Source organism: Candidatus Paceibacterota bacterium (assembly GCA_035652395.1).
In the GTDB taxonomy this organism is placed as follows: domain Bacteria; phylum Patescibacteriota; class Minisyncoccia; order Phycocordibacterales; family CAJBRS01; genus JADGRH01.
The window spans coordinates 394,137-451,807 of record DASRDX010000009.1 but is presented as its reverse complement, the minus strand read 5'-3'; the positions used below and the strand labels follow the sequence as shown (position 1 = coordinate 451,807).

General features: G+C 42.9%; 57 protein-coding genes and 1 tRNA gene (2 of these 58 cut by a window edge). 40 read left to right on the top strand and 18 right to left on the bottom strand.

The genetic code is table 11. The features are described from left to right. The 6 genes in view from VFA52_02645 to VFA52_02620 are tightly spaced (at most 58 nt apart) and all read left to right on the top strand, a layout consistent with a single transcriptional unit that may run on beyond the window. On the top strand, window positions 1–175 hold the 3' portion of the coding sequence (locus VFA52_02645; GenBank protein ID HZS43097.1) for a hypothetical protein. It extends 95 nt beyond the left edge of the window; the window shows 175 of its 270 coding nt (coding positions 96–270); the start codon falls outside the window, past its left edge; it ends in the stop codon at window positions 173–175. 14 nt (window positions 176–189) lie between these two features. Then, window positions 190–1,737 (top strand): Mur ligase family protein, encoded by a 1,548-nt coding sequence (locus VFA52_02640; GenBank protein ID HZS43096.1) that lies wholly within the window; start codon window positions 190–192, stop codon window positions 1,735–1,737. Window positions 1,738–1,756: 19 nt separating this feature from the next. Beyond that, the gene (locus VFA52_02635) at window positions 1,757–2,305 is read left to right on the top strand and encodes a hypothetical protein (protein ID HZS43095.1); all 549 of its coding nucleotides are present in this window, start codon (window positions 1,757–1,759) and stop codon (window positions 2,303–2,305) included. A gap of 4 nt (window positions 2,306–2,309) precedes the next feature. After that, on the top strand, window positions 2,310–2,990 hold the full coding sequence (gene rsmI / locus VFA52_02630) for a 16S rRNA (cytidine(1402)-2'-O)-methyltransferase (GenBank protein HZS43094.1): 681 nt from the start codon (window positions 2,310–2,312) through the stop codon (window positions 2,988–2,990). Between the two features lie 12 nt (window positions 2,991–3,002). Then, the gene (locus VFA52_02625; protein ID HZS43093.1) at window positions 3,003–3,227 is read left to right on the top strand and encodes a hypothetical protein; all 225 of its coding nucleotides are present in this window, start codon (window positions 3,003–3,005) and stop codon (window positions 3,225–3,227) included. A 58-nt stretch (window positions 3,228–3,285) separates the two neighbouring features. Then, window positions 3,286–5,202 (top strand): type IV secretory system conjugative DNA transfer family protein, encoded by a 1,917-nt coding sequence (locus tag VFA52_02620; GenBank protein ID HZS43092.1) that lies wholly within the window; start codon window positions 3,286–3,288, stop codon window positions 5,200–5,202. A gap of 28 nt (window positions 5,203–5,230) precedes the next feature. Here the strand turns inward: VFA52_02620 and VFA52_02615 are convergent, their stop codons facing one another. The 12 genes from VFA52_02615 to VFA52_02560 are packed head-to-tail and all read right to left on the bottom strand — an operon-like array spanning window position 5,231 to window position 15,779. Next, on the bottom strand, window positions 5,231–6,205 hold the full coding sequence (locus VFA52_02615) for a laccase domain-containing protein (protein ID HZS43091.1): 975 nt from the start codon (window positions 6,203–6,205) through the stop codon (window positions 5,231–5,233). Window positions 6,206–6,243: 38 nt separating this feature from the next. Beyond that, window positions 6,244–7,053 carry a glycosyltransferase family 2 protein gene (locus VFA52_02610; protein ID HZS43090.1) on the bottom strand — a complete coding sequence of 270 codons (810 nt, stop codon included), beginning with the start codon at window positions 7,051–7,053 and terminating at the stop codon, window positions 6,244–6,246. A gap of 2 nt (window positions 7,054–7,055) precedes the next feature. Then, window positions 7,056–7,931, bottom strand: coding sequence for an alpha-1,2-fucosyltransferase (locus tag VFA52_02605; protein HZS43089.1), 876 nt, complete (start codon window positions 7,929–7,931; stop codon window positions 7,056–7,058). Between the two features lie 4 nt (window positions 7,932–7,935). Beyond that, a complete protein-coding gene (locus VFA52_02600) occupies window positions 7,936–8,640 on the bottom strand; it encodes a hypothetical protein (protein ID HZS43088.1) in 705 nt (234 codons plus the stop codon). Continuing rightward, window positions 8,633–8,773, bottom strand: coding sequence for a hypothetical protein (locus tag VFA52_02595; protein HZS43087.1), 141 nt, complete (start codon window positions 8,771–8,773; stop codon window positions 8,633–8,635). Before VFA52_02595 ends, VFA52_02600 begins: the two co-directional genes overlap by 8 nt. A gap of 4 nt (window positions 8,774–8,777) precedes the next feature. Next, window positions 8,778–9,731: a hypothetical protein gene (locus VFA52_02590; GenBank protein HZS43086.1), complete on the bottom strand. Its 954-nt coding sequence runs from the start codon at window positions 9,729–9,731 to the stop codon at window positions 8,778–8,780. Further along, the gene (locus VFA52_02585; GenBank protein HZS43085.1) at window positions 9,728–10,987 is read right to left on the bottom strand and encodes a flippase; all 1,260 of its coding nucleotides are present in this window, start codon (window positions 10,985–10,987) and stop codon (window positions 9,728–9,730) included. The genes VFA52_02590 and VFA52_02585 overlap by 4 nt, the downstream gene beginning before the upstream one ends. A 4-nt stretch (window positions 10,988–10,991) precedes the next feature. Next, window positions 10,992–12,224, bottom strand: coding sequence for a glycosyltransferase family 4 protein (locus VFA52_02580; GenBank protein HZS43084.1), 1,233 nt, complete (start codon window positions 12,222–12,224; stop codon window positions 10,992–10,994). 2 nt (window positions 12,225–12,226) lie between these two features. After that, on the bottom strand, window positions 12,227–13,336 hold the full coding sequence (locus VFA52_02575; protein HZS43083.1) for an NAD-dependent epimerase/dehydratase family protein: 1,110 nt from the start codon (window positions 13,334–13,336) through the stop codon (window positions 12,227–12,229). 15 nt (window positions 13,337–13,351) lie between these two features. Further along, window positions 13,352–14,086, bottom strand: a complete 735-nt coding sequence (locus tag VFA52_02570; protein HZS43082.1) for a class I SAM-dependent methyltransferase — start codon at window positions 14,084–14,086, stop codon at window positions 13,352–13,354. Continuing rightward, entirely contained in the window at window positions 14,079–14,837 is a 759-nt protein-coding gene (locus VFA52_02565) for a hypothetical protein (GenBank protein ID HZS43081.1), read from the bottom strand. The genes VFA52_02570 and VFA52_02565 overlap by 8 nt, the downstream gene beginning before the upstream one ends. A gap of 3 nt (window positions 14,838–14,840) precedes the next feature. Continuing rightward, the gene (locus VFA52_02560; GenBank protein HZS43080.1) at window positions 14,841–15,779 is read right to left on the bottom strand and encodes a glycosyltransferase; all 939 of its coding nucleotides are present in this window, start codon (window positions 15,777–15,779) and stop codon (window positions 14,841–14,843) included. Window positions 15,780–15,814: 35 nt separating this feature from the next. On the opposite strand from VFA52_02560, the gene VFA52_02555 reads away from it, so the two are divergent. Continuing rightward, complete coding sequence (locus VFA52_02555; GenBank protein HZS43079.1) at window positions 15,815–16,738, top strand: glycosyltransferase; 924 nt, start codon at window positions 15,815–15,817, stop codon at window positions 16,736–16,738. Here VFA52_02555 and VFA52_02550 read toward each other — a convergent pair. After that, entirely contained in the window at window positions 16,735–17,577 is an 843-nt protein-coding gene (locus VFA52_02550) for an FkbM family methyltransferase (GenBank protein HZS43078.1), read from the bottom strand. The genes VFA52_02555 and VFA52_02550 overlap by 4 nt on opposite strands. Window positions 17,578–17,580: 3 nt before the next feature. Next, window positions 17,581–18,660 carry an NAD-dependent epimerase/dehydratase family protein gene (locus VFA52_02545; GenBank protein HZS43077.1) on the bottom strand — a complete coding sequence of 360 codons (1,080 nt, stop codon included), beginning with the start codon at window positions 18,658–18,660 and terminating at the stop codon, window positions 17,581–17,583. Window positions 18,661–18,680: 20 nt separating this feature from the next. On the opposite strand from VFA52_02545, the gene VFA52_02540 reads away from it, so the two are divergent. From VFA52_02540 to VFA52_02520, 5 genes are all read left to right on the top strand, one after another. After that, on the top strand, window positions 18,681–20,924 hold the full coding sequence (locus tag VFA52_02540; GenBank protein HZS43076.1) for an O-antigen ligase family protein: 2,244 nt from the start codon (window positions 18,681–18,683) through the stop codon (window positions 20,922–20,924). 733 nt (window positions 20,925–21,657) lie between these two features. Continuing rightward, window positions 21,658–23,295, top strand: coding sequence for a CTP synthase (locus VFA52_02535; GenBank protein HZS43075.1), 1,638 nt, complete (start codon window positions 21,658–21,660; stop codon window positions 23,293–23,295). Between the two features lie 180 nt (window positions 23,296–23,475). Beyond that, the gene (locus VFA52_02530) at window positions 23,476–23,673 is read left to right on the top strand and encodes a cold shock domain-containing protein (GenBank protein HZS43074.1); all 198 of its coding nucleotides are present in this window, start codon (window positions 23,476–23,478) and stop codon (window positions 23,671–23,673) included. A gap of 65 nt (window positions 23,674–23,738) precedes the next feature. After that, window positions 23,739–23,864, top strand: a complete 126-nt coding sequence (locus VFA52_02525) for a hypothetical protein (protein HZS43073.1) — start codon at window positions 23,739–23,741, stop codon at window positions 23,862–23,864. 258 nt (window positions 23,865–24,122) lie between these two features. Further along, a tRNA-Gln gene (locus tag VFA52_02520) sits at window positions 24,123–24,193 on the top strand. Window positions 24,194–24,368: 175 nt separating this feature from the next. On the opposite strand, the gene VFA52_02515 is transcribed toward VFA52_02520, so the two are convergent. Further along, a complete protein-coding gene (locus tag VFA52_02515) occupies window positions 24,369–24,929 on the bottom strand; it encodes a hypothetical protein (GenBank protein ID HZS43072.1) in 561 nt (186 codons plus the stop codon). 85 nt (window positions 24,930–25,014) lie between these two features. On the opposite strand from VFA52_02515, the gene VFA52_02510 reads away from it, so the two are divergent. Further along, window positions 25,015–25,635 (top strand): class I SAM-dependent methyltransferase, encoded by a 621-nt coding sequence (locus tag VFA52_02510; GenBank protein ID HZS43071.1) that lies wholly within the window; start codon window positions 25,015–25,017, stop codon window positions 25,633–25,635. 659 nt (window positions 25,636–26,294) lie between these two features. Here VFA52_02510 and VFA52_02505 read toward each other — a convergent pair. Further along, entirely contained in the window at window positions 26,295–27,104 is an 810-nt protein-coding gene (locus VFA52_02505; protein HZS43070.1) for a phosphoglycerate mutase family protein, read from the bottom strand. 163 nt (window positions 27,105–27,267) lie between these two features. Here VFA52_02505 and VFA52_02500 point away from each other — a divergent pair, with 163 nt between their 5' ends. The 9 genes from VFA52_02500 (at window position 27,268) to VFA52_02460 (ending at window position 34,736) form a co-directional block, all read left to right on the top strand. After that, a complete protein-coding gene (locus VFA52_02500) occupies window positions 27,268–27,984 on the top strand; it encodes a histidine phosphatase family protein (protein ID HZS43069.1) in 717 nt (238 codons plus the stop codon). Between the two features lie 102 nt (window positions 27,985–28,086). Further along, window positions 28,087–28,638, top strand: coding sequence for a DUF1697 domain-containing protein (locus VFA52_02495; GenBank protein ID HZS43068.1), 552 nt, complete (start codon window positions 28,087–28,089; stop codon window positions 28,636–28,638). A 30-nt stretch (window positions 28,639–28,668) separates the two neighbouring features. Further along, on the top strand, window positions 28,669–29,181 hold the full coding sequence (locus VFA52_02490; protein HZS43067.1) for a hypothetical protein: 513 nt from the start codon (window positions 28,669–28,671) through the stop codon (window positions 29,179–29,181). A 54-nt stretch (window positions 29,182–29,235) separates the two neighbouring features. Continuing rightward, window positions 29,236–29,469, top strand: a complete 234-nt coding sequence (locus VFA52_02485; protein ID HZS43066.1) for a DUF4342 domain-containing protein — start codon at window positions 29,236–29,238, stop codon at window positions 29,467–29,469. A 21-nt stretch (window positions 29,470–29,490) separates the two neighbouring features. After that, window positions 29,491–29,970: a hypothetical protein gene (locus VFA52_02480; GenBank protein HZS43065.1), complete on the top strand. Its 480-nt coding sequence runs from the start codon at window positions 29,491–29,493 to the stop codon at window positions 29,968–29,970. Continuing rightward, window positions 29,970–30,281, top strand: coding sequence for an MGMT family protein (locus tag VFA52_02475; GenBank protein ID HZS43064.1), 312 nt, complete (start codon window positions 29,970–29,972; stop codon window positions 30,279–30,281). Before VFA52_02480 ends, VFA52_02475 begins: the two co-directional genes overlap by 1 nt. Before the next feature lie 583 nt (window positions 30,282–30,864). Beyond that, window positions 30,865–31,551, top strand: a complete 687-nt coding sequence (locus VFA52_02470) for a hypothetical protein (protein HZS43063.1) — start codon at window positions 30,865–30,867, stop codon at window positions 31,549–31,551. Window positions 31,552–31,645: 94 nt separating this feature from the next. Next, on the top strand, window positions 31,646–34,174 hold the full coding sequence (gene secA / locus VFA52_02465; GenBank protein HZS43062.1) for a preprotein translocase subunit SecA: 2,529 nt from the start codon (window positions 31,646–31,648) through the stop codon (window positions 34,172–34,174). Continuing rightward, entirely contained in the window at window positions 34,161–34,736 is a 576-nt protein-coding gene (locus VFA52_02460) for an AAA family ATPase (GenBank protein ID HZS43061.1), read from the top strand. The genes secA and VFA52_02460 overlap by 14 nt, the downstream gene beginning before the upstream one ends. Before the next feature lie 16 nt (window positions 34,737–34,752). Here VFA52_02460 and VFA52_02455 read toward each other — a convergent pair whose 3' ends face one another. Beyond that, window positions 34,753–35,481, bottom strand: coding sequence for a ZIP family metal transporter (locus VFA52_02455; protein ID HZS43060.1), 729 nt, complete (start codon window positions 35,479–35,481; stop codon window positions 34,753–34,755). A gap of 81 nt (window positions 35,482–35,562) precedes the next feature. On the opposite strand from VFA52_02455, the gene VFA52_02450 reads away from it, so the two are divergent. The 3 genes from VFA52_02450 to VFA52_02440 all read left to right on the top strand — a co-directional run bounded on the left by VFA52_02450 (window position 35,563) and on the right by VFA52_02440 (window position 37,366). Then, entirely contained in the window at window positions 35,563–36,315 is a 753-nt protein-coding gene (locus tag VFA52_02450; GenBank protein HZS43059.1) for an ABC transporter ATP-binding protein, read from the top strand. Between the two features lie 26 nt (window positions 36,316–36,341). After that, window positions 36,342–37,133: an ABC transporter permease gene (locus tag VFA52_02445; GenBank protein ID HZS43058.1), complete on the top strand. Its 792-nt coding sequence runs from the start codon at window positions 36,342–36,344 to the stop codon at window positions 37,131–37,133. 80 nt (window positions 37,134–37,213) lie between these two features. Beyond that, the gene (locus VFA52_02440; protein HZS43057.1) at window positions 37,214–37,366 is read left to right on the top strand and encodes a lmo0937 family membrane protein; all 153 of its coding nucleotides are present in this window, start codon (window positions 37,214–37,216) and stop codon (window positions 37,364–37,366) included. 92 nt (window positions 37,367–37,458) lie between these two features. Here the strand turns inward: VFA52_02440 and VFA52_02435 are convergent, their stop codons facing one another. Further along, the gene (locus tag VFA52_02435) at window positions 37,459–37,785 is read right to left on the bottom strand and encodes a hypothetical protein (protein HZS43056.1); all 327 of its coding nucleotides are present in this window, start codon (window positions 37,783–37,785) and stop codon (window positions 37,459–37,461) included. A 65-nt stretch (window positions 37,786–37,850) separates the two neighbouring features. On the opposite strand from VFA52_02435, the gene VFA52_02430 reads away from it, so the two are divergent. From VFA52_02430 to VFA52_02360, 15 genes are all read left to right on the top strand, one after another. Then, window positions 37,851–38,693 carry an ABC transporter permease subunit gene (locus VFA52_02430; GenBank protein HZS43055.1) on the top strand — a complete coding sequence of 281 codons (843 nt, stop codon included), beginning with the start codon at window positions 37,851–37,853 and terminating at the stop codon, window positions 38,691–38,693. A gap of 5 nt (window positions 38,694–38,698) precedes the next feature. Then, the gene (locus VFA52_02425; GenBank protein ID HZS43054.1) at window positions 38,699–39,412 is read left to right on the top strand and encodes an ABC transporter ATP-binding protein; all 714 of its coding nucleotides are present in this window, start codon (window positions 38,699–38,701) and stop codon (window positions 39,410–39,412) included. Window positions 39,413–39,424: 12 nt separating this feature from the next. Then, window positions 39,425–39,643, top strand: a complete 219-nt coding sequence (locus VFA52_02420) for a hypothetical protein (GenBank protein ID HZS43053.1) — start codon at window positions 39,425–39,427, stop codon at window positions 39,641–39,643. Further along, a complete protein-coding gene (locus tag VFA52_02415; protein ID HZS43052.1) occupies window positions 39,644–40,066 on the top strand; it encodes a hypothetical protein in 423 nt (140 codons plus the stop codon). Next, on the top strand, window positions 40,063–41,343 hold the full coding sequence (locus VFA52_02410; protein HZS43051.1) for an FAD-binding oxidoreductase: 1,281 nt from the start codon (window positions 40,063–40,065) through the stop codon (window positions 41,341–41,343). The genes VFA52_02415 and VFA52_02410 overlap by 4 nt, the downstream gene beginning before the upstream one ends. 44 nt (window positions 41,344–41,387) lie before the next feature. After that, entirely contained in the window at window positions 41,388–41,738 is a 351-nt protein-coding gene (locus tag VFA52_02405; GenBank protein ID HZS43050.1) for a phage holin family protein, read from the top strand. Then, window positions 41,735–42,631, top strand: coding sequence for an MYG1 family protein (locus VFA52_02400; GenBank protein HZS43049.1), 897 nt, complete (start codon window positions 41,735–41,737; stop codon window positions 42,629–42,631). Before VFA52_02405 ends, VFA52_02400 begins: the two co-directional genes overlap by 4 nt. Window positions 42,632–42,634: 3 nt before the next feature. Continuing rightward, a complete protein-coding gene (gene obgE, locus VFA52_02395; protein ID HZS43048.1) occupies window positions 42,635–43,600 on the top strand; it encodes a GTPase ObgE in 966 nt (321 codons plus the stop codon). A 21-nt stretch (window positions 43,601–43,621) separates the two neighbouring features. Continuing rightward, entirely contained in the window at window positions 43,622–45,061 is a 1,440-nt protein-coding gene (gene gatB / locus VFA52_02390; GenBank protein HZS43047.1) for an Asp-tRNA(Asn)/Glu-tRNA(Gln) amidotransferase subunit GatB, read from the top strand. Window positions 45,062–45,196: 135 nt separating this feature from the next. Continuing rightward, window positions 45,197–45,868 (top strand): hypothetical protein, encoded by a 672-nt coding sequence (locus tag VFA52_02385; GenBank protein HZS43046.1) that lies wholly within the window; start codon window positions 45,197–45,199, stop codon window positions 45,866–45,868. 2 nt (window positions 45,869–45,870) lie between these two features. Beyond that, window positions 45,871–46,839: a hypothetical protein gene (locus VFA52_02380; protein HZS43045.1), complete on the top strand. Its 969-nt coding sequence runs from the start codon at window positions 45,871–45,873 to the stop codon at window positions 46,837–46,839. A gap of 36 nt (window positions 46,840–46,875) precedes the next feature. Then, entirely contained in the window at window positions 46,876–47,634 is a 759-nt protein-coding gene (locus VFA52_02375; protein HZS43044.1) for a hypothetical protein, read from the top strand. A 1-nt stretch (window position 47,635) separates the two neighbouring features. Beyond that, a complete protein-coding gene (locus tag VFA52_02370; GenBank protein ID HZS43043.1) occupies window positions 47,636–48,991 on the top strand; it encodes a fibronectin type III domain-containing protein in 1,356 nt (451 codons plus the stop codon). Window positions 48,992–49,270: 279 nt separating this feature from the next. Beyond that, window positions 49,271–55,570 (top strand): hypothetical protein, encoded by a 6,300-nt coding sequence (locus tag VFA52_02365; protein ID HZS43042.1) that lies wholly within the window; start codon window positions 49,271–49,273, stop codon window positions 55,568–55,570. Window positions 55,571–55,815: 245 nt separating this feature from the next. Next, window positions 55,816–57,671, top strand: the beginning of a protein-coding gene (locus VFA52_02360) for a tail fiber domain-containing protein (protein ID HZS43041.1). 3,952 nt of this gene lie beyond the right edge of the window; 1,856 of the gene's 5,808 nt are visible here — the first part of the coding sequence; the start codon lies at window positions 55,816–55,818; its stop codon lies beyond the right edge, outside the window.

Sequence of the window (57,671 nt, the reverse complement as noted above, 5' to 3'; positions counted from 1 at the left end):
CCAGGAAGATACGGCTTCAACATTTGAAAATCATTTTACGGATCTATATAAGTTTTTCTTACGAAGACTGGGACAGTTTGAAGTCAAAGCAGAATTTTCAGAAACTGAAGCTGCCGAATTAGCTAAAATTCTTAAGGAACTGATTGATCTGAAGAGAACTTTAGAGAGTCAGTAACTTCAAGCCATTTCATGACCCCTGACGCCGAACTCTATTATCAGAAGAAGCTTCAAAGGCTGGCAGATCGGGAGTTGAGGATGTTTAAGAGGACGCTGCCACAGGCAGCGTCCTCCGTCAGAAAAATTCATCTGACCGGTGTTTGCGGCACGGCCATGGGCTCTTTGGCCGGTCTACTAAAAGAAGCGGGGTATGAAGTCACGGGCTCTGACGAGGCCGCTTATCCGCCTATGAGCGATCAGATCGTTGCTCTTGGCATTCCACTTTTTGAAGGATTTAAAGCCGAAAATTTAGCAGGAGCGGATTTAGTAGTTATTGGTAATTTCTCTGGGCCAAATAATCCGGAAGCCAAATATGCTCGGGAAAACAATCTTCCAACCCTTTCAATTGCCGAGGCTTTTGATCTGTTCTTTATTTCGGGTGCCGCCAAGGGCGGCACCCGAAAATCTTTAGTGGTGGCGGGGACTCACGGCAAAACCACTACCACTGGTCTTTTGGCTCATTTATTCGAAGATGCCGGAAAAGATCCAACTTATTTAGTGGGAGGAGTTTTGAAAAATACCGATAAAACTTATGCCTATGGCAAAGGAAATACGGTCATTGTAGAAGGGGACGAGTACGACACGGCCTATTTTGATAAATCTCCAAAGTTTCTGCATTATCATCCCACCAGTGCCGTCATTACTTCATTGGAATTTGATCATATCGATATCTACGATGATCTGGCGGATTATACTCAAGCTTTTCGTTTTTTGGCCGAGAGTATTCCGGAAGACGGGCATCTATTTTTGTGGGGAGATGATAAAAATGTCAGAGCCTTAGCGGCGAGTGTCAAATGCAACATTCACTTTTACGGATTTCTAGATGACAATCAATTGGAAGCTCGAAATATTGAAACGACTTCCGACGGAGAATCTTTCTCACTTTTTGCTAATAAAAAAGAGTTGGGGCGAGTTAAGACTACTCTGCACGGAAGACACAACATCTTAAATACTTTAGCGGTCTGCGGTATGGCTCTTTCCAATGGCCTATCATTTGAAGAAATTCGTCAGGGGCTAGGGAGCTTTGCCGGCATGAAGAGACGACAGGAAATTGTCGGCGAAGTGAACGGTATCAGTGTTGTTGACGATTTTGCTCATCACCCCACGGCGGTTCGAGAAACCATTGCTTCTATTAGAGAAAAGTTTCCAAAAAGGCGATTAATAGCTTTTTTTGAGCCGCGCTCAAACACCAGCCGTCGAAAACTATTTGAAGAAGAGTACGGCAAAGCTTTTGATCAGGCCGATCTAGTATATCTCTCCGTGCCGCCACTTCGGCATAATGACAGTAAGGATGATTTTATCGATGAAGAGAAGGTAGCGGCCGCCATTATCGAGCGCGCCTCAGAAAATGGCGCGCTCGATAATGGCGGCCTACCCAAAGCCACCTTCTATCCAAAGGCGGCAGAGCTTTTGAAAGCCGCTCTGCCGCATCTCCAGTCCGGGGATGTCATTCTAATTATGTCCAATGGTTCTTTTGACGGGATTCATAAGGATCTTCTCAATGCCTTGAAAAGCCGATAGTTTCCGCTATATTTAAACGATGGACATCATTTACAAATATCGAATCCACATTGTCGTTGCACTGATTTTCGTTTTAGTAATTATTGGATTATTTAATCTTTCGGCTAAGGCCGGAAACAGACCCACTTATCAGGATGTTACCTCTTCGGATATTTTAAATGGAACATATCAAGTCTGGCAGGGGGAGGTTAGTGCTAATTTTAAAAATGGCAAGGCCGAGGACAAGACGGCCCACATTTCTTCTAGCATTGATCAGTCTGCCCTTGGAGATATTAACGGCGATAAAATTCGAGATGGTCTGGCCATTATTACTACCGCTCGTGGCGATTCCATGGACGAGCTTTTTGTCATATTCAAGCAAAATAACATTCTTCAAACCAAGGCCTTGGATATTCCTCTGACAAAAGGCAATACCGTTAGAAATATTCGAAAAGTCACTATTAATCAGGATAGGACTATAGACTTGGAATTAGACATTCTGGCTCCAAATGATCCGCATTGCTGCGCCTCTCTTCACGGTATTCATCGATACAAGTTTCAGAATAACCAGCTAGTATTGATTAAATAACTCAATGACATTTTATGTAATCGCCACTCCAATCGGAAATTTGGAGGATATAACTTTTCGGGCTGTCAGGCTTCTAAAAGAGGTTGATTTAATTTTGTGTGAGGATACTCGAGTGACAAAACGCCTTATGGCCAAATACGGCATCAATACGGTCACCATGTCGTACCATTCTCAGTCAAAACTTTCCAAGATTGACAAAATCCTTGACATGATCGAAGAAGGAAAGACTTTGGCTTTGGTCTCAGACGCTGGCACACCGACTATTTCTGATCCGGGCAGTTTACTTATTTCCAAAATTCGAGAGAGATTTCCAGAAATAAAGATAACACCGGTGCCGGGGGCCGCCGCCTTGGCGGCGGCCCTCTCCGTTTCCGGACTGCCAGCTTCGGATTTTTTATTTTTAGGATTTCTACCACACAAGAAGGGCAGAGAGACTTTGTTTAAAGAGGTCGCCGCTTCGCGGCGACCAACCGTCTTCTACGAATCGCCCCATCGTATTCTGAAAACTCTGGAAGCGCTCGGCCGGCATCTTTCGGCCGAGCGTCAAATAGTAATTGCTCGCGAACTCACTAAAATCTACGAAGAAATTGTTTCCGGCACCTCCTCTGAGATTCTTCTTTATTTCCAGAATAATCCGGATAAAGTCAGGGGAGAGTTCGTAGTAATCGTCGAGGCTAAAAAATGATATAATGCGAATATGAACAAATATATTACTAATATTGTTCTGGCCGTTGTCATTGCCATTATTCCGCTTCTGGGATTTCCGCCATCATGGCGAGCTTTTTTCATTATTGTTTTGGCCTTAATTGTGGCTGTCTCCTCCTATTTTATTTATCGGGAACAAATGGCCAGAATGCCGCGCTCCAATAAAGGCCCTAAAGCCTCCACTTTTATAGAAAACGATAGTTCCTCGAGCCAATAGTATTCTCGTCCGGAAAATTGTAAAATGCTCATATAAGGCCTAAGTTCCTTAGCATAATATGGACGACAATCGAATTACATATTTCGCCGAAACCGATTCGCGCAATCGTCGGGTAAAATTCGGTATCAAAAAAGAAGACCGTCTGAAGCACATGTATATTATCGGAAAGACGGGCATGGGAAAATCTACCATGCTGGAAAATATGGCCATTCAGGATATTCAGAATGGGGAGGGATTTGCTTTTCTGGATCCTCACGGCAAAACTGCGGAATTATTACTCGACTACGTTTCTGAAAATCGAATCAAGGATGTTTTGTATTTTGCTCCATTCGACATGGACCATCCGGTTTCCTTTAACGTCATGGAGGATGTTGGGCCGGACAAACGCCATCTTGTAGCCAATGGTTTGATGAGTGCCTTCAAGAAAATCTGGGTAGATGCTTGGAGCGCTCGAATGGAATACATTCTCAATAATATTTTGCTAGCTCTTTTGGAGTATCCTGATTCGACGCTGATCGGAGTTAATCGAATGCTGGCGGATAAAGAGTACCGAAAGAAAGTGGTAGATAATATCACGGACCCGTCCGTCCGTTCCTTTTGGATTGATGAGTTCGCTAAATATGGCGATCGTTATATGCAGGAAGCTGGCGCCGCCATTCAAAATAAAATCGGCCAATTCATTTCCAATCCACTGATCAGGAATATTATCGGTCAGCCCAAGTCCACTTTTGATTTACGGCAAATGATGGATGAGAGAAAAATTGTAATCATCAATCTCTCTAAGGGCCGAATGGGGGAAGCGAATGCCAATCTTCTAGGCTCAATGGTTATTACCAAAATCTATCTGGCGGCCATGAGTCGTGCCGATCAGAGTGAGCATCAGATGCGCAGCTTGCCCAATTTTTATCTTTACGTGGATGAATTTCAGAACTTTGCCAACGAATCTTTTGCCGACATTCTCTCGGAAGCCAGAAAATATAAATTGAATCTGACGGTAGCCCACCAATATATTGAACAGATGTCGGAAGAAGTAAGGGCGGCTGTCTTCGGTAACGTCGGCACCATGATTTGTTTTCGAGTCGGAGCTTATGATGCGGAAGTCTTGGAAAAGGAATTTGCTCCGCAGTTTACCGCCGAAGATCTGGTTAATTTGGGTTTCGTCCAGATTTATTTGAAACTAATGATTGACGGCGTAACTTCGCAACCATTTTCTGCTACCACTTTGCCACCGATTGAAAGACCGATTGTATCCTTTAAAAAGGAAATTTTTGAACATTCGCGAGCGGCTTACGCTCGACCAAGAAGGGAAGTGGAAGAGGCCATTAAGCGCTGGCATGAGGAAGCAGCAAATGCCTTGAGTGGTTCGGGAATAGGAGGCGGTGCTCGAGGGCAGGCGACGGGCGAGAGGGGCGGCCGCTTCGCGGCCGCCCCAAACCGAGACCAAGGTCAAAATCGTAGCCGCGATCAGCGGCCAAGAAACGATTTTAATCGACCTCGTGAGGCTAGTGCGGATCGACCCCGAGAGAACAGAGATGATCGGCAACCTGCTCCAGTGATGCCGCGACGTGAAAATATTCCCCGAAACAATCCCCCAGATCGGAATCGAGATAGGGAAACGCCCGAAGATCGAGAGCGTCGTGAAAGAGAATTGCGTAAGGCAATTTCCCTAGATCATTTAAAAAAGGAGGAAGTGAAAAACGACAAGAAAACTCCGACCAAAGAAAACATGTCGCAGCTCCGGGAAGCCCTGCTCTCCGTCATGGGAGATGCTCTTAATCAGCAACCTCCTGCTGTCGAAAGTCAGCCAGAAGCGCAGCCCGCATCTACCCAAGCCGAATCAAAACCTCAAACTCCATCTCAAACAGCTCCCGAAATTAAAAAACAAGAGCCAGTTTTAGCTAAAAAACCAGAACTTTCAAAACCTTCAAACCGCGAAGTCCCCGAAGAAGTTCTCCGTCGGATTTTAGAGATTTAAATAAAAATGATCCGAATAAGAATCCGGATCATATAGTTTTCATAATCTCCGAAACAGGGTGAATACCTGGAACAGTTCGCCAATCCCATTTTGGGCTGAAGCTTCCGCGATTAATAGAGATTACAAGGTTTCTAGGCCTTTGAAGAGCTGGAGTCTCCAACGGTGTCCACTCGTCGGACTTTTGTCTTTTTTCCCGCTCCTTGCGATCTCGTCTGGCGGACCAGTAGGCGAATTGGCCATTTGGACGCCTTTCTGCATAAGTATCCATATCATCAAAAAAGATGTTTTCCGCCGGAACTCCATATTCCATGAATCTTTGAGCAGCCAGCATATGAAGCCAGATTTTTCCTTCCTTCGGATTGCCAACAATGGCTTTGGGCCAGCGCTCTAGGATTTCTTCAACCATTTCTTGGTTATGGGAGCCAAATACTGGATGGTTAAAAGGGTGATCAAAATGCTCGGGCTGAATGCCAAAGCACAGCATAACCCTGAGGTTTTCTTTTTTTGAATCCCGGAATTTTTCCATTACCGCCGGTATCAGATTGCGACGGGTGGATTCACGCGGCCCATGCTCGAACGAGCTTTTTCCCAAAACTACATCCACCACATTTATAGTCAGGCAATCTGCCGGAAACATAAAGATGGCGGTTTTATCGGGCAGAATAATGCCATCAGCGTAAGCTTTATCCATACCTCGAAAGCAGCGGACAGTGCTTTCGGGGATGGTGATTAGCTGATCAAACTCGGGATAACCCGGGTCAACAATCCTACCGGATTTCCGGATTGGTCGTGGTTCGATGACTAGACCATTTTCTTTAATCGGGTCCGGAGCGTAGATTTCTGTTGCTCCAGCCTTTTCAACCATTTCAAAAATCCATCGCAGAACTGCCTGTTGAAGTAGGTCGCCGTGCGGGTATGGTTCCCGAACCGGTCCTAAACGCGTGACAGAAACTGTGCCACGTATGATATTGGTGATTCCACCAAAGACATCCATGATTTTCATCTACTTATGAGAGTAGGGAAAACTGTCTGGAAAGTCAATTAAAATCCAATTGCTCTTGCCAAGACCCGAAACCAGCCTTTGAGCCAGGCCTTGAAGTAATGAGGGTAGAATTTCTTGTAACGCTTAATGATTTTTAGATTAGTCAGAGCGCCTTTAATTTTGCGAGCGCCGGAGATGCTGCCAGTGTGCTTGCGATAAGCAGTCATGAATTCCGGTAGATTGGCCATTTTGCCGAGGAGACCAAGGCGAAGCCATAGGTCGTAGTCTTCCCAGATGAAAAGGGAAGGATCGTATACAGATATCACTTTTGGATCCACGCTTTCTGGCAAAAAGTCTGTATTTTGTAATTTTTCTTTCAGAAAAATTACACTGCTATGAGCAAATTCATTTCTTAATAGAATGTTATTTCGAATTTCCTGATCAGTAATAGCCACTGTCACCTTTTCAAGGCGACGGCCACTTTCATCAATGCGTTCAAAATTGGTACCGACTAAAACATAATTTTTATTTTCTTCTAAAAATTTCACTTGAGCCCCAAGCTTCTCATCGCTGATCCAGACGTCATCGCTGTCTAAAACGGCAATATACTTACCGCGCGCCAGCTTCAAAGCCTGATTGCGGTTGCCGGTTAAGCCCATGTTATTTTCCAGTTTGTGATATTTAATTCTCGGATCGTTTAAATATTTAGAAATAATATTTTCCGTATTGTCGCGAGAGCCTCCGTCAACAATCAATAATTCCCAATTAGCAAAATTTTGATTGATCACGCTCTCAATAGCGGCGCTAATATATTTAGCCCGATTGTAGGTAAGCATGATAATACTGACAAGCGGATTTTGGTCCTCCATATTTATATCTTGATCCAGCTGTCTGGAATTTCGTGATAATAATCGTTGCCTGTTTTAGCCAGCCACTTTTTAGGAGCCACCACAATTTTATTGGGGTTTTGATTTAGCCAGGCTGCCCACCAGCTAAAGCTTGAATTGGCAATAATGTTGTGCTCGCAAAGACTCATCAAATACACCTCTTCATAGAAGGGGATCTTTGGATTGGTAACAAAATAATGTTCATCTTTTAGGGGAATGTGCTCCTTAACCCACTCAATCTCATCCGAGAAGACGAAGACTTTAATATCGCCGACCCTACTTTTAATTATCTCAATAGCTCCGCCGTAATATTCGGTGGTCATTAGTCCATGATATTTATGAGTGGCCGGATCGCTGGCGTAATCCCCGCGTCGGACATGAAGTGAGACGGCGCTTTTACCGGAGGCGCCGGCCGCTTTAATTTCGGCCGCCGCCCGCTCTCCAGCTTCTGAAAGAGGCTCTTTTAAGCTAAATTCCCACTCCAGAATGCTTCTAATTGATTGAAAGTATTTTTCATTATGCCAATATCCATCTAAATAAACATCCCCTTTTTTCTTAAGAATTTCCGCCTCATAGCCAATGTGCTGATGCCGTAAGATTTTACCCATAACAGCCTTTTTTAATTTTGAAAAAAAGCCCCACGGATATTTTATCTTCCGGATTTCTTCAGGAGTAGCGAAATTTTCAATGATATTGAAATGATGAAGTTGATAGTCTCTTTTTGTCTCAATAGAAGGCTGATTTTCAAAACCCGTTATATCCAATTTAAAAGGGGCTTTTAAATCTTCCGCCCGTCGTCGAGCCAGAGCATATTGAAACATTTGGTTGCCCATACCGCCTTTTAATTTGACGATAATCATTTTTTTAAATTCTGGCTAGAGGCGGCGCCTGTAGCTCTACATAATTATTAATTTTAGAATGCCTAAACATCGGCATCTGGTCTTTGGTGTAAAAAACTGTAGCCTTTCTTTTTAGGGCGGAAGCCAAAGTGGCGGTACCAGTGACCAGACAGTAAAGCTCCTTAACCGAATAAAGGATGTCAATAAAATTTTCAAAAGAAGTAGTTTTCAGATAATAATCAAAATCTAAAATGGGGATTGAAGGACCGGAACGAATAATTAATTGGGCGTTCACTTGAATTTGATGGTCTTTTAAATAATTGATTAGAGTCGGAGCGGTGACAAAACCGGCACTGCTTAAATAATTCGGATCGTAAAGAACGCTGTTTTCCAAGGCTCGAATCATTTTTGGCTGATAATAAAGCTCCGGCTCGTGATAGCGTTTGCCATCATCAAGCCCAAGTTCTAACATGATTTCATCAAGAATATTAGATCCCTCCCGAACAGCCTGAAAAGTAGGGTAGCGACCGCCTTTGTCAATAAAGCCGTCAAGGTGGGGATTTAGCTCCCAAAGAAAATGCCGATAATCTGGATTTCGGAGATTAGAGCGATTCGAAAGATAGACCTTCTCGTAAGCGCCAGTTTCCTTGGCAATCCGAGGAATATGGCTATAAAAAAGGTGATCGCCAATGCCGCCGTTTTTGATTTCTAAAACCAACTCTTTACTCATAGGTTTTTATTTCTTTGTCTTGGGTTTTTTCTAGCACCATTTTAATCCAGCGTTTTTCCCGCGGTTTATAGATATAGTCGTGATAAAGCAATCGCCAAAGTCTGATTAAGATGTTTGGGCGTTCGCTCTTCATGCATCTATTTTAGCATTTCTTTCAGACGCAGGTAGAACCTGAACCACGGACTATTATTTCGCCAGCCTTTGTTATTTTGAAGTCTTTCGTGTTTACCCTGATCAATGGAATAGCCAAAATGATCCTGGTAAAAATTTAAAAACTCGTGAGCCTGTTTTTCCAGATTGAGATTTTGCAGAATAAACTGGCGGGGTGCGTAAGTGGGCCAATCTTTCTCGAAGAGGGAGAGGGCGGCCGGAAAATCGTCTAAGCTTTCGATTTTCCGGCCGCACTGTTCCGAGAAATAGGGTGCCGAGGTTAGCTTTACTCCATACTCTTTTTTACCTTCATCCACCACTAAAATCGGAATATTCATTGATAAAGCCTCCAAGAGCGCCAACCCCTGACTCTCGGGGCAACCCAGCCAGATAATATATTTAGTTTCCGCCAAAGCCTTTTTAAAATCATCTTCTTTGTAATCTCCGTAAACAAATACTTTATAAGGAGAATATTTTTTAACTTCCGTTATTACTTTTTCGAGTTCAGATGGCTGACGCATTTTAAAATAAATCATAACGGTATTTTTCGTAGAGTTTTGTGGTTTAAATTGATCAGTATCTACTCCGGCTGGCCAGACGGCAATTTCAGTTTGGTTAAAGCCACGCGTTCTCCAAATATTCGCTACCTCTTGTGATGGCTGTAAATAAAGCGCTCGATTCAAATCGAGGTTTGATGGAATTTCTTCCGGATTAATAAATAAATTCGGACCCATCAATACTTTTACTCTTTCCGGTAGATTTTTTATCTCGGATAGAGCTTGAATATCGTCGTGTACCCAAAGCATATTGGTAGAATCCAGAGCCCGATTTAAAACATAAGGAAAACCGATTTGATCAAGGCCGGCCATTAAGTTAGTGACGACTTTTTTCGGACCGCGAACCTTTTTTTCTAAAACTGAACGAGAGATGATATTGATCATAGCTGGGCAATTCTAAAGAGGACGGCCACTCTTTTCCGTACTCGAGGAAACAACATCACGGAAAGTGGCCCCAAAATATAAGAAATTAAAGTGGCTAGAGCCGAGCCGTTAATGCCGTGACTAGGAATAAGTAAGAGGTTTAATATGACATTTAAGAGCATGCCGATGATTGAGCTGTAAAGAACATATCGCACCATCTTTTCTGTGATTAAAAATTGATTGATGACAAAACCAATCCCGACTCCGAGACCGGACCAAACGTACAATTGAAGGACACGATAACCCGTCACGAAAGCCGGCCCGAAAACCAGATTCATTAGGAAATGAGCAAGGATCGTAACAAAGATTCCAGCTGAAGCTGACAAGGCCATGAGCAAGAGAGTTAATCTGATTAACCGTTTGGCGTAAAGCTTCTCGTCCGTCTGATAAGCGTTAATAATGGAAGGGAAAAGTGAGCCGGTTAGAATAGCCGGAATAAAATACCATAATTCCGAAAGTCGAACGGCCGGATCATAAATACCGACGGCCTTTACGTCAATCATGTAATTTAGAAGGACTTGGTCAATTCGGGAATAAATAGTGGTAAAAACGACAGAGAGCATCAGCGGGAAAGCTTCAATGACGATCTCTCTAGCCAAATTCTTATTAAAATTCCAGCGCAAGGGCGAGGAATAATATTTTTGATAAAAGAAGATAAAAAAAACGGCGTAGAGAAATGGCTCCAGAGTATAAATAGCTCCAAAATAGAAAACTCCCTTGTGATAATAAACTACCAGAAGTTTTAAGATGGCTAGAATCACCACTACAATCATGGTGGCAATTGAAGGTAGATGTGACTCGACTTTAGCCTGAAAAGAATAAATGATAATGCTGAAAGCCTGAAAAACAAAGGCTAGGGAGACGATGGCCATTGTATAGAAAATGGTCTGGTCGCTATTAAAAATGCGTCCGAAGGAAATAGCCAAAAGCATGGCCAGAAAGCCGGCTGCCAGCCGCAAGATAATACTGGTACCTAGAAATTCATTTTCCCGCTCCGGATATTTGATTAAATCCCGATAGATTACTTGATCGAGTCCAAGAGAGGCCAGGAAGCCAAAAAGACCGACGAAGCTGATAGCGTAATTAAGAATTCCGTTATTGACCGGTCCTAAATAGCGCACCACAATAGCGGTAACGAAGAAACCAATAACCATGCCAAAAAGCCGCTGGCTTAATAACCAACCGGTATTTTTGAAGTACCTGATGAATCCTTCCATTACTTTATTTTACTACAGATTCATCAAGCCACTTTTCAAAACGAGAAATGTTATTTTCAATCAAAAATCTTTCCGCTTTCTGGCGGGCCGCCTCTCCCAAAGCCTCGAGCCGGCCCGCCTTCTTCAATTGAATAAATTCTTCCATAAAATTCGCGTACTGCTCCGCGTCATCTTTGTCTGCCACTCGTGAAAATGTCGGCTCCAGATACTCCAATTGAGCATTCCAGATGTGAGAGCGATGAGTGATAATCGGTTTTCCACAAAGCATTGATTCAACAATATTCAGGCCAAATGATTCACCGTCGTGACGAAAGTGCGCCAGAGCATCAATAGATTGATGGAATGCCCAGATGTCTTTTTCACTGGACGAAGAAGGCAGAAAGTGAACATTGGGAATTCCTTCTTGTTGAACAATTTCTTTCAACTTCGAAGGGGGAGACATTATAAGGTAGTGAGCGGTTGGATTCTCAGCCACTACTTTTTTGAAAGCACCAATGCCGATCTTGTCAAAAATTCCGTTATCCGTCCGGCCAATTCGTCCGAAGACCATATCGGTCTCCTTAATATTAAATTGTCTTCTCAGGTCTTCTCCCATCTTTTTTGACTCAGCTGGTGGTCTTTCGGAAGGAACTGGCAACACTTTGATTTTATTTTCCGGCACGATAGGAGAGAGTTTGGCCGCCACTTCCTTGGAAATGCAAAGGTGAAAGCGGATATTATCCTGAACATTGGGTTGCCCGAATATATTTAATAAAATAATCGGAATGTTCTTAATTGCACTGAAAGGATAGAGGGCAGCGCCCGTACCGGCTACCACCAATAAATTAATTTTCAGGGTCTTTAGCAGCTTTTTTATCTCAGGATTCATACCCTTTATGAAAAAAGGGGGATTAGGGTTTTTCTCTTTTAGATCAAAAGGAACGGTAATTACTCCACCTTCTCTGACGTAATTTAATCTTTCTCCATAACCGGATTTTATCTCCCTGAAATTCTTATATAAAAGATAGACATCATATTTTTCCTTATTTAAATATTTCGCCAATATCTGGAGAAACTTCTCCGTTCCGCCAAAACCGAGAATATCATCGTGATAAAATAGGATTCTTTTTTTGGAATTGGAAGCTGGCCGGTCCAGCCATCTGGAAAAAGTTATATAAAAAACGACATACCATTCTCGCAGCAGCCAGTAGATTTTTCTCTGACTTTTTATTTTTTTATTAAATTCAGAGAGAGACATCCCTAATCATTTAGATATTTGTAGGCATTTTTCTCCAAGAGTGAATAATTTTTCTTATACCATGCCAGAGTTAGATCAATCGCTTCCTCAAATTCCACTTTTGGTTTAAATCCGAGCCCTCTGATTTTCGAAGAATCAAGATATTGATCCGGAATTTCGATGAAATTGGCCGGCTTTTCTATGGTTACCGGTTTAATGTTAGTTATTTTTGCCGCTAACAGACTAATAACTTCCTGAACACTTCTGATCTTCGTGCATTTTTCAAGATGAGTCGTTTCCTCTTTAGTATAAGAGCCAAAGTTGAAAGCCGGCCAGCCATAGATAGTGTGCCCGCTTTTTGGAATATTGCTTTGGTTGGGCCCGTAATAGTCTGCGAGTCTTTCTCCCAGAATTAAATAAGCGGAGATGATATCGTCAACATACATGTACTCTCTTAAAACTTTTTCATTTCCAAGATTAATAACCGGAGCTTGGCCGGCCAGAAGCCTCATGATGGTTCGAGGAATCAGCCGAGTGAAATTCAGATCTCCGGGACCGAAAAAGTTACAGGCCCGACTGATGGCCACCGGCAGATTGAATTGAAATACATACATTTGAGCCAGCATGTCAGTCGAGACTTTTGAAGCACTGTATACATCAAGGCCCCGCAGTGTATATCCTTCTTTATAAGGCAACGGCTCTAATTTATCCGTGGCGTGGTCGCCGTAGGATTTATCGGTCGAGGCGACAATAACCCTAGGAATGTTATTGATCCTGGCGACCTCTAAAAGATTAAGAGTGGGAATAATGTTATTTTCCGCCGTCGAAAGAGGGGAGTTAGCTGCGTCACTAACAATAGCTGTGGCCGCCAAATGATAGATAGTGTCTATTTGGTGGCGATCACATATCCGCCTAATCTCCTGATAATTAAGAAGATCACAATTCTCAATATCCGGCGAAGCGTCATCATTAGAAAGCAATTTTAGAGTTCGGAGCGGCCGATTATGTCTAATGGTTGTTACTACCACTGCCTCTTTTTTCAAGAGTTCTTTTATAAGATGCGAAGCGGCAAAGCCTTCTCCACCCGTTACCAATACACGCTTGCCGAACCAAAAATCTTTATTGGGGCTCATATTCGTTTTAGTCTATCATCTGTTGAATATTTTTTTAACCGCTCTACCGAGGCGCTTAACTTTATTCCACAAGCCGTTAAAAAACCAACCAACCTTCTCGTAGAATCTCATCCGATATGTATTCTTTATTTCCGTTCGACCGACTTTTCGCCCGAAAATCCCATATTTATATTCTCCCGCCAAATCCCAGAATTCCAATTGCCATTCCGAAAGATTTCTGGCCCACCACTCCTTACTGCGAATATACCAAAGTCTCTGCTGGATATTTAAATCATAGGGTTCATGAAAATATAGAACAGAGCCCGTTGGCAGCACGTTAATTTCTTTCAGGAATTCTCGAACGTAGTAATCCTTAATATGTGAGAGAACAATGGCAGTCGTTAAAAAAACCGGTTTTTCTATTTCCAACCTTCTCAATCCATCAATCATATCCGCTTCTATAAATTGAACGTTCGCTGAATTTTTGTTTATTTCCTTGGCCGTCTCAACGGCATGCTCGGACGGCTCAATGCCAATTACCTTTGAAAAGAAAGGTGCAGTCTTTAAAAGCAACCACCCCGTGCCGGTGCCAATGTCAATATGAGTGTCAATACTGCCGGCAATTCTCTCGACGGCCGCTTTAAAACCGTTTTGAGCATACGTATCTAATTCATCATATCTTTTAACGATCTCCAGAGATCGCTTCAAATCAAAAACACTCTGGTAATCAACGTCATGCACTTTATAACTTTCCAAATCCTTTTTAATCATTTCTTTTAAATGCCTTGAAGATTGCCGAAAAAATAAAATTGGTATTCTTAAGATAACTTAGCCACGGAAAGGGAAAAGGGCGAGGGTCAAGTTTTCGATAAATTTTCCATTTTTCTTTTTCATCTATGGGTCGTCCGAGAAAATATTCAAACACCTCTGGCCCGCTATTTAGCCAGTTTTCCTCGTAGATGAATGACTCTTGCCATTCCAAACGCAGATAGTTGCTAGGATCATTTCTCTGAAGTCTGATTCTACTTCTATTCACCACCTTGGAATGAACGTGCATGAACTTAAACGTAAATTGAAGAATGTTCCCCTTTAATTCTATAATCCAGCGATGGTGAGAAGCTCCGGCGAGACCCCTAGCTTCCAGGCCGAAGGTGGTTTCGTATATTCTGGAAGGGATCTCAATATACCCGGCCTTGCTAATTCTAATAAGTTCCGAGCAGACCCATAGAGGATCTCGAATATCTTCGAGCACATGCGAGCAGATGCTGTAATCAAAAAATTTGTCCGGAAAGGGAAACGGAGCGCGGGAACAAATATCAAATTCTTTATAGGTCTCTTTGGAAAAACAAGTCTCCCCATCACCTTTTAACTGGCTCCAGTTAATTGATTCGTAGGGAACATAATCAATAAGATAATTTGCCCGCTTGAACGGAGCGATAGCACCGCCCACATCCAATATTTTCTTGTCCGAACCAAGCCCTGAAAGAATCTGCAAGATGGGTTTTTCCGCAATTTTTATCATTGGCTAGTTAAACTTATGTCTTAGAGCGTTTAATTTTACTAAAATCGGACCGTATGTCTGACTTTTGGGTAATCGGCCTACCCTTTTTAGAAATTCATCTTTAAGATCAGAGATGTGCCAAATTTCGAGCGGCTCAAAAAAAAGAATTCCATATTGATCGAATAAGTTCAAAATCTCTTTTTTATATTCCGAATAATTAGCAGTTAGGGAGGAAATTCCTCTCAACTCTTGTTGGTATACATTTGGCAAGGGACCTGTCTTAACTCTAGAGGAGTCCAAAGTGATGGAATAAGTATGATTTATTCGTTTGGCATTCCTTCGACCATCCACCAGTTCCTGCATTCGATACCAAGCTTGTTTGTATAAATTTCTATTCCAAGCCAAGAACTGAAGGTGAAAGACTACTCCTTTTTCCGACGGAAACTTTAAGTCCTGATCATTTGAACCGGGAGTTCTTCCTTCGGATAAGTTTTTATTTTCAAAAGTAGCTTGACCATCGTCGGCAAAAATAAAATCTTTATATAAATTATACCAAGCTCCATCTACCCTCTCGTACGGAGCTGACTTCCAAAGAGTAACCCATCGCATCGAAAGTTTTTGTCCAGCCTTCAGGCCAGAAATTATTTTTCGTCCATCTCTTGAAAAATTTTTGGAAAAAATTTCGTCAGCATCGAGGAAAACAAGATGAGTGCCGCCCGCTTGGCGGGCGGCACTCAGAAGAAGATTGCGGCGCCTCGACATATTAACCGTCTTTTCGGTTGATATTTCATCCTCACTCATTTCAATTATTTTTACACCAGCTGATTCTAAAATCTGTCGTGACTGGTCAGTTGAATTGTCGTCCAGCGCAATTATTTCATCGGCAATTTCTTGCATTGACTTTAGATAAAAAGGCAAAACCCATTCCTCGTTTTTGACTGGCAATAAGGCGATGATTTTCATACCCTGCATTTAATATTGTATAGTATTAAAAAAGCATGAAAAATGATAGGGAAATTAAAATTAGCGCCATAACCACTTGTTATAAAAACGGGGAGAAACTCCTGCCGGCTTTTCTGGATTCTCTGGCCGCTCAGACTAACCGAGAAAGAGTAGAAGTGGTGCTGGTTCATTACAATCCCAATGAAAGAGAAAAGAAAATGGTGGCTGATTTTCAAGTTAAAAATCCGGGCCTATTGAATTATGTTGTGGGACCCAACGAGAATGTAGCGGCAGCCATGAATCGCGGTATCTATGCGGCCAAAGGAAAGTATCTTTGCATCTGGAATATAGATGATTTAAGAACGCCGGAGTCCCTGACTCTAGAAGAATCAGCCTTGGATGCTCATCCGGAAGCAGCTTTTACTTATGGAGATTTCATTATGGTGAACGAATGGCAGAAAAAAACCGGACGAAATATTACTTTGCCGGAATTCGATAAGAGGGAATTCATTAGAAGCATGCCGCTCGGCCCTTATTATATGTGGCGCAAAGAAGTGAATGAAAAAATCGGCTACTTTGACGAGCAATATTTTTCGGCCGCGGATTTTGATTTCTCGGCCAGAATGTCAACCGAATTCGACGGAGTCAAATGTCAGGGCCAGCTCGGCTATTATTTGGATATTGGCGGCGGAATTTCAACCGGCAAAGGATCTTTGTCAAAAATTGAACGAACGGTAGTGGAATTACGTTACGGATCTTATCGAAAGGTGGATTTCTTGTATTTATTCCGGGCCAGAAAATACAATATTGAGAATGTTTTGAATGGCGATAAGTGGATCAATATAGATCTGCTTGCTCCTCACCGGAAAAGCTACATCGATCCAATTTATTGGTGGCTTTATGCCATAGTTAGGTATCCTTTCTGGCTAATTAGAAGAATTCTGAACCACTTTATCAGGGTGTATTACCAAAAATCCTAATGAGTTTTTTTAAGGTGTCTTTTTATTTTGTTTTTTATCTTCTCCGGAAGTAACTTACGCAGAAATCTAAAAAATGGGTTGGTCGGAATAAAGATAAATTGTCTACGGTTCTCGATTAAAGATTTTATTCTCAAATCAATATTTTGCTGGTCAAAAAAAGTAGTTTTTATCTCATGTCTTAAGAAAAGGGCCAGGCCGCTTCCGGTTTCATCGTGTTTTTCCTGATGGGCATTATAAAATCCTTTTTCCTTTAAAAATGTCTCTAAATCTAGGGCCCGCGTGGATTCTTTGTAAGTTCTGTCGTCTTCATTCAACTCCAAAAAAAGGGCTTTTGTCTGATTCAATAAGGATCCCGCTCCTTTGAGAATCGGAAGCTCAAATCCCTGCGCGTCAATCCAGAGTAGATCAAAATCCCTCCCAGCAAGACTCTCAATGCTATCTAGCCTCCGCACCTCCACTTTATGTATTTTTTTGATTTTTATTCTTTCACTTTCTCTAATCTCGAGCAGGGAATCATTACCGGTAATATTAGCTTCATATAGATTAGTTACACCGTTCGTCTCTCCACAAGCCCAATTAAAACAGTGGACCTCCTTATTCTTTTTATAATTTTCTTTAAGATAATGAAAGTTGTGAGGATTGGGTTCAAACGCCCAAATGTTTGGATTGGGCCATTTAAGGAAAGAAATTATCTCCTCGCCTCGCCATGCACCCACAACAATAACGTTTGACCTCTTCCCACCAATGATTTGTGGCAGATTATCTTCAATATCCCATTGAAAGATTTCATAGTTAGGGATCTCTCTTTCTCTCAGTTTTAAGGTGGGGTATCGAGACATAATTTAAGTTAAAACCTTTTCAAGCTCATTCTTATTTTCCGAAATCCATTTAAAAAGGTCAGTCACCGTCTTTTTTGCCGTTCTCTTCGGTTCCCATCCCGAAAGAGTTTTGAATTTACTATAGTCAGTAATATATATTTTAATATCGCCCGCCCGCCCATCTTTAACAGGTGATATGGAAACTTTCCGACCAGTTATCTCTTGGCAAATATTGGTCATTTCTCTTAAAGACAAACTATTTTTTAAGCCACCGCCTAGGTTAAAGATTTGGCCATTACTTTTTTCTAGATTTCTGATTTGCCAGTCTATGGCCTCTGATAGATCTTCTACATGAAGAATGTCCCGCGTCTGTTTGCCGGTTCCGCCATAACCAATATATGAAAGAGGTTTTCCGAAATAATGGGAGGCTACCCACAGCGCCACGACACCTTGGTCACTTTTACCGAACTGACCCGCTCCGCTGATTAGGCCGCAGCGGTTAATAACGGTTTTAATTCCGAAATTTGTGGCGTATTCTCTGATTAAAAATTCCGCCGCCAGTTTAGTGGCACCATAGAGGGTGCGGTTCTTTTCAGGTTGTAACGGAAAGTCTTCATTAATTCCATTCTTCGAGACGCCGGTAATCTTTTGATCAGGTTTTAAATTAAAACGAGTCTCCGTCTCTTCAACCTTAAGATCATCGATTGTTTCAATAGGGTAGACTCGGCTGGTGGATAAAAATATGAAATCGGCTTTTTGTTGTCGGGCCAATTCCAGAGAATTCATGGTTCCATTAAGATTGATGTCAACTATTTCTAAGACCTTCTCATCGCGACCAGCCATTACCGAGGGTTCTGCCGCACAATCAATTATTAAATTAATATTTTTCAGGGAAAGAATTGCTTCCCGATTTCTAACATCTTCTTCCAAAACCCTAACTCTTGCCGCTTCTAATTTTGGAATGTTTAATCTTGATCCGTTTCGGCTGAAATTATCCAGAGAAATGATCTCATTTTGAGGGTTAATTTTTTTTAGCGTCAGAGCAAGATGGGAACCGATAAATCCAGCACCGCCGGTGATTAAAATAGTTTTAGTTTGAGCCATCTTATGCTATATTTTAGCACATGGCTCTGAACAAAACTCTCCGATATATTGGCATTTCGTGTCTCTTTTTGCTGCCGCTTCTTGCCCTGATTGTTAGCACTTCGCTCTTTTTCCCGTACATTACCGGCAAAAATTTTATTTTCAGGCTTTTAGTGGAAATTGCTTTCGTCTGTTGGGCCATCTTAGCTTTTCGAGATACTAATTACCGACCACGTTGGCGAAGCCCGATTGTTATCGCCGTCAGCCTTTTCATGGTCATCATGTTTTTTGCCGATCTTTTTGGTGAAAATTTTTACAAAAGTTTCTGGAGTAACTTTGAGCGAATGGAAGGTTACATTACCTTTCTCCATCTTTGGGCTCTATTTTTCGTAGCCAGCTCGCTTTTAAACAGTCGGAAATTGTGGAATCGTCTTTTTCACCTCATCTTTGCAATTGGAATTGTTCTTGGTTTTGTCGGACTCTACCAGCATTTTCATAGTGGCATAGAACGAATAGATGCCACTCTTGGTAATTCCACCTACCTTGGCGCTCTGATGATTTTCAATATCTTCTTGCTGCTCATTTATATGATGCGTGCCGTGAGAAGCCGAAGTGCAAATTGGAAATGGATCAGTGGGGGATATGTTCTAGCTATTATCTTCGATTTCTACATTCTACTTTTAACTGGTACGCGAAGTGCCTTGTTGGGAGTAGGAGGTGGTTTTGTTTTAATTGCCATAGTTTTTGCTTTCTCTAAAAAGGAAGAAAAAGTTATTCGATATGCCGGCCGCTCTCTTTTGGGATTAATAGTTGTGGCTCTGGTTTTCATTGTAGCTTTTCAGAACACTCCTTTAATAAAGAATCACTCATCATTTTCTCGCTTAACCGAGCCGGTGGACGCTCTCTTAACCGGTCATATCAAAGAATATGCCGAATCGGGGGCTGGAGGAGGTGGACGTCTGCTTATTTGGGGAGCGGCTCTCAAAGGTTTTGAGGCACGGCCAATTCTTGGTTGGGGGCAGGAAAATTTCAACTATATTTTCAATTTTTATTACACACCGGCCATGTATGGGCAGGAGCAATGGTTTGACCGAGCCCACAATGTATTTCTAGATTGGCTGACGCAAGGCGGTATTCTTGGCCTGCTTTCATATTTAGCTATGTTCGGCATCCTAATTTATGCCTTGTGGAAGAAAAGAAATAGCGATTTTAATTTGGAAGAGAAAGCCATCTTAACGGGTCTCTTGATCGCCTATTTCATTCACAACTTCTTCGTCTTCGACAGCATAACGAGTTACATTCTCTTCTTCAGTATGATGGCTTACATTAATCGAGTGCAGTTTGAACACATTCATGCCGTTAGAAATCATCGGACTATTCATCCTGATGTCGCCAACTTTGCTCTGGCTCCAATTGTTGTCATTGTGGCGATCTGCGCTCTGTGGTTTGGAGTCTATCGCCCTTACGTTGCTTCCGCCGCTCTTATTCAAGCCTTGCTTGATGAACAGTCAGGTAATGTCGGCGCCATCTATTCAGATTTCCAGAGAGCTCTTATCCCACACACTTTTGGTTCAGCTGAAGCTCGCGAGCAAATACTTTTAGTTCTGCCAGCCGTTGCTTCGGATCAAAATTTAGATGTTGGTACAAAAACCAAAATCATTACTTTCGCCGAAAATCAAATGGATGATCAGCTGAAACGGACACCCAATGACGCTCGATACTTTCTTTTTTACGGCTATGCCCTAGATCACGTTGGAGATCAAGACTCGCTTAAGAAAGCTAATGGATATCTGGTGAAGGCTCTGTCCTTGTCTCCAGCCAAGCAGTCAATTATGTTTGAATTGGGTTTAAATTATTTGGCTCAAGGAGATAACAATGACTCTTTAAATATTTTAAAGAAAGCCTATGACTCGGCTCCTTCATATGATGAGGCGCATACCACTTACGCCATGACTCTTATCTATACCGGGCATTTCGCCGAAGCTAAAAACCTTCTTCAGGGCGCTGACATGACAGTTTTAAATGATGACCGATTATTGAAAGCCTACTTCATAGCCAAACAATATCAGAGCGCAATCGATATTTATCACGCTCGACAGGCAGCAAGTTCCAGTGATCCGCAGAATTATTTAGGAGCAGCCGGTTTCTACATGGTAATGGGCCAGTCCAATGCCGCTATTTTAGAGATTCAAAAGTTGGAGAAAGTTCATCCGGAATATCTTAGCCAGCTTGATGGCTATATTAGCCAGATTAGGGCAGGGAAGAATCCGTTGCCTATTAAGTAGAGAGAGCCGCCGTAGGCGGCTTTCTTGACTAGAAAACAAAAGGACCGCCTTGCGGCGGCCCTTTTGCGATGTTTACTTTGTGGTGAGCTAACCATTAATAATCAGCTCTCACATTGCCTATAGTATAGCATACTTCGCCTTAAAATGCAACATCGTCAACCCTCTCTATAAAGCTGCCCAAAAACTGACTAGTTTTTGGGCACCGGTCTCGGTATAATACGGGGGAATTGTACCTATCTACGGTTAGCGGCTGCACTCACATAAGATGTTTACTTTGGAGCTAGCACCCGCTAACCATAAATGGGCAGAATAGGGAAGAAAAGAGCGACGCCGCAGGCGCCGCTCTTTCTAAATAAAATAGCTGGTGCTCTCATCGCACCAGCTCCTAGTTTTTTCTTTTTGCCTCAGTCTGTCTTTCGGTTTTGAGACGGGCCGCCCATAGATGTATGAAGATGAAGAGAAAGCAAATGCCGATACTGAGAGAGGCGAGGATAGTCAGAGCGGGTTGAGATTCTTCGTCGGGGTTTCTCATAAATGTAAATGATACTCCCATAAACGGTACTCGACGACTAACGCTAAGGCACCTCCTAGAAGTAAAAAGACAATGGCAAAAGCTAACGCTTTTTTAGCAGGACTAGTCATTCTGTATTTGATATTACAATCCCTCGTCATTAAGTCAATCGGAATAGATATCCACAATTGCCGATCCGGAGCTTTCCAGTAGAATGAATTAATGCGAGGAACCCATAAGTATATCTTTGTCATCGGAGGCGTCATGAGTGGCGTCGGCAAAGGTATCACTACCTCTTCTATCGGCACTATCCTTGCCGCCAAAGGTTTCAACGTCAACATCATCAAAGTCGATCCATATCTGAATGTTGATGCCGGCACCATGAACCCCACCGAACACGGTGAGGTTTTTGTTTTAAATAGCGGTCTGGAAACTGATCAGGACATGGGCAATTACGAACGCTTCATGAACCGGGATCTTTCCAACGCCGATTACATGACAAGCGGCATGATTTACAAACATGTGATTGATAAGGAGAGAGCTCTCGGTTTTGGCGGCCGATGCATTGACGCCGACACCATTCGAGATGAAATCATTCATCGGTACCAGAATGCGGCCCGTAGTAACAAATCCGATATCTCTATTATTGAAATTGGTGGCACAGTAGGCGACTATCAGAACATCATGTTTATTGAAGCTGCCCGCGTACTTAAAGTGAAGCATCCGGAAGACGTTCTTTTTATTATGGTTAGTTTCCTGCCGATCCCAAACAATATCGGCGAGATGAAAACTAAACCAACCCAGAATGCTATTCGCCAACTCAACTCCTATGGAGTACAGACGGATTTGATTATTGCCCGCAGCGAAGTGCCACTTGATAAGAAACGCAAGGAAAAACTGGCCATTTCCTGCAATATTCCGGCGGGGAATGTCATTTCCGCTCCCGATATTGAAAGTATTTATGATGTGCCTCTGAATTTCGAGAAAGATAAATTAGGAGATCATATTGCCAACCTGTTGAAACTTAAAAAGCGCGGAACTAATCTAAAAGATTGGGCAACTTTCGTCCGTCGCTCCAAAAATGGCAAAAAGACAGTTAATATTGCAGTTGTCGGGAAATACTTTGATACGGGGAACTTCGTTCTTTCTGATGCCTATGTCTCTGTTATTGAAGCCATCAAGTTCTCGGCCTACGAAGCGGGAGTAAAAGTGAAATTGACTTGGCTTAACTCCAAACATTTTGAAGCTAGTCCGGCTAAAGTAAAAGAATTGAAAAATTATGACGGCGTTTTGGTTCCGGGCGGTTTCGGAGAAACTGGAATAGATGGAAAACTAAAGGTGATTCAATTTGCCCGCGAGAATAAGATTCCGTATCTCGGTCTCTGTTACGGAATGCAGTTAATGGTAGTGGAATTTGCCAGAAATGTTTTGAAATTAAAAGACGCTCATACTACCGAGATCAAACCAAAAACTAAAAATCCGGTTATCGACATAATGGAGCACCAGAAAAAACATATGGAAGAGGGAAGATACGGTGCCTCAATGCGACTGGGTGCTTGGCCGTGCAAATTAAAGAAGGGGACTGTGGCGGCTTTGGCTTACGGCGAAGCTCGAGTCTCCGAACGGCACCGTCATCGTTACGAAGTAAACAATAATTATATTGAGCCACTGGAAAAAGCCGGTCTGATTTTCTCTGGCACCTCACCTGACGGTAAATTGATGGAGATCGCCGAATTACCAAAAGAAGCTCATCCGTTTTTTCTCGGCACTCAATTTCATCCCGAATTTTTAGCCAGACCATTGCGACCGCATCCTCTTTTTACCGCTTTTATTAAAGCGGCCGGCACCAAGAAAAAATAGAAGAAAGATTGACAAATCTTTTATTTCCTGCTAACATGAGAGCATAACTAATCTCCTTGGTTTATTGAGGCCGTTTTAGACGACTGACTTAACTTTCGAGAACATATCTTCATTAATTAGTAATGAAGATAAGTTATCGGAGACGCAGTCGAGTCTTCAGTATTGAAGTCTAAAAATCTTATGACAGGAACAATTAAAACTCTGACGGATAGAGGATATGGATTCATTGCTCGCGAAGGCGAGGAAAAGGATCTGTTTTTTCACTCCAAGGAACTAAAAGGTGTTACATTTGAAGAGTTGAAAACCGGCGATGCCGTCACTTTTGACGTCACAAATGGTGACAAAGGCCCATCCGCTACAAACGTAGCCCGAGCCTAACCTTAAAGAAAAAACCGTCCAGAGGACGGTTTTTTCTTTTTAGATTAATAATTTATTTTAATTACATGGCTAAAAGAGCATCAGTTGATATTCGCAATAAGACCGGCCGATCAAAAAAGACTAAGAAGCGTTTAGAGATTAAGAACGTCAAACGCCGAATCACCCATAATCTGGGGAGGAAGAGCCACTAAATGAATTGATTTTCATTTAAAAAAACGATATCTTGGAAGCAGCCGCCTTTGGCGGCTGCTTCTTTCATACATTGCGGGTTCGTCTAATGTAGGAATGCCTCACTGAAGCATGGCATTGGGGTGAGCTTGGGGTGGGGCCCAAGCGCAAGGCCGGAGTTCGCCTTAACGGCTTTGGGCGAGTGAGGCGGGGTCGCGAAAATTTTCAGCAGAAAATTATTTGTGACCGAGTGCCTGACAAATCAGTTACAATTATTATATTGCGGGTTCGTCTAATGGTAGGACACATGCCTCTGGAGCATGGTATTGGGGTTCGAGTCCCTGACCCGCAGCAAGTAAAATTTTGAATATATTTTCATATTCAAAATTTTACTCGGTGTTGTGTCAGCGAACTCTCGAACAATACCAGCAGGGGAGAGTAATTCTATGGCTAAAGAGCCTCCACACTCCAATATTCCGACAATGTGAAATCTTTTCCCTGACCCGCAGCAAAAAATAAAATCGCTATCACTCGGGGATGATAGCGAGATGAGATTTCTCGATTGCGGCATCAACGGTTTTATCCAAAGAGACATGAATGTGGAAATGAGTTTTCAGCGCCTCATTAAAGTTTGTCTGGATCACACTGTAACCGGGGAATCCAGTGGCAGCTCCAACCACAACATTCAAGTTTGGGTTATTCATCAAACGACCTCGCCATTCACCCAATTCCCCGTAGGTGTCGCGAGCATACGGTTGATTATCCTTTCTCGGATTCGTTAAGCTTTGGCAAGGACAAAAGAAAAGGATACATCCCCCCACAGAAGCACGAGCCAAGTAATGTCTTTCCCAAAGAGTCTGCCGGGGAAAATAGTTTTCATTTCCGGCCATTTTATATCGGTAGAGAGGGTGGTCCTCCGCGTATCGACAAGGATTGACTATGGTCACGTCCGGACCAATTTTTTGCTCCAGTAGTTCACAGCAATCCTTCTGCCAATCATCTCCTCCCTTAATGGGACCAGCGAGAAAGAATATGCCGCCATTAATTTCTGAGTCTGGCACTAAGGTTTTTGGTAAGATTAATTTCAAGATCTAACTCCTTCTAATTCGACATTACCATACAGATAAGAAAGTTCAACCTCCTACCAGACGGCCGCTCGTATATAATTAATAGGTGAATCTAAAGGAGACCTATAATAAAATCGCCACAGATTGGTTCCAAGATCATCACCTTGATGATTGGTGGATTGACGGTACTAATCATTTTATCTCATTGCTAAAGTCTGGTGACGTAGTCCTAGATGCTGGATGCGGAGCCGGAGTTAAGTCAAAGTATTTAATCGATCGAGGAATGAAAGTCATCGGAGTAGATTTTTCAGAGAAACTTTTAGAAATTGCAGAACAACAAGCTCCACTCGCCACTTTTCATATTATGGATATGAAAGATGTTGGGACTCTGAAGACTCATTTTGATGGAGTCTTTGCCCAAGCCTCTCTCCTGCATATACCAAAAAAAGAAATTGTGGACGTTATAGAAAGACTCGTTTCAGTTTTGAAAGTAAACGGATATATTTATATTGCTGTAAAAGGGATGCGTCCTAATGGAAGAGAAGAAGAAATTGTGACAGAGAATGACTACGGATATGATTACGCGAGATTTTTTAGTTATTATCGAATGGATGAGCTTGAGAATTACTTTAGAATTTGTAAATTAAATGTTATGTATCGAAATATCAAAACCGTTGGCAGAACAGACTGGCTTCAGATTATTGGACAAAAGAACACGAGGAAGTAGTAAGGGAATTATAGAAAATTCCAACCTCCTACCAGACGGGCAGCTAGTGAAATTAAATAAAATGACCGATTAATATTTAATTATCGGTCGTCGAAGGCCCTAAATTTTTCTTTAGCTTTTTGGTTGAGATATTCAACCATATCAGCGACTTTAACGGGATTCTTTTCCTTCTGGCTTAAAGCTGTTGCAAGAGCACTTCGGCCGTCAAGCCAACCGATAGTAATTAGCTCAAACTCTCGGTTTTCTCGTCGATACCTCCATTGCCAAATTAATGGCATTACAGCAAAGAAGATTCGGTTTCTCCAACGATTAATCCAGCAAGGAACGGTTCTCTGGTAGAGATTTCTTTTATCAAGATATTTGCCAGGGGCTAGACATCTTGTACACCACGTCTGCCAAACATGTCTCCGGCAATCCCAGTCTTCAGGGCAATTCCAACAGCATATTTCCCAAACTGGTCTTTTGTTTGGATCAATCCAAATGTGAAGCAGCCTGCCTTTAACTCTATGGCCCAGAAGCCAACAAATTGCATTCATCTTCCCTCAGGTTAATTTAAAGAAAAGATTGAGTCAACCTAAGATAGGTTCTAACATCGCCTCAAACAGCTAGCTCAAAAAATAAAATAACCTACTCACACTTTCGTGTTTTCGGTCAATCTCTCAGTGTATTAGCGGTTTGGTTTTCTTCACTCTCTCCAGTAGATCCTCGTTGGAGTATCGGAGGCGATTAATTTGGTGCCACTTGGTTGAGAACTTTAAGTTCCACGGACAGATTGATCGCATCCAACTTAGATAGGAAGAGGTAGGAGCTCCGATTCTAAATGGATTGATTCTGGTGTAGTGAATGACCTGACAGTTGTGGATCCTGTCACTTGGCTTTTTCGATTGATCCAACTTTCGAAAACGCTCTTGAGACATACGCTCCAGTCGTACTCGAAACGCCCACATCACTTCACCGTGACAAACGATGATAACGTTCTGACCGTTACATTCTCGATGGAGGGTATTAAGCACTCGATCAACCCGCAGGCAAAGCTCCGCTAGCGATTCGCCATTGGGAGGAGTCCAGTAAAACGGATCAATCTCTCTTTCCATCATCGCTTCCTGGAACTTTTCTTCTCGTTCTTTCACCGAAACCCTGTCGAGTGATCCCCAGTTTCTTTCACGAAGATAGAATTCCGTGAACCACTTGGCCTCAGGTATATCCAGCAAGGCGGCTGTTTCCATCGCCCTCAGATACTCCGATGTATAGAATCGGTGGAATTGAGGTCTGATATGAGTGACGTTTTCTCTGATCCACTCACCGGTAAGTTGGGCTTGTTTAACTCCTAAAGCAGAGAGTCTCCACAAGGAGCTGTGACGATTTTTGAAGTCGCCTTCGTATGCGCTGTGATCGCCCTTTTTGGAGCGGGCCACGGCAATGTTTCCTTCGGATTCACCATGTCGGACTAAGACAAGGTTGTTTGGCATCCCCATATTATTATGTTCTTTCTTTTGTTGATTTCTATTTCGAACTTATCATATTTTCAAAAATAGTTCCAACACTGCTCTAAAAGCAACTCTTAAATGAAATTGACACTCTTGTCTTAAGGTGTTAATTTCGAATTAGAACAACAAAAGAAAGAACAATTTAATGGACAAAGATAAAGTAATGCGCCGGCCAGCGCTTCTGGTGCTGGTTCGCCACGCAGAATCACTTCGGAACGAAGCAAAGAAGGGCTCAACATATTTTGCCGATGACGATGCCCGAAGTAAGGTGGTCGGAATTCCAGATCACAAGATCGATCTGACGGAGGCAGGCTGGGAGCATGCTCTGCGATTAGGATCAAAAATTCGTGAAAGATTCGGAGTTTTCGACTACGCTTACACTTCAGGTTACCTTCGTACGAATCGCACGCGAGAGGGGATTCTTCAAGCGTACACTAACGAGGAACGTGAAAAGATCGAATTGCGTCAGCGAATGCAGATTCGGGAACGCGATCCGGGATATACCTATGACATGACTGAGGAAGAGGTGGAAACGAATTTCCCATATCTGCGAAAATACTGGGAGACATTCGGAGGTTTTATGGCCGCTCCGCCCGGTGGTGAGAGTTTGGCTCAAATGTGTAGTCGAGTCGAACTCTTTCTGGACATGATTTTTCGGACAAAACCCAGACAGAAGGTTTTGGTGGTGACTCACGGAGGAACCATCCGATGCTTCCGAGCTCTTCTTGAGCATTGGGAATATGATCAAGCGGAGAAGTGGCCTCCGGGGCAATCGCCCAAGAACTGTGGTGTTACAACCTACCAGTTCGATCCATTCACGAATCGCCTCGAGTTACGAGAGTACAACGAAGTGTTGGCCTAAAAAGTATTCTCTCGGTTAAGTCAGACTCAGTCATCATGCGCAAGCAGAAGACGAGTCTTTTTATTTAAAATTAGTTAATATTATTTCTATAAATGGATTCTTATGACGTATGTAGCTCTCCTTCGCGGCATCAATGTCGGTGGTAATCGGAAAGTGGAGATGAAGAAACTGGCGGAAACGTTCAGAGCGTTGGGTTTTTCAAATGTTAAAACTTTTATTAATTCCGGCAATATTATTTTTCAAGCCATGTCAAAAAATGAGAAAAATCTGACCAGAAAGATTGAGAAAACTATAGAGAAAGATTTTAAAATGCCTATCAGAGTGCTATTGAAGAACCTCGGAGAGATTAAAAAAATAGTCAAAACCATTCCGAAAATCTGGATTAATGATGAGAAGGTGAAATGCGACGTAATGTTTCTGTGGCGGGGAATTGATAAGAAGAGTCTGGTGAAGGAGCTGCCCTTCAATTCGAAAATCGAAGATATTAAATACGTAAAGGGTGCCCTAATCTGGAGGATAGATCGGAAAAATTTTAACAAGAGTCGGATTGTAAAAAGGATGGTTGGCAGCGAGCTTTATCGGCAGATGACCATTCGCAACCCGAATTCCGTTCGAAAAATATATGCATTGATGTCCGAGACGGCTAGGGTGTAAGATTAAACTAATTAAAGAGTCGAATATAATATGACAAAAAGGCTTCTTATCTGGTTGATTATCATTATTGTGCTTTTAGCCACTCTTTTGTATTTGATGAATAGGGGTGCTACTACCTTTAGCGGCTTGGGAGGCGAAGCTACTTCTACCGACTATTCCGCCACCTCTTCTCCAAATCCATTTGTGCCCACTTCAACTTCCAGCGCTTCTTCAACCACTTCCATCGGCGCAGTTAGTCCGGACACATTTACGGTCGGACTAAATCAGAGCGTAACTAGAAGTGGAATTACTGCCACGGTTGTAGAGGTAGTAGAAGATAGCCGCTGTCCGGTAGATGTTAATTGTATTTGGGCAGGAACTGTCAAGGTTAATATCAAGCTCCAGCAAAGACAGCTATTTACTACCCAAACAGCAGAACTTAATAAACCGATTAATATGTATGGGTGGACGGGAGAGCTTATCAATGTGGCGCCGATAAAAAAGGCGAGTGCCCCGATCAGTCCAAACGACTATCGATTTACTTTTAGGATTTCTAAGAGTTAGGAGGAGGTGGCCGCGAAGCGGCCACCTCAAATTAAAAAGTGCTATAATTTCCTGATGGCTACCGAAGAATTTAAAATTAACGGCGAGGAACTTCTGGCGAAAGTGAAGGAATTGGTTCGTCAGGGTAATATTCGTCGCATCAGTATTAAAAATGAGAAAGGAGAAAGTATTTTGGAAATTCCTTTAACTGTGGGAGCTATTGGTGTCATTATTGCCCCGGTTTTGGCTGCCGTTGGAGCAGCGGCAGCCATGCTTACTAAATGCTCAATTGTCGTCGAGAAAAAATAATCACTCATTAATCATTATCTTATGAAAAATTCCCAAAAAGGTTTTATTATTCCTCTTCTTATAATCATTGTAGCCGCTCTAGCAATTGGCGGTGGCTTCTATCTACATTCGCATCGTGCAGATGTTGCTTCTAATATAAATACTTCACTTACGGCCACTTCTTCAACAGATCAATCTCAATCAGCCAATCAGACTTCTGGACAGACTTCCGGAACAGTGAATATCCATACGGTCATACGAGGAAGTACCGGCCCAGATTACACACCTAATCTTCAGAATTCTAGCACTTTCAAATGTGATGCCGGCAAAACTTTCACCGCTTATTTTAATCAGCCGAACGTCAGAATTGTCTTTAGTGATAAAAGTGAAATGACCTTAAACCAGAGTACTTCGAGCCCCCACCTCTTTGAATCTGCCAAAAACTCCTTCTATGTGGAAGGGGACGAAGCTTCTTTAAATGTAGGGGGAAATCTCTACCAGAACTGTATCGTCGTTCACTAATGACCACTTTTAGTGAGAGGGTAGTGAAAATCGCTCTTTCAATTCCGGCCGGCCGAGTCAGTACATACGGGCGCATTGCCCGCGCCGCCGGAGGCGGCAGACAATCAGCTCGTTCAGTAACAGCTATTTTAGGCAAGGCATATGAGCGGGGAGCCAAAATCCCTTTCCATCGCATTGTTTATTCTGATGGACGGATTTGGGTAAGCGCTCGTCATCGGAAGAGGCGACTGGCACTTTATAAAAAAGAAGGAATTAAGATAAATAAAAAAGATCGGATTGAAAATTTTCGAGATGTTTTACTAGATTTCTAACACAACCAGAAATTAAAAATAATTCTCAAATTTTATTTTTACTGAAAAGTTTCAAAAACATTTCTGTAATTTGTTCAAAAACTCTCCTGTTCCCAAAATGTAGTTATCCACACTTAAATTGCTTAAGCCATTGTAATTGAGTGTCAGTGTTAGATAATTATATTAAGTTTTCGGAAAAATTTTTGTTCCTGTTTTAAGGGATTAGGCAGGGGTCGAAAAATTTTTATCGGAAAACCTATTAAAAAATAATCTCTCGTCGGATTCGTTTCATTCGCAACTTCTTTAGAGGGATGGAAATGAAGAAGACGATAAAAAAATCTATGGCAAAGAAAAAGAGAAAAGCCGCAAAGCGAAAGGCTCCAAAGCGAAAGGCCAAGAAAGCCGCCAAGCGCCGACGAAGATAAGGATCTTCTTCCTACTTACAAAAACCCCTCAAAAGAGGGGTTTTTGTTTTGTCAGCGACTTGATTTTTTAGATAAATATGGTATATTATTGAAGAACAGTTCCTTATACAAGTAAGGCAACATCAACCTAAACTAGGCTCCTTCCGAAAGGAAGACAGCGTTCAACTGGAGGAATCCACATGAAGAAAGATGACAGTATAGTGTTTACACCAAATCAGCTTGGAAAGATAATCCGAATCCTGGACGATAAAGGAGTCAATCATAAAAAACTTCAAAGCGTCTTAGAAAGCGGTCACTTTGCCGACTTTGCCGAAGCAATTGCCACTTCTGATTTCGGCAAGATCAAACGCGACGACTTTCGGCGTCTGATTCTACCACACTTTAAAGCAAACTTTAAAGTTTGGAAGAGTATTGTTATCGGAACACCGCTACGGACCGCTGACGATTTTCGTCGTGACTTAAAAAACGATGGGTATCGTATCAATGGCTGGGGAAACAATGTTCTTGATCAGAAGGATTTCACAGTTGCTAAAAAGATGCACAACATCGACCTCGTTGTAGTTTCAGTTGCCGATCTTTACTTCAAAGAGGGCGCCATCCAAAGAGACATTTATGCTCGTGCCAAAGAAATCGGTCTAGGACTCTGTCCGGCTGAAGTTGGTCCGCAACTTCGGTTGCAATACAAGGATCAGCCCCGTGGTGAATGCCTCTGGATCGGAATGGAGTATATTCGGGATTCGGACGGCTATCCGCTCGTGTTCGATGTTGCTCACAATGATGTCGGGCAGTGGCTCTGCGGCCACCTTGGCGAGCCGGGTCACTTCTGGGCCGCTGACGACCTCTTCGTGTTCGTCGCTCGCAAGTAGTTCAAGTTCTCTGTCTCAGATTGCAGTTTAAGATTTATGCCCTCGATGCGAAGCGCGTCGAGGGCATTATTTTTTTATGCTATAGTGATTTCCTATGGTTTCGCTGAAAAGTCTCTTTGGTGACTCTAGCGCTAAAGTTTTAAAAACTTATGGCCCAAAAGTTGAAGAAGTAAACGCTTTGGAAGCGGAAATTTCGGCGTTAGGAGATGAGGCCCTGAAAGGGAAAACTTCAGAGTTTAAAAAGCGTCTCGCCGAAGGCGAGACGCTTGAGCAGATCCTTCCCGAAGCCTTCGCCGTCGTTCGCGAAGCAGCCAAGCGCACAGTCAAACAGCGTCCCTTTGACGTTCAATTAATCGGAGGAATGATCATTCACGAAGGCAAGATTGCCGAAATGAAAACCGGAGAAGGTAAGACTTTAGTGGCGACTCTGCCTTCCTATCTAAACGCCCTAACAGGCAAAGGCGTTCACATTGTCACCGTCAACGATTATCTTTCACGTCGAGACGCAGTTTGGATGGGAGAGATCTATTCTTTCTTGGGACTATCGGTCGGAGTCATTAATCACGACTCTTCTTATATCTATGATCCGACTCATCGCGAGTTGGATGAGAAACGAGACGAAGTAGCCGCTTTCAAAGTGGTCTACGAGTTCCTTCGACCCTGCAGTCGTACCGAGGCTTACAATGCTGACATCACCTACGGCACCAACAATGAATTCGGTTTTGATTATCTACGCGACAATATTGAATATGACATTCGCAATCTTCGTCAGCGACCCTATAACTTTGCCATTGTGGACGAAGTGGATTCTATTCTGATTGACGAAGCCAGAACGCCCCTCATTATTTCCATGCCGACCACTGAATCGGAAGATCTCTACGGCACCTTTGCCTCCATTGCTCGCAAGATGGAAAAAGAAAAACATTTTACTGTGGATGAAAAACTTCGAGCTATTACTTTAACTGATGAAGGAATTGACTTGGCCGAGAAGTTGCTGGGAGTGGAAAATATTTACACCGAAAAAGGTATCAAGTATGTTCATCATCTTGAAACTGCTGTGCGGGCTCGCGCTCTTTTTGAAAGAGACAAGGATTATGTCATCAAGGATAACGAAGTGATTATTGTGGATGAATTTACCGGCCGTCTTCAGCACGGTCGGCGCTGGTCTGAAGGACTTCATCAGGCCGTTGAAGCCAAAGAAGGGGTGAGAGTACAGAAAGAATCGCGTACTTATGCTTCTATTACTTTTCAAAATTATTTTCGCCTCTATGAGAAACTTTCGGGAATGACCGGTACGGCCAAAACCAACGCCGAGGAATTTTTTAAAGTCTACGGACTTGAAGTAATAGAAGTACCTACTAACAAACCAGTAGTTAGAAAAGACGCTAACGATCTCATTTTCCAAACTGAAAAGGGTAAATTCATGGCTATTGCCAAAAAGATCAAGGAATTAAACGAGGCGGGTCAGCCGGTCTTAGTCGGTACGGTCTCTATTGAAAAGAATGAATTACTATCGGCCTATCTGAAGAGGGAAGGTATTCAGCATCAGATCCTTAACGCTAAACCCGAGTACGCTGAAAGGGAAGGAGAAATTATTGCCGAAGCCGGCAAGCGCAAAGCTGTGACTATTTCCACTAACATGGCCGGCCGCGGAGTGGATATTAAATTGGGAGGAGCCATTGCCGACAGTACCGAATCTGAAGAAGTAAAGAATCTTGGCGGACTATTTGTTTTGGGAACGGAGCGTCACGAAGCGCGGCGAATTGATAATCAACTTCGCGGTCGTTCGGGTCGACAAGGGGATCCGGGAACCACTCAATTTTTCGTCTCTCTCGAAGATAGCTTGATGCGTATTTTTGCAACTGACACCATCAAAAATATGATGGGGCGTTTTGGCATTCCGGAAGATCAGCCGATTGAAAACCGATTAATTACCAGAGCGCTCGAGAATGCCCAGACGAAAATTGAAGGTTTTAATTTTGATGCCAGAAAACATGTTTTGGAATATGACGATGTTCTGAATTCCCAACGAAAAGTGGTGTATGAAAGACGGCGAAAGATTCTCATGGGAAATCGTGAGGACATTGAGGAATTTTTAAATGAAGTAAAGTCGGAAGCTACACCTGAAGAGCTGGAAAAAATTGAAAAGAAAAAGACAGAGCTTGGAGAAGAGCAATTCTATCAGGCCTTGCGCCGACTTTTCATGCAGACTATTGATCTATTTTGGGTGGATCATCTGGAAGTGATGGATTATATGAGAAGCTCGGTAAATTTACGAGCTTATGGTCAGCGTGATCCCTTGGTGGAATATAAGCGCGAAGGCTTGCGATTATTTAAAGAGATGCAGCAGTCGATTAATCTTTCTATTTTAGAGGCGATTCCGAATATGGGGAGCGGTCAGTTTGCTTTTAGCGTGCAAGTTCCCACTATGGAGTTGAAGCCGCAGGCTTCACCTCTAAATGTGGCGGGGGCGAATTCGGCCGCCCCCGCCTCTTCCACTGCCTCACATCTTCCAAAAATTGGCCGCAACGACCCCTGCTTCTGCGGCTCCGGCAAGAAGTTCAAAAACTGCGGTCTAAAGAATACGGAAGAGCATCAAAAGTTAATTAATGAAGGCAAATAATAAAATTATAGGCATCACCGGACATCCAGCCTCTGGTAAAGATACAGTGGCAGATTACCTTGTGTCCAAAGGTTTTATCAAGATTTCAGGAGGAGATATCCTGCGAGAGGAAATGCATAAATTAAACCTTGCTACCCATCGAGCAAACATACATGACTTTGTTTCTAAAATGCGTTTGAAACACGGAAATGGATATTTGTCTCACGAAACCATTAAAAGGATAAAAGGCAATACTGTAATTTCTGGAATTAGGAACAGGGAGGAAGTTAAAATATTCAGAAAGGAGTTAGGGAATAAGTTCCAGTTAATTGCCGTCGACGCTCCCTTAAAGATTCGTTACAAATGGGCTCAAGAGAGAAAAAGAACAGGGGATGAAATTTCTTTTGAGCAATTTAAAAAAGAAGAAGAGCGAGAAAAAGCTAAGGATCAGGGAAGTCATGAAGTTGATTTAGTAATGGATGAAGCAGATTTAATTATCTTAAATGAGGGCACTAAAGAAGATCTTTTCAAAAAGGTAGATAAGAGTTTGTCTAAAAATAAAGAAGCGGCTGCCGGATCGTAGGCCGCCGCTTTTCTATTTACCCAATCAACTTAATAGCCAAATAAAGCACCGTCATTCCAACTACCGTCATCAAAGTGGTCCAATATGTTGGATGACCATGATGACTTTCGGGCAGAAGATCGGTGGCACCGATGTAGAGAAAAAATCCGCAGAAAGTAGCCAGAACTATCCCCAAAGCGCTCTCCGGTAGACTAAATAATAGAGTGGAAGTTACTCCAAGCACTGGAGCCAGAGCATCCACCACAAGCCATCGGAAGGCATCCTTACGGCTACCGCCATTTTTGGAGATGAGATTGACGGTATTGATGCCATCAGAAAAATCATGAACTAAAACGGCGATGGCCACAACTGCGCCCACTGCAGCTGAAATTTGAAAGGCTAAGCCAATAGCCACTCCATCCAAGAAACTGTGAATAGATAAACTGCCGGCTCCGAGAACGCCTCTTCGCGGTGAGGCGAGATCTCCCGAATGATTATGCTCATCGTGATGAGAATGAAGAATAACAAATCGATCCAAGATGGTGTAAACGATGAATCCCAAAGCCACGATGCCGGTAATGGTACTAACATTATAAGAGTTACCGAGATTTATCGCTTCGGGCAAAAGATCAAAAAACGCCACGGCGATGACGGCGCCGGCGCTAAAACCGAGAATGAGATGAAGTTTGTCTCGAAATTTCAGAGCAAACAGACCGCCGAGCAAGGTAGCAATAAAGGCAGCGATGGCAATCAGAAAAATAATCATCTTAATATTTTAGCTTTTTGATTACTAAATGTCTAAAGAGTTACGATTTTTGTTTTCATTTTTAAATGCTAAGATAATTTCATGGCAGTTTTGGAAGTAAAAAATTTAACTAAAAAATTCGGCGACTTTACCGCTGTCGACAATCTTTCATTTAACGTGGAAGAGGGGACAATCACCGGACTTCTGGGACCCAATGGTGCGGGAAAGACTACGACTATTCAGATGTTGCTGGATTTAATTATTCCGACTTCCGGTACCATTTCACTTTTCGGCAAAGATATGAAGCATCATCGGGAAGAAATCTTGAATAAGGTTAATTTCTCTTCGCCTTACGTGGCACTGCCGGCCAATCTGAAAGTCTGGGAAAATCTTTATACTTTTTCTCGACTATACGGCATTAAGGATTACAAACAAAAGATAGATGAGATTACCGACTATTTCAACATCAAGGAGTTTCTGCCAAAACTAACCTCTTCTCTTTCGACAGGACAGCTGACCAGACTTAATCTAGCCAAAGCTCTTTTAAACGATCCCGCCCTCCTTCTTCTTGATGAGCCAACCGCTTCTCTCGATCCTGACGTGGCCGATCGCACGCGCCAGCTCCTAAAGAAAATTCAGAAGGAGAAAAGGGTTACCATCCTCTATACTACCCACAATATGCAGGAAGTGGAGGAAATCTGTGACCGGGCTATTTTCATCCATCATGGTAAATTAAAAGATGATGGAGCACCGGCTGATCTAATTAAAAAATACGGTCGGGATGATTTGAATGATGTTTTCTTAGCAATTGCCAGAGGGGAGACGGATAAAGTTCCAGAGGCTGCTCAAATTTAAAGTTTAAATAATTTTTATCTAAATCTATGAAATTCTATCGTCTATACGCTTTATTAATGAGACATCTCTATCTCTACAAACGCAGTCTGCCGAGATTGATGGATCTCTTCTTCTGGCCGATTTTGGAAATTCTGGTTTGGGGTTTTTTGAGCGTTTACTTGGAGAAAAGCGGGCTTGGCGGGGTTAATATTGTCAGTCTTTTGCTCGGGGCTATCATTTTTTGGGATCTTCTTAGTCAATCTCAAAAAGCGGTTTCTTTTGCCATGATGGAGGAAGTTTGGGAGAAAAATTTTCTGAATATTTTTGTCACTCCAATGCGTATCAGTGAATTCTTGGCTTCCACTTTTCTTCTCGGCTTAATTCGAATCATTATTTGCGCCGTCGTTCTTGGTATTGGCTCTCTGCTTTTATATAAATTCAACATTTTGCAATTTGGTCTGTACACCATTCCTTTTATGATAAATCTGCTGCTCTTCGGCTGGACCTTGGGAATCATGACTACTAGTGTGACATTTCGTTTTGGCAGTGGAGCGAATATCATTGCTTTTACTCTGATTTTTATTCTTCAGCCGTTTAGTGCCGTCTTTTATCCGATTTCAGCTCTACCGCATTTTCTCCAATACTTTGCTTACATTCTTCCATCAGCCTATGTCTTTGAGGGGATGAGAGATTTAATTCACACCGGGGTCTTTAATGTAAATTATTTTCTGCTTAGCACCGCTCTCAATATTTTTTATGTGGGCTTAATTTCCTTCCTTTTCTATCGAGCTTTTTACTGGGTAAAGATTAACGGCAAGATTATGAAGTTAGAGTGGTGATTTGAAGGAAGGGTAAGGACGGCTCTTTTCAGTCGTCTAAAAGAGAGTTAGGATTATCATTATTAACTTAATTTAAAAATATGCTTGAAACAATCGCTGTTATCTTGCTTATCTTGTGGCTAGTGGGGCTTGTAACCTCATATACCTTAGGAGGTTTTATTCACATCCTCTTGGTAATCGCCATTATTGTTATTCTAGTTAGATTGATTCGAGGCCGAAATCCGGTAGCTTAGTGTTGGTTTGAAAAGGCGGCCGGCTTCGCCGGCCGCCTTTTCCTTTTAAATAAAAACCCGCTCTGGTGTGAGCAGGGAAGTACTCGCCATCGTTATTTGTGAAGAATCATAATCACCCGATACTCTTTGTGATCTTTCGATCGAAATCGGACAGTTTGGAGTGGTGGGCCAATCTTATTTAAGAAAATAGAGTGCCACTCTCCGCTTTCGTTATCCATTTCCTCAATTAAGCTGGGATCTCCTAGACCAGGAAAGATTTGAGTGATTTCCATCCGATAACTTCTCACCGGGTAGGCATCACTTTCTTTGTCAGCCGGGACCAAGAAAAATCCGACCGGGTTAGTAAGTGGAGCAATGTCTTGTCCGAAGGATGTTAAAGCAAAGACACAAACGCCAACCATAGCTAAGCAGTATCTCATTTTCATCTGTTTCTAGGCTAGCACAACTTCCCGCTTTTTTAAAACATCTATAGTAAAATACATTAATGCGAAACTCTCGGCATATTGGTCATCATCATCGACATCTAATTATCAGCTATCCGCTTTCGCTCTCCCAACGACTCTATACTCTGCTGTGGGGACCGTTACTTTTTATTTTCATTCTCTTTATCGCTCTTCGCCTTTTCTCCAATACACCGCTTTTTAGTCACATTATTCCGACTTTATCAGGGCCCGATTCACTTTTCTTTTTATTCCGCGCTCTGCTTCTAACTCTCGGGCGTTTATTCATCGCTTATGTTTTGGCTCTAATTTGTGCCATCCCGCTGGCTCTTCTTTGCACTTCTAACCGTCGAGCTGAATCAATCTTTCTGCCTATTTTTGACATTTTGGAATCAGTGCCGGCTCTGGCCTTTTTCCCCATCCTGATCATATTTTTTGTCCGTTTTAATTTTCTCAATGGCGCCGCCATTTTTATTCTTTTTCTTTCCATGCTCTGGAATCTAGTCTTTACTTTAGTGGGAGGCCTGAAGATTATCCCGCAGGATATTAAAGGAGTGGCTAAAGTCTTTGGCTTGCGTGGCTGGCCATACTTAATAAAAGTGATCTTGCCTGCCATTTTCCCGCAGTTTGTGACCGGCTCAATTTTGGCGGTGGCCCAAGGCTGGAATCTTATAATCGTAGCCGAAGTTTTGCATGTTTATATTCCGGCCGGCAGCAATACAGGCGATTTGTTTGGCCTTGGCTCTCTCTTGGTACAATCTGCTGCTAGTGGCCAAAATGATTTATTTGTTATGGCTTTGCTTTTCATGATCTTAGCCATCGCCTTTTTGAACTTTTTTGTCTGGCAAAAATTATTGCGCTATGCCGAGCGCTTTCGCTTTGAATAACTTTCATGGAGACCATTATTGAATTTAAAAACGTCGGCAAGATCTACACTCATCCGCACGAGGTGGCTCTGGAGAAAGTCAGCCTGATCGTAGAGCAAAGTCAGTTCCTTTGTTTAATTGGGCCATCCGGTTCAGGAAAAACCACTATTTTAAAAATTATCGCCGGTCTTGAGGAAGAGAGTTCTGGTGAAGTAAAGAAACCCGATAGCATCTCCATGGATTTTCAGGGCGGGGCCCTTTTCCCGTGGCTTTCCGTTTACGAAAATGCCGCCTTTGGACTAAAGGCTAAAGCTAAAATTTCCGAATCAAAAATTCGAACGGAAGTTTTAAAATATTTGGAGATGGTTAAGATGATTGATTATTTAACTAAGTATCCAGCCGAACTTTCCGGCGGTCAGCGTCAACGCGTGGGAATTGCCCGAGCTTTAGCAGTCGATCCGCAGGTCTTACTTCTAGATGAGCCGTTTTCCGCTTTGGATGCCAAGACGACGGCCGAACTCCACGATGACTTAATTGAAATCTGGAAGAAAACCCAGAAGACTATTGTACTAGTCTCACATCTTATCGAAGAAGCTGTCTCCTTGGCCCAAAAGATTATTTTAATTAAAAACAAAACAGTGACCGCTACTTTTAATGTTGAAATGCCGTATCCTCGCCGTGAGCAGGGAATTACTTATCATCAGGACGTCATGAAAATCCGCCGAGAATTCTTTAAATGATATAATCAACATATGGAGGCAGAACTACAAAAACTTCAAGCTAAAATTGACGAACAGCAGCAAAAAATTGATGCGATGTATCAGTCGGTAGAGAAACTGCGCAAATATTTTATGTGGACCATGATTATCACCATTGCTCTCTTTGTCTTGCCGCTCCTCGGGTTGGTTTTTGCCATTCCAGCCTTCATGCATAATTACGTGGATCAGATCAATTCAATCAGTAGTTTTTAAATGAGAAAACACGGCAAACTTTATCGATTTTTTGATCATTTGGAAGATCACATTCGAAGCGCTCTTAGCCATCACCCTTTTGTCTATACTTTCGTCGGCGGTGTCGGCATCGTTCTTTTCTGGCGGGGGGTCTGGATTATTGCCGATGAGATTCCAATTATTCAGAACGGCTGGGTCTCGCTTCTTGTCAGCATCATTATTCTTCTCGGCTCCGGATTATTTGTCTCTTTCTTTGTGGGAGACAATATTTTGATTAGCGGTCTTAGACGGCAGCATAAATTAATTGAGAAAACCGAGGAAGAAATTGAGATTGATCTTCAGGCTGAAGTAGAGGCAGAAGAACATATAAAAAAGATTGAGAAAAGCCTGGAAGAATTAAAGAATATCGTAAGCAAAGGTACTAAATCTGGGCCTTCTCTATGAAAAAGGAAGTTTATTGGTACACCAAAAAAGAACCGACGATTAAGAGATTGGATCAGAATGCCTCCGCCGACGTCTGCATTGTCGGCGGAGGGATGTCTGGGCTTTCGGCCGCGGATAGATTAAACGCGGCCGGTTTAAAGGTCATGGTCCTAGAGTGTCGTTTTTGTGGGGGAGGGGCGAGCGGCAAAAGCTCCGGTTTTTTGACTCCGGATTCCGAACTTCAGCTGGCCGATCTTCTGGAGAAATACGGCCCCGAAGGAGCCAAGAAAATGAGAGAGTTCGTCAATGTCGGCCTTGATCTTATTCGGGATAATATAAAGAAGCACAATATTGATTGCGATTACCGAGTTCAAGATTCTTTGTTTGTAGCAAATTCCAAAAAATCTTTTAAAAAAGTAAAAGATGAACACGAGGCTCGAACAAAACTCGGTTATCAGAGTGATTTATATCATCCGGAAAAACTTCCGGAAGTTCTAGCTACGGATCAATATTTTGGCGGAGTTCGTTACGGCGGTAGTTTTGGTTTAAATTCCTATTTATATTGTCAGGCTATGAAAGAAGTACTCGAGAAAAGAGGAGTGGAAATTTTTGAAGAGACTGTCGTTACGGAGGTTAAAGACGGTAAAGTTGTCTGCGATTATTCGGGCAACTTCACCGTCAAGGCCAAACACATCATCGTAGCTACCGATAAATTTTTGCCGGATTTAAACTTGCGCAAAAATGAGGTCTATCACGCTCAAACTTTTTTGGCACTTTCTCAGCCACTTTCTGAAAAGCAGATTAAAAAAATTTTTCCGTCTGACGAAGTAATGGTCTGGGACACTGATCTCATTTATCAATACTATCGTTTAGTGGAAGATAACCGACTACTTTTCGGAGCGGCCAACCTCCTTTACACCTATCAGTCCAATCAGAAGGAGAATTTCGAAGGAGTTATCCGAAAGATGCATAAATATCTAAAAATTAAATTTGGTGTGGCTGATATTACTTTTGAATACAGCTGGCCCGGCTTAATTGGAGTAACTAAAGATTTTGTCCCGATTGCCGGTCAAGATCCAAAAATGAAAAGTGTCTACTATGTTAGCGGTGCTACAGGTCTTCCCTGGGCTGTCGCTCTGGGAGATTATATTGCCGAGAAAATTTTAAATAACAGAGACGACTATGATAAATTTTTTACGGCTAATCGCTCTTATCCTATCAGCAATAAAATTCAATCGTTCATCTCCAAGCCACTGGCCTTCGCTTTGAGTCATGGCATTGTCAAATATTTCAAATAACTACCGCACTTTGAGGGGAGGTGCCAACATGTTAAAGTCTTTATATGAAAATAATCATTCGTTTACTCATCACCGTTCTAGCCTTGTTTGTAGCCGCTTATGTGGTGCCCGGCATCAGTATTAGCAGTTTCTACACCGCTCTAATCGTGGCCATTCTGCTCGGTCTTATCAATCTTATTCTTCGTCCAATTCTTCTCCTCTTAACTTTACCGATCAATCTCTTAACTCTTGGCCTTTTTACTTTCGTGATCAACGGATTGCTTTTTTGGCTAGTTGCCACTTTTGTCAAAGGTTTTGATGTCAGCGGCTTTCTGGCCGCCTTTCTTGGGGCTCTGATCGTTTCGCTTTTCAGCTATCTCGGGCACCATCTTCTAGCCGAGACTGAATCTAAATGAAGAAGGTTCGAATTATCACTCACAGCGGTAACTTTCATCCCGACGAATTATTTGCCGTCGCTACGCTGCTGCTCCATCTCGATTTAAGCAATGATAAATATGAAATTATTCGCAGTCGTGACCCGGAAATAATCAACACTGGAGATTATGTGGTAGATATTGGCGGAGTTTTAGATCCCGAATCTAACAAATTTGACCATCACCAAAAAGGTGGGGGTGGGGCGCGGCCAAATGGAGTACCGTACGCCAGTTTTGGTCTGGTCTGGAAAAAATATGGAGCGGAACTTTGCAGTAGTCAGGAGGCGGCTGATCGGGTAGACGAGAAATTAATTCAGGCCATTGATGCGGAAGACAACGGCGTTCAGATCGTGGAATCAATTAATAAAAATGTTAAACCATATCAGTTTGAGACTGCCATTTCATCCTTCATTCCGACTTGGAAAGAAAAAGATAAAAGTATTGATATGGCCTTTCTAAAAGTTCTGGTGTTAGTGGAAGAAGTGTTGGCGCGGGAGATAACCAGAGCGAAGCATTTCCTGGAAGGAAAGAGTCATGTTTTGGAAGCCTATAAGGAAGCGCCAGATAAAAGAATGATTGTCATAAAAGATGCTTACGCGTGGAAAGACATCCTAAATACTTTTCCTGAACCGTTATATGTCGTGGCCAACGATGGTCGACGACCTGAATGGGCGGTGGCCGGCATTCGGGAAGAAGGAGTTTCTTTCAAAACTCGGAAATTATTTCCAGAAAGTTGGGGCGGTAAACGCGACGCCGAACTTGAGAAAGTGACGGGAGTGAAGGGGGCCATCTTTTGCCACAATGGCCGACATTTAGTGATTGCCAAGGATTTTGAAGCGGCCACTAAACTGGCTCAAATCGCCATAGGTGATTAAATTATGCCTTTCGTTGACGAATTAAAAATTCATATTAAAGCCGGTAAAGGAGGAGACGGAGTAGTGCGCTGGCTGCATGAGAAAGGTAAAGAATTCATGGGACCCTCCGGAGGAAACGGGGGCCGCGGGGGAGACGTTTATGCCCGAGCGGTCAGCGATTTGAATATTCTATCTCACTATCGAAACAAAAAAGAATTTAAGGCTGAAAACGGAGAAAGCGGTATGAAAAAAAGCATGCATGGTAAAGATGGTGCCGACCTTATTATCAATGTTCCGATTGGATCAGTCTTAACTAACCTTCAAACGGAGAAGAAGATTTCCTTGGATGAGAAAGAAGCGACCGCCCTACTTCTTAAGGGCGGTCGCGGCGGATTAGGCAACGAACATTTCAAAGCTTCCACTAATATTCGCCCAAAAGAATTTACGTTGGGCAAAGATGGGGAAGAAGCGGATTTCTTTATCGAGGTAGAGTTGGTGGCTGCTGCCGGTTTGATTGGATTACCGAATGCTGGCAAATCAAGTCTCTTAAATGCTTTGACCGGAGCGGAAGCGCGGGTGGGGCAATATCAATTTACGACACTTGAACCGAATCTTGGGGCATTTTATGAATTTATCTTGGCTGACATCCCTGGCTTAATTTCAGGAGCCTCGGAAGGAAAAGGTTTAGGTCAGAAATTTTTGCGTCACGTTAAACGCACTAAAATTTTATTTCACTGCATTTCGCTCGAGGGAGATATCTTAGAGAGTTACAGCATCATTCGAAAAGAGCTTGAGAAGTTTGATCCGGAAATGGCTAAAAAACCGGAAGTTATCATTCTGACTAAAAGCGATGTAGTCACTCCGGAGATTATTGAGCAGGCCAAAAAAATGCTCTCTGCCAAAAATTCCCGTATTTTTACAGTCTCGGGTTACGACGAGCAATCGATTGAAAACTTGAAGAAAGAAATTCTTAAGATTTTGAGAAAATAGCTGCCGTGTTATATTTTAGAAATGGCTGCTACTGAAAATAAATACCATACGACCATTGGTCTGGAAATTCATGCTGAATTGAAGACAAAGACTAAGATGTTCTGTGATTCCAAGAATGATCCGGATGAAAAAAAACCAAATGTAAACATTTGTCCGGTTTGCATGGGGCACCCAGGCACTCTACCGGTGATTAACAAGGAAGCGGTCAAAAGCGTTCTAAAAATCGGACTTGCCGTTGGGGGGGATTTAGCCGATTTCACTGAATTCGACCGCAAAAATTATTTTTACCCCGATATTCCAAAGGGTTATCAGATTTCTCAATATAAATATCCTCTGGTAAAAGGGGGCTCAATTAATGGAGTAACTTTGACTCGCGTACATTTGGAAGAGGATACCGCCACGTCTAAACATGATCAGGGAGATTTTTCGTTAGTTGATTTTAATCGGGCTGGCGTGCCGCTTATGGAATTGGTGACAGAACCGGTAATTAAAAGCGCGGAGGAAGCAAGCGCTTTTGCCAAAGAATTACAATTATTACTGCAAACTCTAGCTGTGGCTGAAGCTAATATGGAAAAAGGGGAGATGCGCGTGGAAGCCAATATTTCTATCAGTGGTGATCCAAAAAAATTTGGCACCAAAGTGGAAGTAAAAAATTTAAATTCTTTCCGGTCAGCCGAAAGGGCCATAGCTTATGAGATTGAAAGAATGGGCGACTTGCTTGATCGGGGAGAGAAGATAGTTCAGGAGACTCGCGGTTGGGACGAAAATAAACAAAAAACTTTTTCGCAACGGGAAAAGGAGGAATCACACGATTACCGATATTTTCCCGATCCGGATTTACCAAAACTTTATATTAGCGAAATTCCGGAGTTTCAATCCGAAGTTTTGAGAAAAGAGATACCGGAGTTGCCGGCCGAAAAACGCGAGAGGTATAAAAAGGAATTTGGTTTAAAAAATGAAGATGTGGAGATGTATGTGAGAGAAAAAGGAGTGGCCGAATTTTTTGAAGAGACGGTCAAAAAATTCGGCCATGATCAGAAAAAAATTGTTCTGGCTTCAAATTACATTACTTCGGATTTAGTCGGGTTATCAAAAAAGGAAGAGAGTGCCGAGATTTTTGGAAAGGTCAGTCCCGAAAATCTCGGCGACCTGATCGAAATGATTTCCGCTCGCGAAATCAGCTCGCGAGCGGCCAAAGATATATTGACCGTTATTTACAAAGATGGGGGCCAACCAGGCCAGATTGCCGAAAAAGGGGGGCTACTTCAGACTCACAACGAGGCCGATCTAAAACAAATGCTCGAGAAAATTGTGGCCGCTCATCCTCAAGTAGTGGCCGATTTCAAGGGGGGCAAGCAATCCGCATTGCAATTCTTTGTTGGTCAGGCCATGAAAGAAACAAAAGGCTCCGCCGACCCTGAGAAAATCCGAGAGATTCTGGAACAACTCCTAAAGGCTTAAAGAAAGATTTGGGCACCCCTTTCGTCGTAATTTATGAGAGGGATTCTCTGGGATAAGACTTATCCCCATTAATCATATTATTGCTTGTGCCTCTAGAGGGGGCGGGGTATAATATTGATATCTAAATACAATTAAATGCTAAAACATCTTAGTATTATTCTTTCTACGACCTTAGTCATTGCGGTGCTGGCCTTCTTCTCTTACGGAGCACTTGAGCCGCAGTTCGCTAAAGCGGTTACCGCTCAAGTAATCGTTACTTTAAACGTAACTCAAGGTATCAGTCTCTCAAATTCCGGAGATACGACGATGAGTACGGCCTTAGGTATTACTCAGAATTCGGCCATTGCCACAAGTACTTGGACGGTTATCACCAACGATTCCGCCGGCTACACGCTGGCCATGACTTCTACTGGAACTCCCGCCATGCAGATGTCTCCAACTCCTACCTTTAGTATCGCCGATTACCAGAAGGCAGCTCCAAGCATTTGGGTAGCCACTTCCGGCAGCGCTTACTTTGGTTATACTGCTTTCGGCACTGACACTTCTACGGGTTCTTGGGGAACTGGAGCAGCCTGTGGAGCGAGCGCCAATGGAACATCTACTACTCTGAAATATCAAGGGCTAGCCACTTCTTCCGCCGCTTATATCAGCCAAGTAAATGCTGCTAGCCGAACTTCCACTACTACTCCGACCGGCGTCACAACTACAGTTTGCTTTGCCGTTGAACAAAATAATTTCTTTGTTCCAACTCCTACAGCTTCCGCCGCCTACAAGGCTACAGTTGTCGGAACGGCCTTGGCAAGCTAGTTATGGCTTTCAATCAAAAGAAAATTCTGATTTCGATTTGTGCTACACTGGCCGTTCTTTTGATTGGAGCTATTGCCATTCGCGCTTACACGGTCTTCCAGACGACTGTTGAAAATCGGAATGATTTCGTGGTAGAGCCTGCCAAGCAGGAAGTTGATCTCAATCCGGGTCAAAGCGCTACTGTTAATATCAGTGTTACCAGCCGAATTAAAGATCCGGTCACCTTCGATATAAAATCTGAAGACATAGTCGGTTCCAACAACCCCCAACAGCCGGTAGTCCTGCTCGGAGGAGATAAAAGTCCGTACTCTTTGAAAGATTACCTGCATCCGGAAGTTAATCAATTTACCCTTCACTTTGGCGAACGTATTCAAATTCCGGTCAAAGTTGATCTACCAAAAGATGCCGCACCAGGCGGTTTCTATGGAGCGGTTATTGTTTCAAACGCGCCATCAAAATTAAATGCCGGTTCAAGTACGGCGGCGGCCCAAGCAGCCACTATTATTTCCCGAATTGGGTCCCTGCTTTTTGTTCGAGTTTTGGGGCCGGTTAATCAAAGTGGTCGGCTATCCGATTTCCGCATCAAAGAAGCGGGACCCATTTATCAGAATGGCAACTTAACCTTTCAGGTCTACTTCAATAACGATGGAAACATTCACCTCGTTCCTTATGGTTATATTACGGTCAAAAATATGTGGGGAGCCACGATTGATCAGTTGCCAATTGATGCTTACTTTGCTTTGCCTCACTCACTTCGTTATCGGGAGATTCCGTGGGGGAAGAATATTGCTCTCGGAAGATACACTGCCACGGTTACCCTTAATCGCGGGTACGCCAGCACTACTGATGACATGACTATTTCTTTCTGGGTCATTCCTTACAAGATCATGATCATCGTTATTCTCATCATACTAATCTTAGTCGCTCTTATCTACTTCTTTAGACGCAACTTTGAACTGAAGAGGAAGTAGGAAGAGGCGCCGCTTCGCGGCGCCTCTAAAAATCTCATGCTAAAAATTTTCAAGACTTTAAAACTGGTCATTTTAATTTCCATACTTCTGATACCGCTTTCTATTTTTGCCGCCGTCATGCAGAGCAGCTCATACAAGATTCAGTCTGATAGTTTGAATATTGGAGGTGGTTTTAGCACCAGTAGTAACTATAGACAAGAAAGTACGGTGGGGGAGGTAGGAACCGGTTTCAGCTCAAGTACCAACTATCGTCTAAGCGCCGGCTATCAGGCCTTACAGACTAACTACATTTCTGTATCTAATACAGTTAATATTTCCTTACCGAACATTAGCGGCATTTCCGGTGGATCCGTGCAAGCCCAATCGGATTGGATAGTGGTTACAGATGATCCGGCAGGCTATCAACTTTCTATCGTGGCATCTACTACTCCCGCCCTAAAATCTACCAGCACCAGCGCTTCAATTACGGATTACGCCCCCGCCGGCGCTGCCCCTGATTTTCTTTTTAGTGTTGGAGCAGCTTCCTCCACTTTTGGTTTTTCCCCTCATGGTTCAGACGTAATCTCCCGCTATCGCAATAATGGTAGTGCCTGCAACACTGGTTCTACGGATACGACGGACCGATGTTGGGACGGTATGTCTACGAGTCCCAAAACTATTGCTCTCGGCACTACCAATAATCAGCCAAACGGGGCCACCACTTCCGTTAAGTATCAGGTAGGAATCGGTTCCAATAAGATTCAGGAAGCCGGTACTTATCAGGCTTCAGTAACGGTTACTGCCGTGGCTCTATAGTATGTCCTTTAGAAATGTCTTTTTAATAGGGGCCATTATTGTTGGATGGTCTCTATTTTTATCGTTTTTTGCAGTGTCGGCCGCTTTAGCGGCCGACACTGCCTCCGTTGTTGAGTTACAGGTCCATAATTGCAATAACAACAACATCTGTGAACCCCAATTCGGCGAGACCTATGGCGGATGTCCTTTAGATTGTAATGCCTCTTCTACTCCGGCGCCTTCTGCAAACATTAACTACGGACCGGCTCCGCTCACTGCCGTTACTTCTTCCGGTATTTCGAGCGCCGTTTTACCTCAAAGCATTAAAGTTATTAATCTCTTCGACACCTCTGTTTTAATAGAATGGCAAACGACTGGAGAATCAATCGGATTATTAAATTGGGGCAAGACTGCCGATACAGAGAAAGGAGGAGTGACCGAAATTAATTACGGTATAAATCATCAGATTGAGCTTGATTATCTGGAACCTGCCACCCTTTATTATTTTAAGATTCAGTCTACCGATCGAAAGGGTCAATCGAGTTTTGTCGGTCCAATTCCATTTCTTACCTTAAGCCCTTTTCAATCACCAATTAATATCTTGAACTTCTCATATCAGTTAGTCGGATCATCGGTTAAATTAACGTGGCAGTATTCTTCGGAGCAACCCTTTCGAGATTTAGTCCTCACTCGTTCCGATTTTAATTATCCAATTGACTCGGCACATGGCAAAGAAATTTATAAGGGCACGGGCACTTCCGTTACGGATGGGCCGCTCCAAATTAATCACGATTATTATTATGCCGCTTTCGTGGAAAATATTGACGGTAATTTTTCCTCCGGTGCACTGTTACATCTGCGAATCATACCAGCTCTTAATAATCGGAATGAACAGGTCTTTGTTGCTACCAGTTCTACAAGTATTTTATCTCCGACTTCAAAGAACTTATTCCGAATTAGCATAGAACAGAACAATGAACAGAAATATTTTTACAATAATCTAGCACAAGTAGAGGGTAATAATTCAATTAAGTTCATTGTATCTACCGAAAGTCTGCCAGAGAATTTTTATCAAGTGATCTTAAGTGTCCAAGATGAAAAGGATTTCAATAAGTTTAATGTATACAATTTAACCCGAGAGGGGAGTAACAATACTTTTGAAGCTTTGATACCGGCATATCATAAAATCGGCTTGTATGAATTTTTTATTAGCGCTGTGGATGCTAACGGCACGACCCTGATTCAACAAAAAGGAAAGCTCCAAACAATTCCGCCTTCAGAAGATTCCGGTTTTTTAAATAAACTACAATTTCCTGGATGGAGTTGGCTTTGGATCCTCTTAATCATTCTTTTGATGCTGGAATTAATTTGGCGATAACTTAGGAAAAGAAAAAGGGAATTATAGAAATTGACTCACAAGACAGATGAAGGGGCGCGGGCTTTGCCCGCGCCCCTTCATCTGTGGATAACTTTCTTCTTTTTTCTCCTCGCCAATCCAGCTTTATTTCGCAAGCTATTTTAGCCATAAAGTTGTCAAGTTTAAACTCAAAATCACTTGCCAAAGCTTTCAGGTAGGTTATAATTTTAGACGAGGGATAAAAGTCTAGTTCAGGACTCTAAATTGAACGAGGGGGATATATTTCAGAGGGATTCTGAAATGGTCCATAGGCTTATAAGAAACCGACAACTGAATACGTTTTTCGTAAGGTCCCTCATACTTACACTCCTTACCACTGGGAGTATTTTTTTATCTATTTTTTCAGATGGGACTTTAGTTCAAGCCGCCATCAATCAACAGGTTAATTATCAAGGCAAGTTGACCAACGCTTCAAACGTTGCCGTCGCCGATGGTCTCTATAACATAACTTTCAAACTCTACACCGTTTCAACCGGAGGCGCCGCTATTTGGACGGAAGCTGACACTGGAGCAAATAAAATTCAGGTAACAAGCGGACTCTTCAGTGTGATGCTCGGCTCTACTACGCCGCTTACCGGAATCAATTTTAATCAGACCCTTTATCTTGGAGTAACGGTGGAATCAGATTCGGAAATGACGCCGCGAAAAATTATCGGTGCTGTGCCGGCCGCCATTGAAGCCTATAATCTCGGCGGCGCATCTTCAACGCAATACTTACGCAATGATCAGGCCGGAGTTCTTTTTGCTTCCTCAACGCAAACGGCCCTCGCTATCACGCAAATCGGTTCAGGAAATATTTTCTCGGCGGGAAATAATTCCTCCACGTTTCTTTCAGTTTTGAATAACGGCAATGTTGGCATTGGTACCTCCACGCCTGGATCGAAATTAGATGTCTGGGGAAACTTGAATGTGGCCACAGGTACGACTCCAACTTTGTTTGTAAACACAGCTACAGGAAATGTTGGCATTGGTACCACCACTGCCGGCTATGCTTTGACCGTTGCTGGAACAAGTAACTACACCCAACCCCTTTATTTTAATGGCATATCTGCTCTTCTGGCTACAGGAACGAAGAGTTTTTATTTAGCTGGAGCAACTCCAACAACGACCGCTGCAGTTACCGGCGGAAACAACTTTTTTGCTGAGAGCAGTGCGGGCGCAAACAACACCACTGGAAACAATAATGTATTTATTGGTTTAACTGCCGGGTCAAAAAACACTACGGGTCGAGACAATATTTTCTTAGGCAGTGGTGCAGGCAACACTACCACCAGCGGTTATGAAAATATTTTTCTAGGAAATAGCGCCGGATATTACAATACAACCGGATTTGATAATACCTTCTTAGGAATTGGTGCTGGAATCCAGAATACAATAGGACAATCAAATAATTTTATTGGTAACTATGCAGGAGCAAATAATACCAGTGGCAGTTCAAACTCTGGTATAGGCCAGGAAATCTTAGGAGGATATGCTTGGAATCAGGGTGCCACCCCAGGTCCAATTTCAAATAACATTGCAATGGGAGACATGGGAGGAGGAAGTCTAGTTACAGGATCCAACAATGTTTTCTTGGGAATGAATACCGGCGCTAGTATGGTCACAGGATCCAACAATGTTTTATTAGGATATAACGCTGGAGCCAGTCTAGACAATAGTAGTAATAACATTCTAATTGGATATCTTGCTTCATCCATATTGGCTAGTGCCAATAATTTTCTTAATATTGGAGGGGCTTTGTACGGAAATCTTTCTACGGGAAACATAGGAATTGGCACAACCACTCCTTCACAAAGACTAGACATTTGGGGCAACCTAAATGTTGCAACAAGTTCAACTCCTACCTTTTTGGTAAATACGGCGACAGGAAAAGTTGGCATCGGCACCTCCACCCCTACCACCAATCTTTCTGTAGCTGGAAGTGGACTCTTTACTGGTCTAACCACAATCTCCGGCGCCGGCACTTCTACTATTACCGATAGTTTAGGAATTAGCGGTTCACTTTCTTTAACTAAAACTTTGTTCGATGGCTCCGCTACAGCCGGCACTCTCGGAATGGTTCTTCAGACTACCGGCACATCTACTAGATGGGTTGCTACTTCTACACTGGGCATTAGTGGGGGATCCGGTATAACTAGTTTGAATGGTTTGAGTGGAGCCAGCCAAACTTTTGCCACTACCACCACCGGCACGGATTTCTCAATCGTATCTTCCGGATCCACTCATACGTTTAATATGCCAAGCGCCTCGGCTTCAAATAGGGGACTATTAACTTCTGCAGACTGGAGTACTTTTAATGGCAAACAAGCTGCCATCACCGCGGGCACAGGTCTTTCATTTACCGGAAATACTTTAAATAGTGTCTGGACCACAAGCGGAAACAATATTTTCAACAATAATACTGCAAACGTTGGTATTGGCACATCGAGTCCAATTGCCACGCTTAGTGTCAAAGGTACATCTGGCACTAATCCATTCATTGTCGCCTCTTCCACAGATAGTCATCTATTTGCCATATCTCAGAATGGGCACGTCGGTATAGGAGTAAATGCGTCCACCCTTTCAAATAATGCCCCCATGCTTGTTGTAGCCGGAGATCCGACCACAAGTCTTGGACTTCAAGTAGGAACTGGTTCTAATAATTATAATTTCTACACAAACGGATTCAACGATTTGAATGCCAACGGAGCGGCAATGTTTAGAATCTATGGACAATCAGGAATACAATTTAGAACTCAATCAACCGACCCTGCAGTTACCTTATTAAATACTGGCAATTTTGGCATCGGCACTACCACTCCTTCACAGAAATTAGATCTTTGGGGAAATTTAAACGTAGCCACGGGTACCACCCCAGCTTTATTTGTGAACACTGCGACTGGAATGGTCGGGGTGGGAAGCAGTAACCCTACTGCTCCATTGGTTATTTCAAATGGCATAAACAATGGCGGCACTTTTGGAACTACAACTATTTTCAACAACGTGACGGGTTCACAAAACGCTCTCATAACTAGAATTCAAGATGGTTTGATTGATATGGGAGCCACGTACCTTAGTTCACCTATTAGTACCGATCTTAGTTTCTCAACCAGAGCATCTGGAGGAAACCTGAGCGAAGGAATGAGACTTACCAGTGCTGGAAGATTAGGAGTTGGCTCAACTACACCTTTTGCCACTCTCTCAGTCACTGGCGTAGGTGCCTCCGATCCGTTTGTAGTGGCTTCATCAACAGGTACTCAGTTATTTCGCATCTTGACTAACGGAAACGTTGGAGTCGGCACTACCACTCCATCTTCTAAACTTTCGGTCGGAGGCGACATAAATTTCACCGGTGCTCTTACGCCAAATGGTAATGCCGGCACTACTGGGCAAGTCCTTCAGTCAGCGGGGGCAGGGGTGGCGCCAACTTGGGTTTCTACTTCGACTCTGTTGGCTAACGACTTTCAACAAAACGGGAACTCGTTCGGAGCTCTCGCTACCCTTGGAACGATTGACAACAACTCTTTAGCTTTCAAAACTTTCAATCAAGAAAGAATGCGATTGGATACAAACGGTAACTTAGGGGTTGGCACATCTTCTCCTTCACAGCGATTGGATGTCTGGGGAAATTTCAACGTCGCCACTTCATCTACTTCACTATTCATTGCAAACACGGCGGTAGGGAAGATTGGTATCGGTACCTCCTCTCCTTCTCAATTAGTGGATATTTGGGGCAACCTGAATATCGCCACTTCTTCCACCCCGCTTTTCTCGGCAAACACTGCCACCGGCAAAATTGGAATTGGCACCGCTAGTCCAAATAGTACGGTAGATATTGCTTCAGCCAACGTTACTACTGCCGGTAGCGTATTCGGTAATTTGAATGTCTATACCACCAACGCCCAAGCGGCAGATGTCGGAGCTTCCATTACTTTAGGTGGCTACAATGACAGCCCCGCTACTGCTCTTCGAGTCTTTGGCACCATTGAAGCTCGCAAAGAAGATGCCACAAACGGTGTAACTAATAGCTACTTAAGTTTTAAGAACAACACTACCGGCGGTCTGGGAGAAAAAATGCGTATTACTTCAGCCGGTAGTGTTGGCATCGGAAGCTCTACTCCAATTGCCACTTTGGCTGTTAAAGGTTACGGAGGCATTAATCCATTTATTATTGCCTCTTCTACTAACACCCAACTTTTAACTTTGCTTCAAAATGGTAATTTCGGTATTAGCACTTCTACGCCAGGACAGACTTTAACGGTGGCTGGGACAGCGGTAGTCATGACTCCAACTAACTCATCCACCGCCTTTCAGGTTCAAAACAGTCAAGGTGCACCAATCTTTGTAGTAGATACTACTTCAAACAACCTGCTGACTAACCCAGGTTTTGAAGTAAATGCCGCCGGTTGGGCCATTACTGCTGGCACCGGTTCTACTACCCGTGTGACCACCAACAAGTATCACGGTGTTAGCTCTCTGGCAGTAGGGGATTCGGCCACGGCTTCCTCCGGCGCCAAAACCACCTTATTTACTAGTGCTTTAAGCTCGGCTACTCAATACACTTTATCTTTTTATTCTCAAGCTTCCGGTGCCAACTTTACTATCCGAGCCGGCATCGCAAGCGACGGTGTAAATGAACAAACCTGTACCTTAAATGACACTACTGTAGTTACTGGTGGATGGAAAAGATTCTATTGTACTTTTACTTCAGGAACTATTTCAGGCAGCCCATACATTTTCATTGAACAGACCGATGCTAACGGTCGTACCTTTTATCTTGATGCCGTTCAACTTCAGACTGGCGCCATCGCCACCTCATATCAGATTGGTTCAACTCAACTTCGTGGCGTAGTTAATGCTCCGGTTTCTTTCCAATCAACTACTAATTCCGTAACAGCCCTGCAGATTCAAGGATCCACTGGAAACACTAACTTGTTCGTGGCGGACACTTTGAATGGAATAATTAACGTCGGCACTTCTACCGGTACATCGCGACTTTCCATTCAAGGATTGGCCGGTGCTAACGACCTGTTAGACATTGCCTCATCAACCGGTACCTCTGCACTGCACATTTCATTTAACGGTAATGTCGGTGTCGGCTCCTCCACTCCATTTGCCACCTTAGCCGTTACTGGTATTGCTGGCGCCACCAACCCATTTATGGTGGCTTCTTCCACGAATGCTCAACTCTTAACTCTGCGACCAAATGGTTTCTTTGGTGTTGGCTCGAGTACTCCGTTCGCCACTCTTGGGGTAACAGGTGTTGGAGGAGCCAACATGTCACTTCTGGTTGCTTCCTCTTCCGGCGCTCAACAACTTTACATTGCTGCAAATGGAAATATTGGAATTGGTGGTACAAGCACTATTCCCCGAACCTTTGTTGATCTCGAAGACGCTGACCTTGGAGCAGGAGCGGCTGGCCGAACCCTAACAATAGGCCGCAATACCAATGCTTCAAACGGTGCCGGTTCAATTAACTTAATATCCCGAACAGGAATTGATAAATTCATCTGGTCTGACAGTTCCGGAAACGTTCGTGTTTCCACTTCTTCACCAACCAATGCCAACGACGCCTCCGGTGTAGTAATTGGCGCCCAAACCTCCACTCGAGATACTAAGCAAGATATTACTGATTACTCCGACTACAATGGCGCTTTGAAAATGATTTTGGATTCTCCCCTCCACTACTTCCGATACAAGAACGAAGTCGAAGGCTATGGTTCGAATAGCCCGTTGGCTAAGAAACGTATTGGATACATCGCTGATGAAGTGGATCCGCAATTCATGTGGGGAAATGTTATTGATCAAGTTTCAGTAAACGGTTTGTTGATGGCTTCAGTAAAATCTCTCTATGCCAGTTTCTCTTCAAGTACCGCTTCCACAACTGCACGCCTTGACGCTCAAGATGCTTTCAATGCTTCCACTACCGCTGCACTTTCTGCCATCGATATACGGGTAAAGAGTTTGGAAGATTTGCAGACAAGCGGGGGAGTAACAGTTTCAAGTGGACTCGGTTCAGAAATTCTTTCTACCTTGCAGTCATTTGGTTCTGAAATTGTGGACGGTATTTCATATTTGAAGAATGTATTCGCTCAACATCTCACCACACAGAATTTAACAATCAAAGGTAAAGATGTTTCTAAAACCGGTTTCACCATTTACGATCGAGGAACCGGCTCACCAATCTGTGTTTACTTTATGAATGGTGAAATGAAGAGTGACCCGGGTGAATGTCCGGATTCAACCAGCACCTCAACCGATCAGGTAGCGAATGTCGGAGCAGGTAGCGGAAACATTATTACAATTGATTCAAATAACAACACTGTAGTAGTACCGGATAATACCAACAATACTTCCGGCAGTTCTACTCCAGTTGCCACTTCTACTGTTTCCAATGGAGACGAGAGCTCTCCCGTGAACTCCACAGAAATTTTACCTAATCCTGTTCCATTACCGCCGGCAGTGGATACCGGTATTGGTGCGAGTGTCGATAATTCAGGAGGGGAGGGATCGGGAGGTAGTCTTCCCGTTTCTACGGATATTTCAATTAGCAATCCTTAATTAAAGATTATGGAGATTATTTTGCATTTAATAACATACGCTCGGGTAATATTGAGCTTTTTTGGCTAATTATTAACTGACCCAGCCGCTTAAAGGCGGTCATTTCAGCGCCTTTAAGCGGCTGGGCCGGTCAACTCAAAAAGCTGGCTCAATTAAGCCGTTGTTTTGACTACTTTTTCTCTTTCAAAGCCTCTTGCGCTCATATATAATTCTAAGTACACTAGTACCCAAGAGGGATTCAGTTAATGAATCATAACCCAGTTTTTAATAAAGTTTTAGGCTCTTTATTCTTAATAAGCGTCCTATTCCTAAACGTCTCTAAAGTAGAGGCGGCCTCTTCTGTTGGAAGTACCTCTTTTTTTAATTCGAACTCTGCCATCATTAATTCCATTAAAGATGCGGCACACCTTTACGGAACCTTGCCGACCCAAGTGGCAAATAGCTACAGTGGTTTAGGGCAACAAGGGATTAACATGGAAGCTTCCGTGCTTTCTTCCATCAGTGATTTCCTGAAACATTTCTTTGATCTCTTTAAAAAGCCCGCACCCATCTCAACCACTACCTCCTCGATTGTCATTCAGCCAAATACAGGAAATCAGAATAATTATCAACCATCTACGATCTCAAATGTAACTACATATTCTAAAAATCAACCAGTCACTATTGTCGATCCGCAAAAAACTACCATCATCCAATCTGGTGTCACGGAAAAAGAACTTAACCAAAAGCTTTCAAATCTAGATCAAGAGTTGCGCACTCTAATTTTTGGCGCGCAAAGTGGATCGGCGCCAAATCAGCCGGCACCGATCACCAACAACTACATCACATATTCTGGAGGTTCTGCTCCAATCGGCTCTTGGACCGGTCCCTCAAACTCCGACATTACTAATATCCAAAACCAAATTAATAATTTCTTTAACGGCTTTTCTACTTCAACCATTGCCGGAAATCTATACACTGGGGGAAATCTCACCGTCAATCACGATCTCACCGTCAACGGCAACTTCAATGTCTCTGGCACCACCACCTTCACCAACACTCAGAACGTCAACAATCTAAACGCTTCAAGTTCTAACATTACCAATCTCATCTTCACCAATGCGACTGGCACTAATCTCTCCCTAGCCAATCTATCAAGCACCAACAATCTCTTCACTAGTGCTACCTCTACCAATCTCTTCTCCACCAATCTAAATGGTACCAACGGCAATGTCTCAAATTTTATTTTTGGCAATGCGACCGGGACAAACTTATTTAGTACTAGAATTACAAGTACGTCCGGAAACTTCACCAGTGCCACTTCCTCCAACTTCTTTGCCAATAATGCCAACTTTACTAATTTAACTTTTACTAATTCTACTTCTACCGGTGCTAATGTGGCCGCCTACTTTGTGGCTACAGACGGCGCGGCCAACTCTACCTTTGCCGGCAATGTCGGGATTGGAACAACAAATCCAACCGCTAAGCTCTATGTTGAGAATGATTTAGACAATGCAACTGTGGAAATTTTTCGACTCCAAAATGCGGGCACCAATGCCGGCAATACAGGAGAATATCTAACTTTCTACAGCACGAACAACGAGAACGCCCGGATCGAAGGGAGATCTAATTCTTTGCGTTTTGGCACCGGCTCCAGTGGCTCTGAACGAATGAGAATCGATGCGAATGGCAATGTAGGGATCGGTACGACTAGTCCGGGATCTAAATTAGATGTATACAATGGTATTATCCAAAGCTCTGGAGCCTCTGGCGGTGATGTTGAAGTTTTAAATCCTACTAATCAATCAGCAAGTGTAGGTCTTTCTTGGTTAAGCAATATTGCAAGAATCCGTTATGGCGGAACAGGTTCTGGTAACCAAGGCGGTTTCCAAATTCAGGGAACAGGAAATGCTATTAAATGGGCAATTGACGACAGTGGCAACTCTACTCAGCCCGGCACTTTAACTGTAAGTGGGGCTGGGAATAGTTCAGTTGCGGGCAACCTCGGCATTGCCACCACCACTCCTTTTGAAAAGGTAACAGTCGTGGGTAACGGATATTTTACCGGGAACGTCACCGCTTCTAACTTCATAAACTCCGGAAATGCTACTACCACGGGCAC

Excerpts from the sequence above, each read along its gene's own strand:
- VFA52_02640 (HZS43096.1), top strand. The coding sequence starts at position 190 with ATGACCCCTGACGCCGAACTCTATTATCAGAAGAAGCTTCAAAGGCTG.
- VFA52_02635 (HZS43095.1), top strand. The coding sequence starts at position 1,757 with ATGGACATCATTTACAAATATCGAATCCACATTGTCGTTGCACTGATT.
- rsmI (HZS43094.1), top strand. The coding sequence starts at position 2,310 with ATGACATTTTATGTAATCGCCACTCCAATCGGAAATTTGGAGGATATA.
- VFA52_02625 (HZS43093.1), top strand. The coding sequence starts at position 3,003 with ATGAACAAATATATTACTAATATTGTTCTGGCCGTTGTCATTGCCATT.
- VFA52_02620 (HZS43092.1), top strand. The coding sequence starts at position 3,286 with ATGGACGACAATCGAATTACATATTTCGCCGAAACCGATTCGCGCAAT.
- VFA52_02615 (HZS43091.1), bottom strand. The coding sequence starts at position 6,205 with ATGAAAATCATGGATGTCTTTGGTGGAATCACCAATATCATACGTGGC.
- VFA52_02610 (HZS43090.1), bottom strand. The coding sequence starts at position 7,053 with ATGGAGGACCAAAATCCGCTTGTCAGTATTATCATGCTTACCTACAAT.
- VFA52_02605 (HZS43089.1), bottom strand. The coding sequence starts at position 7,931 with ATGATTATCGTCAAATTAAAAGGCGGTATGGGCAACCAAATGTTTCAA.
- VFA52_02600 (HZS43088.1), bottom strand. The coding sequence starts at position 8,640 with ATGAGTAAAGAGTTGGTTTTAGAAATCAAAAACGGCGGCATTGGCGAT.
- VFA52_02595 (HZS43087.1), bottom strand. The coding sequence starts at position 8,773 with ATGAAGAGCGAACGCCCAAACATCTTAATCAGACTTTGGCGATTGCTT.
- VFA52_02590 (HZS43086.1), bottom strand. The coding sequence starts at position 9,731 with ATGATCAATATCATCTCTCGTTCAGTTTTAGAAAAAAAGGTTCGCGGT.
- VFA52_02585 (HZS43085.1), bottom strand. The coding sequence starts at position 10,987 with ATGGAAGGATTCATCAGGTACTTCAAAAATACCGGTTGGTTATTAAGC.
- VFA52_02580 (HZS43084.1), bottom strand. The coding sequence starts at position 12,224 with ATGTCTCTCTCTGAATTTAATAAAAAAATAAAAAGTCAGAGAAAAATC.
- VFA52_02575 (HZS43083.1), bottom strand. The coding sequence starts at position 13,336 with ATGAGCCCCAATAAAGATTTTTGGTTCGGCAAGCGTGTATTGGTAACG.
- VFA52_02570 (HZS43082.1), bottom strand. The coding sequence starts at position 14,086 with ATGATTAAAAAGGATTTGGAAAGTTATAAAGTGCATGACGTTGATTAC.
- VFA52_02565 (HZS43081.1), bottom strand. The coding sequence starts at position 14,837 with ATGATAAAAATTGCGGAAAAACCCATCTTGCAGATTCTTTCAGGGCTT.
- VFA52_02560 (HZS43080.1), bottom strand. The coding sequence starts at position 15,779 with ATGAAAATCATCGCCTTATTGCCAGTCAAAAACGAGGAATGGGTTTTG.
- VFA52_02555 (HZS43079.1), top strand. The coding sequence starts at position 15,815 with ATGAAAAATGATAGGGAAATTAAAATTAGCGCCATAACCACTTGTTAT.
- VFA52_02550 (HZS43078.1), bottom strand. The coding sequence starts at position 17,577 with ATGTCTCGATACCCCACCTTAAAACTGAGAGAAAGAGAGATCCCTAAC.
- VFA52_02545 (HZS43077.1), bottom strand. The coding sequence starts at position 18,660 with ATGGCTCAAACTAAAACTATTTTAATCACCGGCGGTGCTGGATTTATC.
- VFA52_02540 (HZS43076.1), top strand. The coding sequence starts at position 18,681 with ATGGCTCTGAACAAAACTCTCCGATATATTGGCATTTCGTGTCTCTTT.
- VFA52_02535 (HZS43075.1), top strand. The coding sequence starts at position 21,658 with ATGCGAGGAACCCATAAGTATATCTTTGTCATCGGAGGCGTCATGAGT.
- VFA52_02530 (HZS43074.1), top strand. The coding sequence starts at position 23,476 with ATGACAGGAACAATTAAAACTCTGACGGATAGAGGATATGGATTCATT.
- VFA52_02525 (HZS43073.1), top strand. The coding sequence starts at position 23,739 with ATGGCTAAAAGAGCATCAGTTGATATTCGCAATAAGACCGGCCGATCA.
- VFA52_02505 (HZS43070.1), bottom strand. The coding sequence starts at position 27,104 with ATGCCAAACAACCTTGTCTTAGTCCGACATGGTGAATCCGAAGGAAAC.
- VFA52_02500 (HZS43069.1), top strand. The coding sequence starts at position 27,268 with ATGGACAAAGATAAAGTAATGCGCCGGCCAGCGCTTCTGGTGCTGGTT.
- VFA52_02495 (HZS43068.1), top strand. The coding sequence starts at position 28,087 with ATGACGTATGTAGCTCTCCTTCGCGGCATCAATGTCGGTGGTAATCGG.
- VFA52_02490 (HZS43067.1), top strand. The coding sequence starts at position 28,669 with ATGACAAAAAGGCTTCTTATCTGGTTGATTATCATTATTGTGCTTTTA.
- VFA52_02485 (HZS43066.1), top strand. The coding sequence starts at position 29,236 with ATGGCTACCGAAGAATTTAAAATTAACGGCGAGGAACTTCTGGCGAAA.
- VFA52_02480 (HZS43065.1), top strand. The coding sequence starts at position 29,491 with ATGAAAAATTCCCAAAAAGGTTTTATTATTCCTCTTCTTATAATCATT.
- VFA52_02475 (HZS43064.1), top strand. The coding sequence starts at position 29,970 with ATGACCACTTTTAGTGAGAGGGTAGTGAAAATCGCTCTTTCAATTCCG.
- VFA52_02470 (HZS43063.1), top strand. The coding sequence starts at position 30,865 with ATGAAGAAAGATGACAGTATAGTGTTTACACCAAATCAGCTTGGAAAG.
- secA (HZS43062.1), top strand. The coding sequence starts at position 31,646 with ATGGTTTCGCTGAAAAGTCTCTTTGGTGACTCTAGCGCTAAAGTTTTA.
- VFA52_02460 (HZS43061.1), top strand. The coding sequence starts at position 34,161 with ATGAAGGCAAATAATAAAATTATAGGCATCACCGGACATCCAGCCTCT.
- VFA52_02455 (HZS43060.1), bottom strand. The coding sequence starts at position 35,481 with ATGATTATTTTTCTGATTGCCATCGCTGCCTTTATTGCTACCTTGCTC.
- VFA52_02450 (HZS43059.1), top strand. The coding sequence starts at position 35,563 with ATGGCAGTTTTGGAAGTAAAAAATTTAACTAAAAAATTCGGCGACTTT.
- VFA52_02445 (HZS43058.1), top strand. The coding sequence starts at position 36,342 with ATGAAATTCTATCGTCTATACGCTTTATTAATGAGACATCTCTATCTC.
- VFA52_02440 (HZS43057.1), top strand. The coding sequence starts at position 37,214 with ATGCTTGAAACAATCGCTGTTATCTTGCTTATCTTGTGGCTAGTGGGG.
- VFA52_02435 (HZS43056.1), bottom strand. The coding sequence starts at position 37,785 with ATGAGATACTGCTTAGCTATGGTTGGCGTTTGTGTCTTTGCTTTAACA.
- VFA52_02430 (HZS43055.1), top strand. The coding sequence starts at position 37,851 with ATGCGAAACTCTCGGCATATTGGTCATCATCATCGACATCTAATTATC.
- VFA52_02425 (HZS43054.1), top strand. The coding sequence starts at position 38,699 with ATGGAGACCATTATTGAATTTAAAAACGTCGGCAAGATCTACACTCAT.
- VFA52_02420 (HZS43053.1), top strand. The coding sequence starts at position 39,425 with ATGGAGGCAGAACTACAAAAACTTCAAGCTAAAATTGACGAACAGCAG.
- VFA52_02415 (HZS43052.1), top strand. The coding sequence starts at position 39,644 with ATGAGAAAACACGGCAAACTTTATCGATTTTTTGATCATTTGGAAGAT.
- VFA52_02410 (HZS43051.1), top strand. The coding sequence starts at position 40,063 with ATGAAAAAGGAAGTTTATTGGTACACCAAAAAAGAACCGACGATTAAG.
- VFA52_02405 (HZS43050.1), top strand. The coding sequence starts at position 41,388 with ATGAAAATAATCATTCGTTTACTCATCACCGTTCTAGCCTTGTTTGTA.
- VFA52_02400 (HZS43049.1), top strand. The coding sequence starts at position 41,735 with ATGAAGAAGGTTCGAATTATCACTCACAGCGGTAACTTTCATCCCGAC.
- obgE (HZS43048.1), top strand. The coding sequence starts at position 42,635 with ATGCCTTTCGTTGACGAATTAAAAATTCATATTAAAGCCGGTAAAGGA.
- gatB (HZS43047.1), top strand. The coding sequence starts at position 43,622 with ATGGCTGCTACTGAAAATAAATACCATACGACCATTGGTCTGGAAATT.
- VFA52_02385 (HZS43046.1), top strand. The coding sequence starts at position 45,197 with ATGCTAAAACATCTTAGTATTATTCTTTCTACGACCTTAGTCATTGCG.
- VFA52_02380 (HZS43045.1), top strand. The coding sequence starts at position 45,871 with ATGGCTTTCAATCAAAAGAAAATTCTGATTTCGATTTGTGCTACACTG.
- VFA52_02375 (HZS43044.1), top strand. The coding sequence starts at position 46,876 with ATGCTAAAAATTTTCAAGACTTTAAAACTGGTCATTTTAATTTCCATA.
- VFA52_02370 (HZS43043.1), top strand. The coding sequence starts at position 47,636 with ATGTCCTTTAGAAATGTCTTTTTAATAGGGGCCATTATTGTTGGATGG.
- VFA52_02365 (HZS43042.1), top strand. The coding sequence starts at position 49,271 with ATGGTCCATAGGCTTATAAGAAACCGACAACTGAATACGTTTTTCGTA.